Raw genomic sequence first — 56504 nt, forward strand, 5'->3', positions numbered from 1 at the left:
TCGGTGGGCAGCGCCGCCAAGGTCCCCTCGACCTCACGCCACACCCGGCCGACAGCGATGCCGAACACACCCTGGCCGCCCTGCACCAGGTCGATGACCTCGTCGGCCGAGGTGCACTCGTAGACGCTCGCACCGTCGCTCATGAGCGTGATCTGGGCGAGGTCGTCGACCCCGCGCTCGCGCAGGTGCGACACCGCCGTGCGGATCTGCTGGAGCGAGACACCGGTGTCGAGCAGGCGCTTGACGACCTTGAGCACCAGGATGTCCCGGAAGCTGTACAACCGCTGCGTCCCCGACCCGGTCGCCGGTCGCACGGTGGGTTCGACGAGCCCCGTTCGCGCCCAGTAGTCGAGCTGGCGGTAGGTGATGCCAGCGGCACGGCACGCCGTGGGGCCGCGGTAGCCCGTCGTCGTGTCGAGGTCCGGGAGCTCGTCACCGAAGAGCAGCCCCTGCGCTCGTTGAGGAATGCCGCCGGAGGCCTCGATGCTCTCACCGCTGCCGCTCACGCGTCCTCCGCTCCGCTGGTGCACCCGACCGTCCGGCGGGTGCCGTCCTCCCGCCGGTGTGTGCGACCGGTGGTCGCACGCGTGTCGGGGAGGATGACTACCTGAACGCTAGGCCCGGCCCACAGGGGCGTCAACGACGCGGGCCCCGCAGGATTTCGGCGTGTCGCGGCAGGCGTGTCTCACCTTCAACCGGAAGGTGAAGGATCTGTCGACGACGGGCCCTCCGTGCCCGGCTCGGTGCCGGTCTCGAAGTCCTCCGGGGCGACGCGTTCCAGGAACTCACGGAACTGCTCGACCTCGTGCTCCTCGGTGCCGCCGGCCGCGCTGACCTCGACGCCGGCGACCGCGACGATCACAGCCGAGCACATGACCGGACTCTTCGTCCGGAGCGCGACAGCGATCCCGTCGGACGCACGCGAGTCGACCCGAGCGCCGTTCGACAGGACCAGGACGGCGTGGAACACCCCCCGATCAGGCTGGTGATCTCGACGCGCATGAGCTGGGTCCCGCACGCCTCGAGCAGCGAGCAGATGAGATCGTGCGTCATCGGACGAGGGGGCACGACCCCGGCCTGGACCGTCGCGATCGCACTCGCCTCCGCGGGCCCGACCAGGATCGGGACGACGAGAGACGAGGCCGGGTCGAACAGCAGGACGACGAGCTCATCCGCGGCGACGTGCTGGCGCACACCGACCACCTCGACCGTCACGAGCTCCTCGCCGTTCGCCATGTCACCACGCTACGTGTCAAGGGCCTCGTCGTCGCCGCGAGACTCGGGCGAGTCCGCCATCCGAGGTATCAGGAGACCACTCAGGGCGCGACGTCCGCGACGCCGGCGCGGACGAAGGCCGTGTGCAGACGCGCGCACAGCTCGCCGAGCTCGGCCGCCACCGTTCCCGCATGCGCCCGCGACGACGCGGAGGTCTGACCCCGCAGAGGCGCGACGACCTGCTCCACGAGGTCGACCTGCCGCTCCGCGGCGGCACGGAACGACCGCAGGTGCCGGGCATCGATGCCGTGCTCGCCGAGCGATGCCGCGAGCATCACGATCTCGCGGGCCCATGGCTCGAAGCGGCCGCCCGGCTCGGGCCGGAGCACCCCCGCCGTGACGAGTTCGTCGATCAGCTCGGACGGGACCGCGGCCTCCTCGGCCAGACGGGCCGCCGTCAGACGACCCGAACCCGCCGGCCGCTGGGTCACGCCGTCCTCGGCCGCCAGGCGGGCGTGCGGCAACGTGAAGTCCTCGACCCCGGCGTCGAGCGCGTCGAGCTGCTCGCCGATCACCTTGAGAGGAAGGTAACGATCGCGCTGCTGCCGTAGCACGTAGCGCAGGCGCTCGACATCGGCGGGGCTGTACTGCCGATATCCCGACGGAGTCCTGACGGGCTCGATCAGGTCGTGCTCCTCGAGGAACCGCAGCTTCGAGTTGGTCACCGCGGGGAACTCGATCCGCAGCGCCGCGAGAACGTCCGAGATCCGCATCGTGGCGTGCCGAGAGATGCCCCGTGGCCAGCGCTCGCTCTCCGCGGGCGCGGGGCGGTCTGCCTGCCCGACCTCCGTGGCGGACGCGCTCACCGAAGGCCCGCGCGACCGCTCGGGCCTCGCTGCGCTCACGAGCCGTCCGCGGCGTCGTCCCGCCGCTGATGGTCACGTGCGGGGCTCGGGTGGAACGTCATGCGGTACTTGCCGATCTGAACCTCGTCGCCGGCTTTGAGGATCACGGAGTCGATCCTGTTCCGGTTCACGTACGTGCCGTTGAGCGAACCGATGTCGCGCACGACGAAGTCGTCGAGCTCGCGCACGAACTCCGCGTGCTTGCGGGACACCGTGACGTCGTCGAGGAAGATGTCCGCGGAGGGGCTGCGACCGGCGACCGTCCGCTCGGCGTCGAGCAGGAACCGCGCCCCGGAGCTGGGTCCGCGCTGCATGATCAGCAGGGCCGACGTGCGCGGCAGCGCCGAGACCGCAGCGACCTCCTCCGCCGTCAGACCGATCGGCGTGAGTGCCTCGGGCTCCGTGATGTCGAAGTGTCCGAGGCTGATCGTCGTGTCTGCGCTCGGCCTCTGAGGGTGCGGTGTCTCCGTCACGACGCCTCCTGAGCGCGGGTGCCACACCACCGTGTGGATGAACTGGTCATGGCACAGCCTATGCGCAGGGCCGGGCGGACGGCACTACTCCCGGAGCGGGTCCAGGATCACTTCCCGTCGCCCGAGAGCGGGGTCGCGTACTGCGGTGCCGAGATCTGCTTCACGGCAGTGACCTGGACATCTGCCTTGCGTGCGATCGTGTCACGGCCACCGTCGTGACGTACCGTCGCCATCGCACCCCCGGGGATCTCGAGAGCCGGGGCCATCGTGTCCGGGTCGCCGATCGCGATCCAGGTGTAGGGCGCCTGGATCGCCACGCCGTCCACCACGACGCCGGACGAGCTGTCGGTGAAGTAGCTGCTCGCCGTCAGCCGCTGGTTGTTGAGCTGAACCGCTTCCGCGCCGGCGTTGCGCAGCTCCTCGAGGATGTTGAGCATGTCCATCGCGGGGATGCGCCCGGACTGCTGGACGAGAGTGATCTCGATCCCGGTCCCGTGCGCCGGCAGCCTGCCGGAGAGGATCCCCTGCGTCGCGGCCCGCTGCGTCGCTGCCTGGAGTGCCGCCTTCTGCTTGTCCGACCCGGAGAGCAGCTGCTGACGCGTCTGCTCGAGGGTCGCCGCTTCGCGCTGGAGCTGCTCGTAGCGCTGCGTCGAGTCGTCGAGGATCCGCACGAGGTCCGACTGCCGCAGGTTCGACAGACCCTCGACGCGCGTCTGACGGACCTGCGCGACCACGGCGAACCCGAGCAACGCGCACAAGACGCCGGCCAGGATCTGACCCCGCGACGCCCGGGGTCTCAGTCCGCGAGCGAGCGAACGCCACGCGGACGCGAGCGGCGCGGAGGCCTCGACCCGTGCGTCGTCCTCGACCGTCGGCGGGGTCGCCGTCCTGCCGGAGGCCAGCGGGATCGCGTCGGTCGGGGTGTCGCTGCGGTGGTCAGGCGTCATGTCAGGCCCGGAAGAGGTGACGGCGGATCGCCGCGGCGTTGGAGAAGATCCGGATGCCGAGGACGACGACGACACCGGTCGAGAGCTGGCTCCCGACGCCGAGCTGGTCCCCGAGGAACACGATGAGGGCCGCGACGACGACGTTCGACAGGAACGACACCACGAACACGCGGTCGTCGAAGATCCCGTCGAGCTTGGCCCGAAGACCACCGAACAGGGCGTCGAGCGCCGCGACCACGGCGATCGGGAGGTACGGCTGCAGCTCCGTGGGGACCGTCGGCTCGAGCCACAGGCCCGCCACGACACCTGCGATGAGTCCGAGCACCGCGATCACTGCTAGCTCCCCACGTTCGTCGGCGAGGCCCCCGGTGGACCCTGGGCTGCTGTCTCGCTGTCAGACGATGCCACACTCCCCGTCGGAAGCGCGGGCAGGGTCGCGCCCACGGTGCTGGAGGTGGTCGTGGCGGTCGGGTCCAGCGGCATGGCGTACCGGACCGTGAGCGCTCCGGCTCCGGGCAGCGTGAGGGACTTCACGACCGCGACGTTGGTGCTGATCCCCCAGGTCGTGCGGAGGTACGCGAGCTGCGACGCCGCCGGTGTGCGCGCGAACCGGGTCTGCATCGTCGTCGGGTCACCGATCGCATCGACCGTGTACGGGCCGGTGAGGGGCACGAGGTCGACGAGGATCGCGCTCCCTGCGCTCCGGATCGCCGTCAGCGAGGTCAGACGCTGACCGTTGATCGCGATCGCCTCCGCACCGCTGGCCCACAACGCGTTCACGACCGTCTGGAGGTCGGCGTCCTGCACCATGTTGTCGGCCGGGACGTCGCCCGCCGCATCGGCCGGGGCATCGGCGAGGGACACGCGGAGACCCGGACCGGTGACGGCGGTCGCGCCCGCGGCGACCTCGCCGCTCTTCAGGCGGGCGATGAGTGCCGGGTCCTGAGCAGCGAGCGCCTCCCCTGGAGCTTGACGACCTCGTCGCTCAGGGCCTGGTTGCTGGCGCGGAGTGCAGCAGCCTGGGAGGTTCGTTCGGTGATCTGCTTCTCGAGCAGGGTGCGCGCCGCGAGGACAGCCGGTTCAGGTGCTCTGAGCGAGACCGCCGCGGCAGTGGTCGCGGCACCGAGAGCGACGGCGACGACCAGGACGGTGACGCGGCGCGCGAGCGCCGGGCGCCGGTAGCCCGGGTCGGACCGGTGCGCGGTCGCCTCGGCGTAGCCCGGGTCGAGCGGGTGCCGCATGACCTCGGTCAGGATGCTCATCGAGGCGTCGACGGGACGGACGCTCATCACGTGGCCCCTGTCGCCCCGAGCAGGCGTCGTGCCTGCGTGGCGTACAGGGCTCCGGCCAGCCAGTACAGACCGATGCCCCACCACGCGAACGCCCAGCCGAGCACCAGAGCCGCGGTACCCCAGGCATCGGGACGTTGGGCGAGCAGCAGGAGCGGGAGCGCGTAGAGGAGAGCGAAGGTCCCCGCCTTCCCGACGAAGTGCACCGGAAGAGGGCCGTACCCCCGGTGCGCGAGCGGGAACAGGAGCCCCCCCATGAGCACGTCTCGAAGGACGATCGCGGCGACGAGCCACCAGGGCACGACGTCACGCCACGCCAGGGCCACCAGTGTCACGAGGATGAACAGCCGGTCGGCTGCGGGATCAAGGATCTTCCCGAGCTCGGAGACCTGGTGGAGCCGACGTGCGAGGACGCCGTCGAGCCAGTCGCTCGCCCCCGAGAGCGCGAGCACGACGAACGCCCAGGCGTCGTCGTGCCGGGCGAGGAGGATCGCGAAGACCGGGACGAACAGCAGGCGCACGGCGCTGATCGCGTTCGGGATCGTGACGATCCGCGAGCTGTCCCCCGACTTCGCTGGCACCGTGCCCCTTCGTCCTCATGTGGTCGTCCTGCGTCGGACCTTGCGTGATCTTACGTCGTCAGGACCGACCGGCTCAGGTCTCCCGGTCGCCTTCGCGTGCCGGACCGGCAGGTGTGTCGGTGCGTACGGGATGTGCTTGGCTGGTCCGGTGGACCTTGGCGACCGCGAGACGATCCGGAGACTCCTCACGACCACGCGGCGGTGGGCCGTCGTGGGGTTGTCCGGCAACGAGCGTCGCGCCGCGTTCGGGGTCGCGCGGTTCCTCCAGGAGTCCCTGGCGATCGAGATCGTCCCGGTGCACCCGCGGGCCGAGACCGTCCACGGCGCCCCGGGATATGCGTCCTTGAGCGAGATCCCGGGGAGCATCGACGTGGTCGACGTCTTCGTGCGTCCGGAGCTCGCCGGCGCCGTCGTGGACGAGGCGATCGCGATCGGTGCACGGGCGGTCTGGCTGCAGCTGGGGGTAGTTGACCATGCTGCTGCCGCGCGTGCCCGGGCGGCCGGTCTCGACGTGGTGATGGACGCCTGCCCGGCGATCGAGGCGCCGCGGTGCGGACTCGTGTGAGCGCCGCGATGCGCCGGGACGGCTGACGCCCGCGGCACTGTGGGGGACGTCACCGCAGCGGCAGGGTCGGCGTCCCGTAGGATGGGCCTACTCATGGAGTCTGTCGCTCCCCTGGTGTTCTGGGTCGCGGCGGGATGTCTGGAAGGTACAGGCACCCACTGCCGAGGTGTGTTCGGGATGGCGACCCGTGGGTGGTCCCCCTGACCTCCCACGTGATGCTCCTGCCTCAGCGATCGGTGAACCTTGACGATGCCCTCTGCCCTTGAGACCCCTGTGCCCGCGGACGCGCCCGCGGACGTGACTGCCGTCGGCGATACGACGGAGGCGACCTTCGCGGACCTCGACCTCCCCGAGCCCCTGCTCCGCGCCATCGCACGTCTGGGCTTCACGACGCCGTCCGCGATCCAGGAGCAGGCCATACCGGCACTGCTCGCCGGTCGTGACATCACGGGTGTCGCACAGACCGGGACCGGCAAGACCGCGGCCTTCGGCCTGCCGCTGCTCGCCGCGATCGACCCGGCCGTCCGGCAGGTCCAGGCGGTCGTCCTGACCCCGACCCGTGAGCTCGCGATGCAGGTGGCCGAGGCGATCGAGTCCTTCGCGACCGAGCTGCCCGGGCTCGGTGTCCTCGCGGTCTACGGTGGCTCGCCGTTCCTCCCCCAGCAGCGTGCTCTTCAGCGGGGCGCGCAGGTCGTGGTCGGCACCCCCGGTCGGGTGATCGACCACCTCGAACGACACACGCTCCGGCTCGACGACGTCCGGTTCCTCGTCCTCGACGAGGCGGACGAGATGCTGCGGATGGGCTTCGCCGAGGACGTCGACAAGATCTTCGCGGCAGCGCCCGTCGAGCGGCAGGTCGCACTCTTCTCGGCGACCATGCCGCCGGCGATCCGCGCCGTCGCGGCGAACCACCTCCGCTCCCCCGTCGAGATCGCTGTGACCAGGCAGTCCTCGACGGTGACGAGCGTGCGCCAGACGTACGCGGTCGTCCCGTACCGGCACAAGACCGGTGCCCTCGCCCGGGTGCTCGCGGTGTCCGACGCCGACGCGGCGATCGTGTTCGTGCGGACCCGCGGTGCGGCCGAGGAGGTCGGGAGCGCACTCGTCGAGCGCGGGATCTCCGCGGCCTACATCTCCGGTGACGTCGCGCAGGCCGAACGGGAGAAGATCGTCGAACGGCTGAGGTCGGGTGCGCTGAACGTGCTCGTGGCCACCGACGTCGCGGCTCGTGGCCTCGACGTCGACCGGATCGGGCTCGTCGTGAACTTCGACGTGCCGACCGAGCCCGAAGGCTACGTGCACCGCATCGGGCGCACCGGCCGGGCCGGCCGCACCGGTGAGGCGCTGACGTTCGTGACGCCGAACGAGCAGGGTCGCCTGCGGTCCATCGAGAGGATCACGCGCCAGAAGCTCCAGGAGGTCGCCATCCCGTCGCCGGCCGCGGTCTCCGAGCACCGCGTGCTCCAGCTCCTCGGTCGCGTGGCGCAGCGGACGGAGGCGGGCCGGCTGGACCTGTACCGGGAGGCCGTCGCCGTCTTCCTCGCCCAGAACCCCGGCACGGACCCGATCGACCTGGTGGCCGTCATCGCGGCTCTCGCGGTGGGTGACGACGGGCCTGTCGCCCGTCCCGCGAACGACGACCTCGACGACGCCCTGAGCCGGGCACGGCTCTCCCCCGAGCACGACACCCGTTCCGGCAGCCAGGGTGCGCGGGCCGACCGGAGCCCGAACAGGCGCCCGTCGACCGGTACCCGGTATCGACTCGCGGTCGGCCACACTCACGGTGCGCAGGCCGGCGCGATCGTCGGGGCGCTCACGAACGAGGGTGGGCTCGTCGGCAAGGATCTCGGCAAGATCGACATCTTCCCGAGCTTCAGCCTCGTCGAGATCCCTGGCGGGCTCACGCCTGACGCGTTCGACCGCATCTCTCGGGCCCGGGTCGCCGGGCGCCCGTTGCGCATCCGTCTCGACGACGGACCGCCGGAGCGCGGCACGCACCACGCCCCGGCTCGTCCCTCGGGCCCGGGCACGCACCGCGCAGGCGACCGCCGTCCGAACGACGCGCACACGGGAGACCGGCGTCCCACGACGGATCGACCCGCTCGCCACCACGGCAACGTGCGCTGATCAGCTTCTGGGAGTCTCGCCCCGGTTCTGGACCGCCACACGCTCGGCGGCGGTCCTGAACCGGGCCGGTCAGGCTCAGCTCGACAGCACGGCCCGAACGGCTTGGGCGAAGCCGTCGACGTCTGCGGGCGTGGTGTCGAAGGAGCACATCCACCGCACCTCACCAGTCGCCCGGTCCCAGTCGTAGAACTGCGCGTGCTCTCGGATCCGGTCGGCGGCTCCAGCTGGCAGAGCGGCGAAGACGGCGTTCGCGTCGGTCGACTGCGTCACGCGGACACCGTCGATGTCGACGACCGCGTCGCGGAGGCGCGTGGCCATCGCGTTCGCGTGCTGTGCAGATCTCAACCAGAGGTCGCCCTCGAGGAGGGTGACGAACTGCGCCGAGATGAACCTCATCTTCGACGCCAGCTGCATGTTGACCTTCCGCATGTAGGTCAGCCCGGTCGACCGCGCAGGGTCGAGGACGACGACGAGCTCGCCGAACATGAGCCCGTTCTTGGTGCCTCCGAGCGACACGACATCGATGCCGACGTCGGTGGTGAGCGCGCGCAAGGAGACGCCGAGATGTGCAGCGGCGTTCGCCAGGCGGGCACCGTCGAGGTGCACCGCCATGCCGAGCTCGTGGGCGTGGTCGGCGACAGCGCGGAGCTCGTCGAGCGAGTAGGCGGTGCCGAGCTCCGTCGTCTGGGTGACGGAGACGACCCCGGGCTGCGCACGGTGCTCGTCTCCCCAGCCCCACGCCTCGCGATCGATCAGCTCCGGGGTGAGCTTGCCGTCGGGGGTCGGAATGGTCAGGAGCTTGAGACCGCCGACCCGCTCGGGTGCGCCGTTCTCGTCCGTCGCGATGTGCGCGGTCTCGGCGCAGATCACGGCGCCCCAGCGCGGCACCATCGACTGCAGGGCGAGGACGTTCGCACCGGTTCCGTTGAAGACCGGGAAAGCCTGTGCCTGGGCACCGAAGTGCGAGGCGATCACAGCGCCCAGTCGCTCGGTGTAGGCGTCACGGCCGTAGGCCACCTGGTGTCCGCCGTTGGCCTCCGCCAGCGCCGTCAGGACCTCGGGATGGACGCCGGCGTAGTTGTCGGAGCCGAACTCGTGCTTGTGGATGTCATGGAGCGTCGTCACGTCTCCATCATTCCTGACGAGGACGGCGTCCGAGACCACACCCCGTCATCGCGCCGGCGATCAGGCCTCCGTCGCGGTCTCGCGCTCCTGCTGCGCGCGGCAGTCGGCGCAGATGCCGAACAGCTCGATCGTGTGGGTGATCTCGCTGAAGCCGTGCGCGGTCCCCACACTCATCGCCCACTCCTCCGCACCGGGACCGTCGACCTCGACGGTGCTGCCGCACCGTCGGCACACCAGGTGATGGTGGTGACGTTGCGTGCCGCAGCGTCGGTAGACCGACTCCCCGTCAGCGGTCCGCAGGACGTCGACGTCGCCGCGTTCGGAGAGCGTCTGGACCGCGCGGTAGACCGTGGCGAGGCCGACCGTCGAGCCTCTCTCGCGCAGGATCTCGTGCAGCTGTTGCGCGCTGCGGAACTCGTCAAGATCGGCGAGGAGATCAAGGATCTCCGTGCGTTGTCGTGTGTTGCGCTGCACTGTGCTGACTCACTCCCCTCGCTCGTGACGACGGCCATCGTCAGCGTACGTGAACGACCTCTGGCGGAACGTCGTGCGCGGCCCGCCAGAAGAAGCAGCCCACGAAGGAACCGGGGACCGGGCCGGACATGCGCGTGAAGGCCCGCCCCGACGAGCGGGGCGGGCCTTCACAGGCGGTGCTGGGTCAGTTGGCGACGGCGCGCTTCAGCGCCGAGCCCGCCGTGAGCTTCACCCGGAAGCCAGCAGGGATCTCCAGCTTCTCGCCGGTCTGCGGGTTGACGCCGGTCCGTGCGGACCGCTCGGCACGAGCCACGGCGAACAGCCCCGGGATGGTGACAGCCTCGCCGGCCGCGAGCTGCTCCACCAGGACCTCCTGGAAGGCCTTGAGGGCGGCGTCGGCAACGGAGTTGCTCAGGTCGGCCTTGCCGGCCACGGCCTGGACGAGCTCGGTGCGGTTCACAGATGTGCTCCCTGTTATCGGTAGGAATGAGATGTCCGAGGAACTGCTCCGCGGACGGCTGGTCGAGTCGACCGGAACGATGTCCGATCGACTCGACCGGACGAACTTAGTCCTCGAACGTGACCAGGCCGCGCTGCGCGGCCCGGGCGAGTCGCCGCGGGATCCGCAACGTCCGGCCCGCGACCGTGACGGGAACGAGGTCGACAGCCGTCGTCTTCCACTGCGAACGCCGCGCACGCGTGTTGCTGCGCGACATCTTGCGCTTCGGTACAGCCATCAGCCCTGACGTCCCTTCCAGCGGGGGTTCTTCTTGTTGATCACGAACACCTTGCCCCGACGGCGGACCACGATGGAGCCGTCCTTCTGCTTCAGGGATCGCAGCGACGCGCGCACCTTCATGAGTTCTGTCCTCCAGCCTGGCTGTACCGACGACGGAACTTCTCGACTCGGCCAGCGGTGTCCACCACACGGGCGTTGCCTGTGTAGAACGGGTGGCTCGCACTCGAGACGTCGATGTCGACGACGGGATATGTGTTGCCGTCGGTCCACTCGATCGTCTTCGTCGACGTCGCCGTCGAACGCGTGAGGAACGAGAAGTCCGCCGAGATGTCCCGGAACACCACTGCGTGGTAGTCGGGGTGGATGTCCTTCTTCATGTCTGGGGCTCCTACCAGCTCGACTTGGTCACGCCGGGAAGCTCGCCCCGGTGGGCCATCTGGCGCATGCGGACACGCGACAGGCCGAAGGCACGCACGAAACCGCGCGGACGGCCGTCGACGATGTCACGGTTGCGCAGGCGGACGGGGCTGGCGTTCCGCGGCATCGCGTGGAGCGCGGTCATCGCGGCGTCGCGCTCGGCTGCGGAGGCGCTCGGGCTGACCGAGATCTTCTTCAGCTCGGCACGGCGCTCAGCGTTGCGCTCGACGATGACGCGACGCTGCTCGTTGCGCGCGATCTTGCTCTTCTTCGCCATGTCAGCGCTCCTCTCGGAAGTCGACGTGCTTCCGCACGACCGGGTCGTACTTGCTCAGGACGATCCGGTCAGGGTTGTTGCGCCGGTTCTTCTTCGTCACGTACGTGTAGCCCGTTCCTGCGGTCGAGCGCAGCTTGATGATCGGGCGGATGTCCTTGGTCTTCGAGGCCATCAGATCTTCTCCCCACGTGCGCGGATCTCAGCCACGACGACGTCGATGCCGCGGCGGTCGATGGTCTTGATGCCCTTGGTGCTCACGTTGAGAGTCACGAAGCGACCGAGGGACGGCACCCAGTAGCGCTTGCGCTGGATGTTGGGGTTGAAACGGCGCTTGGTCCGCACGTGCGAGTGCGAGATCGAGTGGCCGAAGCCCGGCTTGGTGCCGAGCACCTGGCATACCGCCGACATGTCCTGGCCTTCCGTGGGTCTGATCCGTGTGATGTGTGTGCGGCGCACCGATCCGGACAGACCGTTCTATGGCACGCGAGCAGGCCGACCTCGCCGATCTTGTCCAGATCGGGGCCCGGCACGTCGGTACACCCTAGTGATCAAGGATCGAGTGCGTCAAATGGGGGACGCTCCTCCACGACAGCCTCCACCGCGAACGAGCGCGCGGCCAGGAGCCCTTCGGGGCATTACGTGACACCAGGTTACCCCGGTATCCCATGACGTGGCCGGAGGGACACGTTCGGCGTGTCTGGAACGAGCCGGACAGCCATGCTCGCAGGGGAAGGGGTGCACGAGCGTGCCGCCCGGGCGTGGACGCCCGACCTCCAGATCTGTCCAGATCTGTCGACATCTGACAGCGTGGTGCTGTGCGCCGGCACGCCCGCCCGCGCACCCCAGCAGCGCCGGAGGTCCACCTGACCGAGCACGGATCCCGGACCTCGCGGAGCAGCAGACCGCACCTGGCGGCGCGCGCCGAGGACGCCCTGTACCGACGCCTCGGCTGGTGGCTTCGACGGCGTGGCTGGACGGTGCGGGTGGAACCGTTCACCTGCTACGGAGGGGCGGGCTGGGTGCGTGTCCTCGCCCGCACCGTCCTCGCGCCACCCGGCGCGGACCGCGCGCGCTGGCGCGCCGCGACCCTGCGAGGATGGCGCCGCTTCGCGATCGCCCAGGTCGGGCACGTGGAGATCGGTGTGGAGATCGACGGCACGAGGCAGCGCGTCGTCGGGGACCGCGGCGGCTACGTGGACGCCGTCGTCCCGTCCGACCTGCCGTCGGGGTGGCACGCGATCCGTCTGTGGGGTTCGCCGACGAGCCACGTCGACGGCCAGGTGTTCGTGGTCGACCCCTCGGTCCGTGGCGGTGTCGTGTCCGACGTCGACGACACCGTCGTCGTGACGAACGTGCCGCGCCCGTTCCTTGCCGCCTGGAACGCGCTCGTCCGGAACGAGAACGCTCGCCAGCCGGTCCCTGGCATGGCGGTCCTCTACGACCGCCTCACCCGCGACGTGCCGGACGCACCGGTCTTCTACCTCTCGACCGGCGCATGGAACAGCGAACCGGCGCTCCTGCGATTCCTGCACCGACACGGCTATCCACGCGGTCCGCTGCTCCTGACGGACTGGGGACCTACGCAGACCGGATGGTTCCGGTCGGGCCAGGAGCACAAGCGTGCCGAGCTTCGACGCCTGCTCGAGGAGTTCCCCCAGATCAGCTGGCTGCTGGTCGGCGACGACGGGCAGCACGACCCGGAGATCTACCGCGCCCTGGCCGAGGAGCACCCGGATCGTGTGCGGGCCGTCGTGATCCGGCGCCTCACCCCGACACAACAGGTCCTGGCGCACGGAGGTCGCGCTCCGACAGACCACCTCGTGCTCGCCGGCCACGGCACGACGCTGCGCCCACCGGTGATCCATGGCCGCGACGGCACCGAGCTCCGCGGGCTGCTTGCCGCAGCCTCGATCACGCTGCGCGACCCGGACCCTTCGCTCTAGGCCCCTTACAGCCGGTCCGGGTCGTCCCACTCGTCGTTGCTGGCGATCGGCTCGTCGTCGGCGACGAGCTCGACCGCGTGCAGCGATGCCGGCGCGTCCTCGGCGTGACCGCCCTTCCGCGGATCGGTGCGCGAGGATCGCGCGGAGTCGCCGTGATCCGGCTCGTCGACGTTCGACTGGGGTGTGCGGGGGCGCGGTGCGGCGGCACCGGAGGCGGTGGACTCGCTCATGAGTCCGTCATACCCGCGGGTGGCGCGAACCGCATCCTCGACCGTCCGAGCCGTGGACGGCGGGTGACGGACGCGGCGGAGCCGCGTGTCCGTTGCCCGCCGGCTTCGATACCGTGGACACGCGATCGCCGACCCGAGGAGCCCCCATGAGCACGGTCTTCACCAAGATCATCGACGGGACCATCCCCGGACGATTCATCTGGCAGGACGACGTCGCGGTCGCGTTCCTCACGCACGCACCGATCACGGACGGCCACGCACTCGTCGTCCCGCGAGCGGAGATCCCGCAGTTCGTCGACGCACCGGATGACGTCCTGGCGCACCTGAGCGTCGTGGCGAAAGCGGTCGGCCTCGCGCAGCTCAGCGTCTGGCCTGCCCCACGCGCCGCGGTGCTCGTCGCCGGCTTCGAGGTCCCGCACCTCCACCTGCACGTGCTCCCGGCGTGGGACGAGTCCCACCTCACGTTCGCCCAGGCACGCACGGACGTCTCCCCCGCTGCGCTCGATGCGGCCGGCGAGCAGCTGCGCGCCGCGCTGCGGGACCAGGGGCGTGCCGCGAACGTCCCCCGGACGATGCACGCGCTCGACTGATCCCGACTTCGCCCACCGGTCACCCGAACGGCTCTCGTGCCGCTCTCCTCCCGCGTCGACAACACCGGAGGAGAGGAAGGGCCACGCCGGTGCGTGCGTACGACGCGCGCACCGGTCGGCGACAGATGAACCTGGACGGGACCGCGGGAGCAACCGACCGGGCGACGGCACAGGACGGGCCGCCGCCGGGTCGACAGACGCGCCGTCAGCGGCGTGCGGCCGAACGGCGTGCGCACCGGGCACGTCGAGGTGCCGGGTTCGCCAGCGTCCTCGTGCTCGCTCTGACGATCGGCACGGTGAGCTTCGGGCTCGCTGCGCGTGACACCGCCGCTGCCCGCGCACGCGTCGAAGCATCGGTCGAGGCGGAGATGCAGGTCACGGCCTTCGCCCGACGTGCCGATGCCGCCGCCGCGTCCCGGTCGGCCGCGGCGGGCATTGCCTTCGCGACGCGGGTCCGGGCCGAGGCGCTCGTCGCAGCACGTGCCTCCCGTGCGAGCGCGGTCGAGGTTCGTGACACGGCGGATGCCGTGCCCGACGTCCCGGGCCTCGCCGCACTCGACGAGGCCCGCCGAAAGCTCGATGCACTGACGGCCGGGCTCGCGCCCCGCGCGAGCGCCACTGCCGTCATCACCGTCTCGTTCGTCAGCCGGGACCCGTCGGCTCCGGCGGGGGACGCGGTGGGGGCCTCCTCGGTGCCGGGTTCCGCCAGCCCCGTCCTGGACTCCGATGCGACCTCCGTCTCACGAAGCATGGCGATCATCCGGGCGGCACGTGACCTCGACACCCGGACCGAGCAGGTGCGGGCAGCGACCTCCGCGGCGATCGCCGAGAGGAAGCGGCGTACGGCGGAGGCAGCCGCGGCAGCGGCGGCGGACCTCGCCGCACGTGTCGCGGCGGCCCAGCAGGCTCCGAACGGTCGCATCCCCCTGGAGGTCCTCTGCGGCGTCAGCTTCGCCCCCGACGTGCACCTGCGGTGCGACGCGGCGTCGGCGCTCGACGCTCTCGACGCGGCCTACCACGCGAGCCACCACGGTCACCTCGTGGTGGTCAGCAGCTACCGCGACCTCGCGGACCAGGTGGAGGTCAAGGCGACGCGGGGCGACCTCGCGAGCACACCGGGGGCCTCGAACCACGGACGGGGCGTCGCGATCGACCTCGCGGGCCTCGGGGCTGTCGACGACTTCGCGGAGCCGACCTACCTGTGGCTCAAGGAGCACGCCGCAGCCTACGGGTGGACGCACCCGACCGCGATGGAGCCGGGCGGCGACGGGCCGGCCGAACCCTGGCACTGGGAGTACGGCACGGCCTGAGGCCGCGCATCTCGCGGCGTGGGCGAAAGCACGCCGACACTCCCTGACCATGGTCCGAGGTGACTGAGGTGGACCTGGCTGGCATCCGGACCAGCAGGCACCTAGCGTCTGACCCATGGTCGATCCCCAGCAGTCCGGCGACAGTGCCGCTCTCCGCTCCCACGTCACCCCGCCGATCTCGGCCGACGTCGCCCAGCACCCTGACGAGCCGCACGACGACGGCATGAGTGCACGCCTCAACTGGCTGCGAGCCGGGGTGCTCGGGGCCAACGACGGGATCATCTCCACCGCAGGGCTCGTGATCGGTGTCGCGGCGGCCACGACGGCCCGCGGACCGATCGTCACCGCCGGCATCGCCGGTCTGGTGGCCGGCGCTGTCTCGATGGCACTCGGCGAGTACGTCTCCGTGAGCAGCCAGCGCGACACCGAGCGTGCGTTGCTCGAGAAGGAACGGCGCGAGCTCGAGGAGTTCCCGGAGGCCGAGCTCGCCGAGCTCGCCGGGATCTACGTGAAGAAGGGGCTGAGCGAGGCCACAGCCCGCGTGGTCGCCGAGGAGCTCACCGCGAAGGACGCGTTCGCCGCGCACGTGGACGCCGAGCTCGGCATCGACCCCGACGACCTGACGAACCCGTGGCACGCCGCCTTCGCGTCGGCGCTCGCCTTCACCGTCGGTGCCGCGCTCCCCCCTCATCGCGATCCTGCTCGCACCCACCTCCGCCCGCGTGACCGTCACGTTCGCCGTCGTCGTGGTCGCCCTGGCCCTCACCGGTTCCGTGAGCGCCGCGCTCGGCAAGGCAGGTCACCTGCGTGCGATCGTCAGGCTCGTGCTCGGCGGCGCACTCGCGATGCTGGTCACGTTCGGCATCGGCGCGCTCCTCGGCGCCCATGTGGCCTGACCCGGACCTGCGCGACCTCGTCCTGCGCGGGCTGGTGAGGCATTGCCGGCCCGGGATGCCTGCCGTGCCGTGACATGATGCGGTGCCGTGACGTGGTGCGGTCAGGTGACACGGATGGCATCGCCGTACCGCCGCACGACCGCGCCGCGCCTGCCTAGGATGAGAGCGCGCACCTCACGTCGAACCGGCCCTCGCGGCCGAGGGTGGCGCGATCGTCGGCGGCTCACCGCCGAGCAGCACCGTCCCGGGAGGTTCACAGGTGCGTCGTCGGATGCCGACCCGCTCCGTGCACGCCTGGACGACGGGGCAGACGGTCGTCGTCGGGGCGATCGGCGCGTCGCTGATCGTGCGCAGCTTCCTGATCTCGCTGGTCACGACTCTCGTACCGATCGCGATGCCGCCGGCCGCGATCGCCCCCGACCACGGTCTGACCTGCATCGGCGGTGCGATGCAGGTCGTCGCGCACGAGGACGACGACCTGCTCTTCCAGAACCCGGACATCCTGCACGACATCGACGCAGGGCGGTGCGTCCGCACCGTCTTCGTGACCGCCGGTGATGCCGCACAGGGCGAGCTCTACTGGAAGAGCCGTGAGAACGGCAGCCGGGCCGCCTACGCGCACATGGCCGGCGTCGCGAACACGTGGACGACCGTGGACGCGGGGGTGCCGGGCCACGCGGTCCGGTTGCAGACGCTGGTCGGTGCACCCCAGGTGTCACTCGTCTTCCTGCGGCTCCCCGACGGCAACAGGACAGGATCCGGGCTCGCGATCCACGGCCGCGAGAGCCTCATGCGGCTGTGGCTCGGGCAGATCACCTCGATCGCCGCCGTGGACGGCTCGGCGCAGTACACGGAGTCGTCGCTCCGAGCGACGCTCGCCGCCCTGATGACCTCGTTCGGGCCGACGACGGTGCGGACACAGGACTGGACGATCCCGTTCCGGCACGGCGACCACGCCGACCACACCGCGACCGCGCTCATCGCCCGGCAGGCGAGCCAGGACTACGGGGCGGCGCACACGCTCCTCTCCTACGGCGGGTATCCGATGTGGACCAGGCTCGCGAACGTCACCGGCACCGACCTCAAGGCGAAGGAGAGCACGTTCCTGGCCTATGCCGGCCACGATCGCGAGCTCTGCCTCGACCCCTGGTGCCCGATCGACGTCATGTACTCGTTGCGGCTGAGCCGCCAGTACGTCCTGGCGAGCGAATCCGTCGGGAACTCCGCACGCGAGGTCGGCGTCCGCGTGACCGCGTCCTCCGCGAACGACGCGTCTGCACAGGTCGCCGCACGCGCGGTCGACGGCTACCCGCTCGGAGACCCGAGCGCCCACGCGCACGAGTGGGCAACCGAGGGCGGCGGGGTCGGCAGCTGGATCCAGCTCGACTACCCCGCTCCGACCCCGATCGACGGCGTCGTCCTCTACGACCGGCCGAACCTCCGCGACCAGATCACCGCCGGGGTGCTCGAGTTCTCCGACGGCAGCGTCGTGCCCATCGGTGCGCTGCCGAACAACGGTTCCGGCTTGACGATCAGATTCGCTTCCCGGACGGTGACGCGCGTCCGGCTCCTCGTCACCGGTGTGAGCCCCACCACGACGAACGTCGGGCTCGCGGAGATCGAGACGTACGCGACGATGCCTGCTCTCACGCCGTTGCCTGCTCTCACGACGTTGCCTGGCGTGACGAAGGCGTCTGGCGTCGACACGACCCCGGCACCGCGCGCGGCCGCGACCCCGGCACCGGGCGCCTCCGGAGCGCCCAACTAGACTGCGGGCATGTCACGCCCGGGGGGGACCTGCAGGTCAGGACGACCAGAGCCGGATCACCCGGACGCTCGCCGACGGGATCGTTCTCGAGGACTCCGTGCCCACGCCCGTACACCGCCCGGGCGACCTCCTCGGAGCCGTGGCGGCGCTGGCCGGGATCGTCGTCCTGATGCTCTTCGTCGTGTACGCCCACGGCACGACCGCCGGTGTGTCCGAGGACGTCCAGGGATTCAGCGCCCAGCTCGGTCGCGCTCTCCAGCTCCCGGTGGCGATCCTCGAGTGGCTGCTCTCGTTGGTGGCGCCCGTCGCGGTGCTCACCGAGCTCACGATCCGACGGCTCGGCAGGCAGGTGGCCGAGGTCGTGATCGCCACGGCCATCGGACTCACGTCGTCGGTCCTCCTGGCGCTCGTCGTCCAGACCCTGGGCTCTGCGGACCTCGTGCGAGGCCTGTCGGTACGGGTCGGCACGAACCTCGCGTTGTCGGTCCCGACGTCGCTCGCGGCAGTGGTCGCGCTCCTCGTGGCTGCCGGTCCCCGCGTCCGGCGCCGGACCGTCGCGTGGTCGTGGAACCTGCTGTGGGTCTCGGTCGCGATCATCCTCGTCACGGCGCAGGTCTCGCTCCCCGGGACGTCCGTCGCGTTCCTCCTCGGCGTGGCGGCGGGACTTGGCACCCGCTACGCGCTCGGGGTGACGTCCGGTCGGGCCGAGGGAGCAGCACTCGTCGACGGGATCGTGCGGGCCGGTCTCGCACCTGTCCGGGTGGTCCGCATCGATGACGGCACGGAAGCACGGTCGTTCGACGACCGCAGCTACGAGGTCACGTCCGCGGACGGGCGCGGAGCCCTCGCGGTCGTGATGGACGCAGACCGGCAGGTCGTGGGTACCGTCTCACGACTGTGGCGAGCAGTTCGGTTGCGCGGCGTCGAGGGCCGGTCGATCGTCTCGCTGCGGCAGGCCGCCGAGCGAGCCGCACTGGCGACCTACGCCGCACGTGCCGGCGGGGTGCGGACGCCCGCGCTCATCGGCATGGCCGAAGCGGCCGACTCGATGCTCCTCCTCTTCGAACGTGTCGAGGACGCCGTCGCCCTGGGCGATCTCCCGGTCGAGGAGCTGACCGATCCGCTCCTGGCCGCCGTGTGGGACGAGGTGCGAAGGCTCCACGCTGCCGGCATCGCGCACCGCGCGTTGGCCTCGACGAGCGTGCTGGTCTCACGGTCGGACGGGGAGCCGCAGGTCTGGCTCACCGAGTGGGACTCCGCCGACGTCGCAGCGTCGGAGCTCTTCCGACGCATGGACCTGACGCAGGTCGTGGCGATGCTCGCGACCAGGATCGGCGCGACGCGCGCGGTCGAGTCCGCGGCCCGCTCCCTGCCGGATGCCGATGTCGCCGCCATCGGGCCACTCCTCCAGACGGTCGTCCTCCCCCGGCAGACCCGGGCCGAGGTGCGCGAACGACGCGCGGTGCTCCGCGAGGTCCGGGTCGCCCTCGTCGACCGGATGCCGGATGCGGACGTCGAGCCGCGGCAGCTGGTCCGCTTCGGCGCGCGGACCATCCTCACGGTGATCCTCCCGGTCGTGGCCGCGATCATCGTGCTCACGTCGATCAACGTCGACGAGATCTCGAGCGCGATCGCGTCGAGCGACTGGCGGTGGGCCGTGGTGTCCTTCGTCCTCGGGCTCGCGACCTTCGTCGGCGCGGGCCTCGCGTTCGCGGCGTTCGCCCCGGTGCGGATCTCGGTCTGGTCCGCGACCCTGGTGCACGCCGTCGGCGCCTTCGTCGGGCTCGTCACCCCCGCCGGGCTCGGGTCCGCTGCGCTGAACCTTCGGATGCTCACCAAGCGAGGGGTGACGATGTCGCTGGCGGTCGCCACCGTTGCGCTCGTCCAGGTCTCCCAGTTCGCCGTGACCGTGATCCTCCTGGTGATCCTGTCCATCGCCTCCGGGAGCGCCGGCTCGACGCAGTTCGCCCCGTCGACCGGGACGCTCGTGCTCCTCGGCGTCGTGGCCGCTGCCTCCGGCGTGTCGCTCCTCGTCCCGGCCGTGCGGCAGTGGCTCGTACGCACCACGCTTCCCACGATCCGCCAGACGTGGCCGCGACTGATGGAGATCGCCGGAGAACCCCGCCGGCTGACCGTCGCGATCGTCGGGAACGTGCTCCTGACGATGGGGTACGTACTCGCCTTCGACGCCTCGCTCATGGCCTTCGGCCAGCACCTCAGCCTCGTCCAGGTCGCTCTGGTGTTCCTCGTCGGCAACACGGCCGGAGCGATCGTCCCGACCCCCGGTGGTCTCGGGACGATCGAGGTCGCCTTCATCGGCGGGCTGACGGCTGCGGGAATCAACCCGGGCATCGCGGTCTCGGTCACGATCCTGTTCCGGGTGCTGACCTACTGGGTACCGATCCCGATCGGCTGGCTCGCGTTGCGCCGACTCCAGGCGACCGGTGAGCTCTGAGCGTCCGCGCCACGCCGGAGCTCAGGAGCTGACCGCCTGGCCGATCCGTGCCGTGATCCGGTTCGCGAGCACGCGCCAGTCCGGACCGAGCGTGATCGCGATGACGACCACGAGGGTGACCGCGCGCAGCACGCCGAGGCCGGCGTCGCTCGGCGTCAGCGGACCCATGTGCCGCGGGGCGTAGAGACCTGCGACCGCGACGACGCTCACCCACGGCCACCGGGTGCGGCGCCAGACGAGGTCGACCACGACCGTCGCCAGCACGAGGCCTGACGTGTAGTAGGGATACGTCCCGGGGTCCAGGAGCATCCGCACCGCGAGGGCGATCGCCGGGACGACGACCCAGCGGCGGCGGGCGACGGCGACGAGCCCGAGAGCCCCGCCCAGGAGCACCTGCACAGGACGGTCCCACATCGGGGTCTCGGGCGAGGCCACCCCGAGAGGACGCAGGGAGGACGAGGCGACGTTCGGGATCGAGAACCTCCCCACGTGCAATGTCGCCGGGTCGGCGAGCACGAACGGCAGCCACGCGAGGGCGAGCCCGGCGATCCAGACCCAGGCGGCGCGTGCCCACCGCTCACGCGGCAACGCGAGAAGGATCGGGACGAAGGCGAGCGCCCATGGCTTCGCGTCGACCGACGCTGCGAGCAGGAGGGCAGCCGTTGCTGCCCGCCCACGGACGACGGCGTGCAGGGCCGCGACGAGCAGGGCGAGGGCGAGGGCGTCGTCGAGATGGGTGTAGTGGACAGCGAGCTCCGCCCAGACGGGCATCAGGACCAGCGCTGCGAGGCCTTGCTGCCTCCGGGTGACCGTCACCGACGGGAGGCTCGCGATCACCCGGAGCAGGACGGGCCCGGCCGCCGCGATCGCCGTCGAGGCGAGCAGCCCCGACAACCACTCCGGAGCCCCGCTCAGGGGCGCGGCCACCAGGAAGGTCAACGGACCCATCTGGAGCTCGGGGTGGGTCGCGTACAGGTGCAGCCCTCCGAGGCGGCTCGGAGAGCGCAGGAGCGTGGCGCCGGACACCACGAAGTGCCAGGACACGAGGGCGTCTGTCGCGTGGATGACGGCCCACAGCCCCATCCATGCCCACGGGAACCAGGGCGCCTCGACCCACCGCACCAGCGGAGGCCGCCGGACGGCACGAGAGGGGGCGACGACGCGTGCCCGCTGGGCTTCGACTACCGCCATCCGCGCGTCGACCTCTTCCAGGGCTCGGTGGGCGCCGGCAGGGCGGCCAGGGGCGTGCTCATCCGGGTCCGGGCGCTGCGCGCGCGGTCGTCGACCGGTCCGCGTGGCGCGGACCACGGAGCGTGCGTCATGCGCCGACCGGGCCGGTGGAGCGGGACGGGCCGGCGGGGCGCTGCGGGAGCTCCGACGCCCTCATCGCTGCGGCAGCGGTGGGGGCGTGGCGATCCATGACCCGCGAGGCTCGCACGTCTCCCTGGATGAATGCTGAAAGCGACGTCGCACGCACCGTGTGCCATCGATGGCCGACTGCACAGGATCGCTGCCTACAGTCGACGACGACGACGAAGGGAGGGGCGGGGAGGACACATGGCAGTCGCGGCGGGGACACCCTCTCGACGGCGTCGCCGTCGTCGACGGTGGCTCCTCGCGTGTGCTGTCGCCCTTGCCCCGGTGCTCGCCGTCGGGGCGCTGTGGCCCACTACCCCTGGCGTCGGCAACGCGGAAGTGCTCATCCGATCCCGTCTGGAAACGCACGACGCCCCGCTCCTGGGGGCGTTGCCGACGTCCGACAGGGTGGCTCGAGCCCTGGTGGCGACCGAGGACAGCCGGTTCTACGTCACCCCGGGTGTCGACCCGATCAGTGCCGCACGTGCTGGGTTCGCGATGCTCACCGGAAGCGTGGACACGGGTGCAGCGACCCTGGAGCAACAGCTCGCGAAGAACCTGTACTTCCCTCAGGACGGCGGTTTGCTCGACAAGGTCGACGAGGCCGAGGTCGCGCTGAAGCTCGACGTCGGCTACTCGAAGCACGAGATCTTGCGGATGTACCTCGCCTCCGTGTATTTCGGGCACGGGTACTACGGTCTGCCGGCGGCGGCCCGCGGGTACTTCGGTACGACTCCTGCCGCCCTGACCTGGGCACAGGCCAGCCTCCTCGCCGGGCTGGTGCAGGCGCCATCCGCCTACGATCCCGTCGTGCACCTCGACGCCGCACGGCTGCGTCAGCGGCATGTGCTCAACCGTCTCGTCGCCACCGGGGTACTGACGCGTGCCGAGGCGACGGGCGCGTTCGCCGCTCCCCTCGGTCTCCGCTGACCCGTGTTCACGCGCGCGCAGACTCGTCGGCAGGTCCGGCCGGCGGTATCGGCGAGGAGGCGGTGCGGTCGCTCTCGCGCACCCGGGAGGTCGGAGGGGTCCGCGCGATCGGTGGGCGCGCCGGGCGGGCCGTCTGCAGGAAGTGCTCCGCGGCGCCGCCGAGCCGTGTCCCTTTGCGCCACACCGCGTCGAGTGAGCGGGACAGGTCGACCTCGGCGAGCGGCACCTCGACGAGGCGCCCGTCCCTGAGCTCGTTCGCGACGGCGAGCTCGCTGATCACGGCGGGAAAGCTGCCGGAGCTGACGAGCACCTTGACGGCGGCGTTCGAGTCGAGCTCGACAGCAGGCGGGACCATCGATCGCCCGATCGCCAGGCGGAGGGTGTCCCGGGTTCCGGAGCCGTCCTCACGCGATGCCAACGGTGTCTGCGCGAGCTCGTCCCGCCCGAGCGGGTGACGTCGCCGCGCGAGCGGGTGATCGGGCGCGACGACCAGCACGAGTCGGTCGCGCGCGACCCGCCGCCGGTGCAGGTCGGACGGGATCTGCGGCGTCTCGACGAATCCGAGGTCGATCTCGCGGGCGCGCAGCGCAGCGATGACCTCCTGAGAGTTCGCCACGCGGAGCTGCACGGGTGGCTCCCCCGGCCGTCGGCGGAACTCGCCCAGCCAGGTGGGGGCGAGGTACTCCGCGATCGTCTGGCTGGCCCCGATGCTGAGACGTTCGGCGGCTCGTGCCGCGAGGGCCTGGCTGCCGGTGATCAACGCGTCCGTCGCCTCGACCACGCTCCGGCACCAACCGGTGACCATCCGGCCCTGATCCGTCAGGGTCGCCCCGCGGGTACGCCGGTCGAGCAGGGCGAGCCCCAGCTGGCGTTCGAGCACCTGGATCCGTTTGCTCGCGGACGGCTGGCTGATCTGCTCGGCACGAGCGGCGGCCGAGATGCTGCCGAGATCTGCGACGAGCGCAAGCATCCGGAGCGCCTCGAGGTCGAGTGAGGGGCGGTGGGGCGGCACGGGGCTCCTTCGCGTCCGGCGGGGCCCGGACGGGTGGTCCGCACTCCTGCAGAGACGGCATGGACATAGCCGTTGGCTATGATGCTATCGCAGATGTCCTGCTACCGGGCGGCTTCATCACACGCCACAGTCGTTGACGTGACCGTCGCGAGAGAGACCACAGGCCCCGCCCCCGCCGCCCCTGCCGATACCGATAGCGACCGCAGCGCGGGACCCGCCACCCGGCGGACCGCCCTGGTACAGAAGCTCCCCGGCCTGTCGCTCGCCGTCGCGATCGCGATCGTCGCGTCCGTCATCGGCCGTCTGCTCCCGATCGTCGGAGGTCCGGTCACCGGGATCGTGATCGGCGTCGCCGTCGCCGCGGTGGTCAAGCCCGGCGAACGCTGGCGCCCCGGCATCAAGACGGCGAGCAGAACGGTGCTGCAGGCGTCCGTGGTGGTGCTCGGATCCCAGCTGTCCCTCATGCAGATCGTCCACGTCGGTCTCAGCTCGCTCCCCGTGATGCTCGGCACGCTGACCGTGGCGCTCGTGTCGGCCTACTGGATCGGGCGCTGGCTCGGCGTCACGGGGAACCTCAGGACGCTCGTCGGTGTCGGGACGGCGATCTGCGGTGCGTCGGCCATCGCGGCGGTGACGCCGGTGATCGGCGCGGCCGGCGTCGAGGTCGCCTACGCGGTCACGACGATCTTCCTGTTCAACGTGTCTGCCGTCCTCGTCTTCCCGACGCTCGGGCACCTGCTCGGCATGAGCCAGCACGCGTTCGGGCTGTTCGCCGGCACCGCCGTGAACGACATGTCGTCCGTCGTCGCCGCCGCCACCACCTACGGGCACCAGGCCGCCACCTACGCCGTCGTGGTGAAGCTCACCCGCACGCTCCTGATCATCCCGATCAGCCTCGGTCTCGCCGCCCTGGTCGCCCGCCGGGAACGTGTCCAGACCGCAGCAGCCGGCACGGTCGCGCACGTCGCAGAACCGAGCGTGGCGGCGGAGGTCCGTTCGCGCGTCCACGTGCTCCGCCTGGTCCCCCGCTTCCTCATCGGCTTCCTCGTCGTCGCCGCCGCGAACACGGTCGGACTCGTGCCGACGGTCCTGCACCCGGCCCTGAGCCAGGTCTCGGTGTTCCTCATCACCGTTGCCCTCTCGGCGATCGGGCTGTCGACCGACCTGCCCGGACTGCGGAGAGCGGGGCACCGCCCGCTCGTGCTCGGAGCAGCCCTGTGGATCGTCGTCTCGCTCACGAGCCTCGCCCTGCAGCGGGTCACTGGTCTCGGCTGAGACCCGCCGGTTGCCTCCGCCCGGCGTCTCCGTGACAACTGCGTCCGGTCGTGCCGGGCGCCATACCGCAGCTCCCCCCGCGCCGACCTGCACGATCGCCGCTAGGCTCGAGATGCGTTGATCCTGAGCTGGAGGCGCCATGGCGCGATCGAGCATCCTCGACCGATTCCGTCCCGTGGGTGCACCGGGACCGGCAGGGCCGGTCGGGGTGCCGTCCACGGACGTCCCGGGCTACGTCAGCGAGCTCGTGCCGGTCTTCGCGGCGCTCGACGCCGACATCGACCGTGCCCGCGAGGACGTGCAGGAGGCGCAGACCTGGGCCGCGGACGCCGTTGCACGCGCGCGTGCGGACGCGACGGCCGAGATCGCCCGGGCGCGACGGGACGCGGGGGCCGAACGCGCAGCGGCGGCAGCGGCCGTCGCCGAAGCCGCCGCGCAGGACGACGCCCGGTTGATCGTCGAGGCCCAGGAGGCGGCGGACGCGATCGCGCGCTCGAGCGTCGAGCGGCTGCCCGGGATCGTCGGCGCGGTCGTCGAGCGGATCCTGCACGACCACCTCGGCGAGGCGCGATGAACCATGGTGGGCGCTGACTGGGTTGCCGCGACGGTCCGGGCTCGGGCCTTGGCCCGGCGCCGCGCCGGAACGGGCACGAGCGCCGCGATCGCCCGAGCCGCCACTCTGCAGGACGGGCTCCAGCTGCTCGAGGGAACTGCCTACGAGCAGTTGATCACCGGTGCCACCGACCTGACCGCAGCAGAGCGTGCGACCCGTGAGACGGTCCTGTGGCAGGTCCGTGTGATGGCCGGGTGGCTCCCGGCTTCCTCATCGCGCCTGTGCCGGAGCGTCGCCGCTGCGTTCGAGCGCGACAACCTCCTGGCTCTCGCAGGTCAGCTGGCCGACGGGCACGCGGCACCCGAGGCGTTCGACCTCGGGACGCTCGACACCGCATGGTCGCGGCTTCGCTCCGCCGGGTCGACCTCGGAGCTTCATGCCGAGCTCTCCCGCTCGCCCTGGGGAGCGGTCGGCCCGGAGGACTCCCCGGCACTGCAGGACGTGCTCACCATGGTCTGGCTCAGGAGACTCGCCGACACGGCGGCACCGGCGCGGCCCTGGGCGCTGGCCGGTGGTGCCCTGATCGCGGCGCGGACCGTTCTCGTCGACCGCGCCCGGCCGTCACCCCGGCTCCGGCAGCTTCTCCTCCCACTCATCGGCGCGGCGTGGGAGACGGCCACGGACGTCGAGTCGATGCAGGGCTCCCTGCCTCGCGCCCTCGGCCCGCTCTTCGCCGGTGTCACAGCGCCCACCGACCTGTGGCGGGCGGAGGCCCGGGCCATGACCACCGTCGAGGCGGACGGCTTCCGGCTGCTCCGGTCGGCGCTTCCCGGCCCCGACGTGGTGCTCGGATCTCTCGCCGTGCTCACGATCGACGCCTGGCGGATCCGCGCCGCACTCGCGGCGTCCGCACTCGGCTCCGGGCACAGCGAGGTCCTCGATGCGGTGGCGTGAGGCGCTCAGCCCGATGCGCATGGAACGGGTCGCGATCGTCGCACCCGTCGAGCACTACCGCGCCGTCCTCGAGGAGGTGGCCCGGCAGGCCGTCGTCGAGCTCGACCTCCCGTACGTGCCCGGCGACGGTCCCGACGAGCTCGACCGCGCGATCGACGCCGCCGTCGTCCACGGTCCGGTCGTCGGCCTCGTCGGCTGGGCCGCGAACCGCGACCTTGCGGCGCTCTCGACCACACTCGCCGAGCTCGGCGCCGGCGTCGTCCCGCTGGTGCATCCGCGCGGGATCGACCCACCGACGCTGCTCCCCGGCGCCGGCAGCCCCCGGATGTCCCGCACCCTCGTCGACACGTACGGCACCGTCCCCTACGCCGACGTGGACCCGTCGCGGATGGCCGCGCTCGCGTACGTCGTCATGTTCGGCATGATGTTCGGTGACGTGGGCCACGGACTCGTCCTGGTCGCCCTCGGCCTCGTGCTCCGGCGTGCCCGGTCCGGTCGGCTGGCAGGTCTCCGGCGCGCATGGCTCTTCGTGACCGGCGCGGGGCTGACCTCGATCGTCTTCGGGGCGTTGTACGGCGAGGCGTTCGGTCCGACCGGTCTCGTGCCTGTGCTGTGGCTGGAACCGCTGACGAGCCCGGTCCCGCTGATGCTCGCGGCGCTCGTGATCGGTGCGCTCCTCCTGGCGGGTGCCTACCTCCTCGGCACGATCAACCGCGTGCGGGAGGGCGGCTGGGCGTACGCGCTCTACGCGCGGACCGGGGTCGCCGGTTCCGCCCTCTTCGTCGCGGTCGGGCTCCTCGCCTGGGGCCTCACCGCCTCCGTCGCTCCGCTGGTCACCGCCGGAGGCGTGCTGGCCACCGTTGCCCTCGTGCTCATCTTCGCCGGGCTGCTCGTCGAGGCGGGCGGAGGTGCGACCGGGGTCTTCCAAGCAGTGATCGAATGGGTCGACACCCTCGCCCGGCTCGGGTCGAACATCGTGTCCTTCGCCCGGCTCGCGGCCTTCGGCCTCACGCACGCCGCATTGCTGTCAGTCGTGTGGAGCGGGACAACAGCCCTGTGGCGGCCCGACTGGCGCGCCGTGGCCGCCGTCCTCGTCTTCGTGCTCGGCAACGTGCTGACCTTCGGCCTCGAGGCGCTCGTCGCCGGCATCCAGGCTCTCCGCCTCGAGTACTACGAGCTCTTCTCCCGAGTGTTCCTCTCCGAAGGCCGTCCCTTCCGTGCCTGGGCGCCCGCGCTCGCGACGGGCAGCCCGGCTCCTGAGCAGAACCGAGCTCCTGACCTCACCACCAGCACGACCGAAGGGAACAGACCGTGAACCCGTGGATCGGCACCCTCCCGGTGGCTCTCCTCGCGATGGCAGGGGGCTTCCTGCTCGTCCGTCGTCGTCGACGCGCCGGCGTCACCGCCCTCGTCGTCCTGGACGCGGTCGTCCTCGTCGCCGCTCTCGTCGTGCTCGTCGTCGCGCTCGGGAGCACCACGGCGTCGGCCGCGGTGCTGCCGGCTGCCGCGGAGACGGCGACGTCGGGTGCCGGAGGCTCGGCACTGATCGCCGCAGCGATCGCCGTCGCCGGCTCGTCGATCGGTGCCGCCTTCGCCGTCGCGTACACCGGCTCGGCCGCGCTCGCCGCGATGAGCGAACGCCCGGAGATCTTCGGCCGGGCCATGGTCGTCGTCGGGCTCGCCGAGGGGATCGCGATCTACGGCCTCATCATCGCCGTGATCCTCATCGGCAAGGCGTGACGAGGCCCCCGATGGCAGCCGGCACGGTCGTCGCCCTGGGTGAGGCCTCGCTCGTCGAGGGATACCGACTCGTCGGTGCATCGGTGCGCGCGGTCGAGGACCCGACGAGCGTGCTCGACGCCTGGCAGTCGCTCCCGGCCGGGACAGCGCTGGTCGTCCTGACGCCCCGCGCGGCAGGTGTGCTCGGCGCGCGGGTCCTCGACCCTGACGCCCCGCTCACGGTCGTGATGCCGTCATGAGTGCTCTCCCCCGCACCTCGAACACGGCGCTCGACCCGGTCCGTGAGGCGCTGCACGCGGCCGCGCAGCGCGAGGCGACGCAGATCCGCGACACGGCACGCGCAGCCGCCGACGCCACACGTGCGGCAGCCCGCCACGAGGCCGAGCAGATCCGTGCCGCGGCCGTCGCCGAGGGCACAGCGGTTGCGAAGGGCTCAGCCGCCCTGCGGTCTGCCCGGACCCGCCGCGAGGCTCACGAGATCGTCCTCGCCCGGCAGGAGGACGCCCACGCCGCCCTCGTCGACGCCGTCGGCGCCGCGGTCTCCGCGCTTCGCTCCGATCCGCGCTACCCCCGTCTGAGTGCTCACCTCGCCGAGCTCGGACGGGAGGTCCTCGGCCCCGACGCCGTCGTCACGCCGAGCCCTGCAGGCGGTGTCGTGGCCGAGCATGGCGCTCGCCGGCTCGACCTCTCGTTGCCGTCGCTCGCGGCGGCGACCCTCGCCGACATGGGACCGGAGGTGAGTGCCCTGTGGGCGTCCAGGTGACGGAGCACTCGGGTGCGTCGGGCACGGTTCGCGTCGGGTCCGTGGTCCGGGTCAACGGTCCCCTCGTCGAGGTGAGGGGGATCACCGGCCTCTCGATGCTCGAGCTTGTCGCGCTCGGTCCGCAGCGCATCACTGCGGCGACGGTCGCCATCAGCGGCGATCGCGCGACGTTGCAGGCGTACGAGTACACCGGCGGGCTCCGAGTCGGCGACGACGCCGAGGGCACGGGGCGGCAGCTGTCCGGTCTGTTCGGCCCCGGGCTTCTCGGTCAGGTGTTCGACGGCCTGATGCGCCCGCTGTCCTCGGCCTCGACGTGGCTGACGCCGGACCGCGCGCCGGCGACCGAGGACGCCGGGACGCTGGAACGCGTCTGGCAGTTCCTCCCGGTGCCGAGCGTCGGCGCCACCGTGGCCGCCGGCGACGTGCTCGGGACCGTCCCGGCGGCGGGATCGGTCGAGCACCGGATCCTCGTGCCGCCAGGCGTGGGCGGCCACCTGACGTGGCTCGCTCCTGCAGGTGGGCTGCGCATGCAGGACGTGGTCGCACGTGTCGATGACCACGAGGTGCACCTCGGGGAGCCGTGGCCCGTGCGGGTTCCTCGACCGTTCCGCGACCGTCCGGCGGGCGCGGTCCCGCTGCACACCGGTCAGCGCGTGCTCGATCTCCTGTACCCGGTGGCCCGCGGGGCCGCCGCAGCCGTCCCCGGAGGGTTCGGCACCGGCAAGACGGTCCTCCTGCAGCAGATCGCCAAGTGGAGCGACGCCGACGTGATCGTGTACGTGGGGTGCGGCGAGCGGGGCAACGAGATGGCCGACGTCCTCGATGGTCTCTCGAGCCTGGTCGACGACCGGACCGGCGGTCGGCTCATCGACCGGACGGTGATCATCGCCAACACCTCGAACATGCCGATGATGGCGCGCGAGGCGAGCATCTACACCGGCGTGAGCGTCGCGGAGTACTACCGCGACATGGGGTACGACGTCGTCGTCATCGCCGACTCCACGTCCCGGTGGGCCGAGGCGCTCCGGGAGTTCGCGAACCGCAACGGCGACCTGCCCGCCGAGGACGGGTACCCCGCGGACCTCGCGTCGGAGCTGGCGGCCTTCTACGAGCGTGCCGGACGGGTGACCACCCTCGGCGGCGCCGAGGCGTCGGTCACGATCATCGGGGCGGTGTCCCCACCAGGTGGAGACCTCACCGAACCGGTGACCACGGACACCCAGCGGTTCATCCGCTCGCTGTGGCTGCTCGACCGGGACCTCGCGTACTCCCGCCACTACCCCGCCGTGAGCTGGACCGGGTCGTTCGCACGGGACGCCGTCGCGATCGGCACGTGGCACGTGCTGAACGGTGACGCGGGCTGGCCGGCGCGCCGCGCTCGCGCCACCGCTCTCCTCGCCGAGGCGGACCGCCTCGGTGCGCTGGCCGAGATCGTCGGTCCGACGTCGCTGCCGGGCCACGAGCGCATGGTCCTGCTCGGCGGGCACCTCCTGCGCGACGGCGTTCTCATGCAGAACGCCCTGAGCGACAACGACGGCTTCTGCAGCGCCGCGAAGGGTGCGGCACTGCTGGACATGGTGCTGGCGGTCGTCGACGCGTGCGAGCGCCTCGTCGCGGACGGGGTCGCCGCCACGACGATCGAGCAGGCCGACCACGGACTGGTGCTCCGCGCACGTGAGGAGACCGGTCCAGCCGACACCGAGGGTGTCCGCGAGCGTGCCGCCGAGGCCGTCCGTCTGCTCGAGGAGCTGCGATGACCGACACCAGACCGGTGCATGCCCCACGCCGCCCTGATCTCACGCAACGTATCGCCGCGCAGGTGTCCTACGGCGACGTGCGCGAGCTTCGCGGCCCTCTGCTCGTTCTCGGCGACGTCGAAGGGGTCGGATGGGACGAGTTCGCGACCGTCCAGACCCCCGGCGGCGAGCGGCACGGGCTCGTGCTCGAGGTGGACCGCGACCTCGTCACGGTGCAGGTCCTCGAGAGCACCGACGGACTGACCCCCAGCGGCGTGCGGGTGCGCTTCGCCGGGCGACCGCTGCACCTCGCGGTCGGTTCCGGGTGGCTCGGCCGGGTCTGCAACGGTCGCGGAGAGCCCCTCGACGGCGGGCCACCGGTCACCGGGGAGATCGCGATGCCGGTCAGCGGGTGGCCGCTGAACCCGGTGCACCGCGAGCCCCCGCAGGAGCCCGTGCTGACGGGCGTCTCCGTGATCGACGCGCTCACGACCCTCGTGCGTGGCCAGAAGCTCCCGATCTTCTCCGTCCCGGGAATGCCCCACCTGACCCTGGCGACGCAGATCGCCGCCCAGGCCACCTCTCGCGGAGCCGGATTCCGGGTGGTCTTCGCCGCGATGGGCATGACCCACGCCGACATCGCCTACGTGCGGGACCGGCTCGAGGTCCGGTCCGCCGCCGGCGAGCTCGTCCTGCTGCTCAACGCCGCCGACGACCCGGTGATCGAGCGCATCCTCACCCCCGGATCGCCCTGACGATCGCCGAGCACCTCGCCTACGTCGAGGGCAACGACGTGCTCGTGATCATGTCCGACATGACGTCGTACGCCGAGGCCGTGCGCGAGGTCTCCGCGGCGCGCCGCGAGATCCCCGCACGCCGCGGCTATCCCGGCTACCTGTACAGCGACCTCGCGAGCCTCTACGAACGGTGCGGACGGATCCGTGGCCGATCCGGCTCCGTGACGATCGTGCCGGTCCTCACCATGCCGGCGGGCGACATCACGCACCCGGTGCCCGACCTCACCGGCTACATCACCGAGGGCCAGATCGTGCTGTCGCCCGAGATCGACGCGCGTGGGGTCTACCCGCCGGTCGACGTGCTGTCGTCCCTGTCGCGGCTCATGCGCAGCGGTGCCGGGCACGACCGCACCCGGGAGGACCATCTCGACGTCGCGGCCCAGGTCATGGCGGCGATCGCGCGTGCCCGCCAGGCCGCCGAGCTGGCCGAGCTGGTGGGCTCGGCGGCCCTGAGCGAGACGGACCGGAGCTACCTCGCCTACCGGACCGTGGTCGAGCAGCGGCTGTTCGACCAGGGCGCCGACGAGCTGCGGTCGCTCGAGGACACTCTCGGTCGGGCGTGGGCGGCGCTCGCCGAGCTGCCCGCGCGCGAGCTCACGATGCTGCCCACGGCGTTCCTCGACCGCTACCTCCCGTCACGGACGGAGGAGTCATGACCGACGTCGGCCGTGCCGGGCGGATGCGGGTCGAGCGGCGACTCGTGACGGCCCGTCACGGCGCCGATCTCCTGGATCGCAAGCGCCAGATCATGACCGACGAGCTCGAGCACCTCCAGCTCGACGCCGCACGCGCGCTGGAGGAGTGGGAGACCTCGGCCCGCGACGCCGCACGGTGGTCGCAACGGGTCGCGTCGCTCGACGGCCACCGCGGGATCCGGGGGGCTGCGCCCACGGAGCCCGCCGAGCTGGAGATCACGTGGGGTGCCGCGATGGGCGTGGAGTTCCCGGAGGACGCGAGGTGCACGATCCCACCCGTCGGTGTGCGCGGGGGAGCTCCGCTCTCGTGTACGCGGTCGCGGCTCACGAGGCAGCGCTGGCGGCCGGCGCGCGGTGTGCCGCGGCCGAGCGCGCCGTGCACCTGGTGCAGGCCGAGCTCGTCGCGACCCGCACCCGGCAGCGCGCGGTCGAGCACCGCTGGATCCCCCGGCTGGAGCGTGAGCTGGCCACCATCCGGCGGCGGCTCGACGAGCAGGAGCTCGAGGAGGCGTTGCGGCTCCGCTGGGCAGCGGACTCGCGTCCCGATGTCCGCGGCGACGGCACGTCCACGACGGGTCAGGAGGGGTTGCGATGACAGACCAGATCCTGGTGGCGGTGAGCGACTCCCCGGCCGCGTTCGACGCGGCGGAGGCGGCGGTGGAGCTGGCCGCGCGTCTCGGCGCGCCGGTGCATGCCCTGACCGTTCTCGGCACCGGGGAGATCGACGGTCACCTCGACGGGGCCGAGCACCTGAATCTCGTGCGTGAGCAGGCCGCGACCGCCGCCCTGCGTCATGTCTCCGCGCTGTGCGCAGCAGCCGGCGTGCCGTGCCTCGAGGCCAGACGCCGCGGCAACGTCGCGGCACAGATCCTCGACCACGCGCGCGAGGTCGGCGCGAGCATGATCGTCATGGCGTGCGTCGACCGGCCCGGCCACACGTTGCCGTACGTCGGTAGCCAGACGCTGCGGGTCCTCGAGTTCGCGACGGTGCCGGTGCTCGTCGTGCCGGTGCGTCGCGGCGTTCCGCAGCATCCGCATGCCGTCCCCTGAACCTGGGCGGCCGGGCCGTCGCGCGAGCAGGTGATGCCGGCGCGCTGCTCGGTCCTGGTCTGCGGTGGCCGTCGCACGTGCGCGTCAGTTCTGGCGCGCCGGTGCCGCGGCCGTCCGACGCGCCTCAGCGAAACGCCGCAGCGCTTCCCTCCGTTCTGCCGCGTGGTCGACGACCCGGTCCGGGTAGCCGTGCGCCAGCCCGTCGGGGACGTCCCACGGGCGGTGAACAGCGGGGCCGTCGACGTGGGCGAGCTCGGGCACGTACCGGCGCACGTAGTCGCCGCGCGGGTCGAACCGCTCACCCTGGAGCACCGGGTTGAACACGCGGACGTACGGTGCCGCGTCCGTCCCGGTCCCGGCGACCCACTGCCACCCGTGCGAGTTGGACGCGATGTCCCCGTCACGCAGGTGGGCCATGAAGTGCTGGGCGCCGTGCGGCCACCAGACGTGCAGGTCCTTGACGAGGAAGCTCGCCGTGACCATCCGCGCCCGGTTGTGCATCCAGCCCTCGCGCGCGAGCTGACGCATTCCGGCGTCGACGAACGGGTACCCGGTCCGCCCCTCGCGCCACGCGGCCACGTGCGGACCCTCCGGGGCGTCGTAGACCATCCCGGCCAGGTCGGTCCGGAGATCGCTCCAGGCGGAGCCGGGGTCGTGCCAGAGCACGTCGGCATAGAACTCGCGCCAGCACAGCTCGTTCATGAAGGCCTCGACACCGGTGTCGCGCGACATCGCCCCGTCGAGGTCCGCTAGATCGGCCAGCAGAGTGCGCGGGTGGATCGTGCCGAAGTGGAGCTGGACCGACATCCCGGACGTGCCGTCGACGTCGGCGCGGTCCCGCTCCTCACCGTAGCTCGCGACGCCTGCGGTGAGGAACTCCGCCCAGCGTGCGTGCGCCTGTCGCTCGCCGACAGCGCGGTCCGCGGATTGTCCGTCGACGTCCTCGGCGGTGGGGAGAGGATCGGACTCGGGGCCGCGGCTCCAGCGGAGCCCCGACGGTACCTCGGCGGGGCGCGGCCACCCGTGCGTGCGCCAGGCACGTGCGAACGGTGTGAAGACGCGGTAGGGGCTGCCGTCGCCCTTGAGCACCCGCCCTGGGGTGACCGCGTACGGGCTCCCGGTCGCCACCAACGGCACCGCCGCAGGGAGCGCGGCACGTACCTGGTCGTCGCGTCGACGCCCGTACGGAGTCGTCTCTCTGCTCACGTGCACGGACGTCGCCCCGACCTCCCGCACGAGCCTGGGCAGGACATCCGCGGGGTGACCGTGCCGAATGACCAGGGCACCGTCGTACGTCTCGTTCAGGCTCTCGAGAGCCTCCACGAGTGCGCGCGTCCGGCCCGTCGGGTGCCACAGCTGCGGGTCCACCACGAACACCGGGAGCACACCCCCGGTACCCGCCGAGCCATGCGCCGAGACGAGCGCCGGGTGGTCCTGGAGGCGGAGGTCCCGCCGGAGCCACAGGACGCTCGTCATGTGCCGAGCCTAGATCCTCGAGGAGACGTCCCTCAGGTGCAGGAGTCGCCCCCGGTCCTCATGCGGGCGCAGCAGCCCGCCCCGGCCCAGAGTTCGGTCGGCAACCGTCCAGGATCCTCGCAGCCACGCGCGGCACCGTGTGCCTCCACACCTCGTCCACCGCGAGGACAGGACGGAAGGACGAGGCGTTGGCAGGCACCGCGGAGAACCGGGTCGGAGGCGTCCGTTCCCCGCGGGCGTCGGCGCGTGACGCGTCGGCGGATCTGGGTGCGCCGCACCGGCGTCGTCATGGTGCTCCCCCTGGCGTGGCTCTCCTGGTCCGTCGGGGGTGTCCTCATGGCGCCCGGGACCGACACGGTCACCGCGCGCCTCGCCGAGTGGGCCCGTTTCCACGGGATGGGCGGCGTCGTGAGCGAGCTCGAGCGCGTCCAGTACCAGCTCGACCCACCGAAGATCGGCGGTGCGCTCACGGCTGCCATCCCGACGGCCACCGCCTCCCCCACCGCGGATCCGACAGCAGGCGACCTGCCGTCGACGGCTGCGACGCCCGGACCTCTGCAGCCGATCCCCACACAGGCGACGCCCGCGCTCCCCGGAGAGGGGCAGTGGCGGCCGTTGGTGGCCGTCGGCGGCAGACCCGCGATCCGGGCGGCGTTCCTGCGGCCTGACGCTCTGCACACGAGCTATCTCACCGGCGTCGCCCTGATCGATCAGTCCCTCGTCAGGCTCGAGCTGCACCCCGGCTACCAGGTGCCGGGTGGCTCGGGATGGTCGCAGCCGTCGGAGGTCCCCGCGTCGGAGCGCGATGCCCTGCTCGCGACGTTCAACGCGGGATTCCGGATGGGCGACTCACGAGGCGGCTTCTGGGAGGGCGGGAAGACCGCCGTCCCGCTGCGGACCGGCGCCGCCTCGATGGTGGTCTACAAGGACGGCCACGTCGACGTCATGGCCTGGCCCGGTGGGACACCGGGGTCCGACGTCGCCGCCGTCCGGCAGAACCTCGACCTCCTGGTGGACGGTGGCGCGCTCGCCGCAGACATCGACAGCACGACGACGCGCACCTGGGGCAAGACCGTCGGCAACGCGACCTACGTCTGGCGGACCGCCCTCGGCATCCGCGCGGACGGGTCGCTGGTGTTCGTCGTCGGTGACGCCCTCTCGGTCCGCACCCTGGCGACGATCGCCCGGGATGCCGGTGCCGTGCGCGCCATGGAGATGGACATCAACAAGGCCTGGACCAACTTCATCACCTACACCCACCCCGGTCCGGGGATCGCAGTACCGCACATGCTGACAGCGGACGAGCAGCCGAACCCGCGCCGCTACCTTCAGCCGTCGACCCGCGACTTCGTCGCGGTCCTCTCACGATGAGCCTCCTTCACGACCTCGAGGTCGCCGCCGTGGTCCGCGTGCAGCGCCACGTGCCGGCCGGTGCCGCCCGGCGTGGATCGCACGTCCTCGGTCGCATCGGTGAGCACGCGATCGGATGGATCGCCCTCGGCCTGCTGGGGGCGACGGCCGACCCACCGCGCCGCCGGGAGTGGCTCGAGGCCACCGCGACCGTCGTCGGCGCGCACGCGGTCAGCGTCGTCCTCAAGCGGGTCGTGAGGCGCCGCCGTCCACGTGCCCCGGAGATCCGTGTCCTCGACACCGCGCCGAGCGCCTGGAGCTTCCCGTCCTCGCACGCGGCGTCGACCGCGGCGGCGGCCGTCGTGTACTCCCGGCTGCTCGGGCACCGGTGGTTGTGGGCGCTCGTCCCGGCCATGATGGCCAGCCGCGTCGTCCTCGGGGTCCACTACCCCAGCGACGTCGCCGCCGGGAGCGCAGTGGGGGTGGCGATGGGGCGTTGGCTCGGGCCCCGACCCGTCGGCGCCCGCACGTGAGACGTGCGCGCGTCCTGGTCCAGGCGTGTCGACCCCGGCAGTGGACCAAGAACGTCCTGGTGCTGACTGCGCCGGTCGTGGGCGGGGTCGCCTTCGACCCGCACGCGCTCGCCGCGATGGCCGTCGCCGTGCTCGCGTTCACGCTGGCCGCATCGGGGGTCTACCTGGTCAACGACGCCATCGACGTCGCCGTCGACCGGCTTCACCCGACCAAGCGTCGGCGACCGGTGGCCGCCGGCGCGCTGTCGGTGCGCGCCGCGTGGACCGCAGCTGCCGTTCTGCTGCCGGCGGCGCTGGTCGTGTCCGCCGCGCTGAGCTGGCAGCTGCTGGTCGTCGTCGCGGTGTATGAGGCGCTGCAGCTTGGTTACTGCCTGGGCATGAAGAATGAGCCGGTCATCGAGCTGGTGAGCGTCGCGTCCGGCTTCCTGCTGCGAGCGATCGCGGGAGGCGTCGCGACCCACGTCCCGCTCTCGCAGTGGTTCCTGATCGCGGCCGGGTTCGGATCTCTCTTCATGGCCGGCGGCAAGCGGTACGCGGAGATGCGGTCGCGGGAGGCCACCGGGGCCGAGAGCCGTCCGGTGCTCGCGCGCTACACCGCCTCCTACCTGCGGTTCGTGTGGACCCTGTCCGCCGGCGTCCTCGTGACCACCTACGCCCTCTGGGCCTTCTCGATCCGCCAGGTGACCGCGAACGAATGGAGCGTCATCTCGATCGTCCCCTTCGTGATGGCGCTGCTGAGGTATGCCGTGGACGTCGACAACGGCGCGGCCGGTGAGCCGGAAGAGGTCGTGCTCCACGACCGGGTGCTGCTCCTGCTGGGCGTCGCCTGGGCAGCGTGCCTGTCCGGGTCGGTGTATCTGTAGCGACGTCGATCGCAACGGCTAGACGGGGAGGCGGCGGAGTACCGTTCGCGGCAGGTGCCGGAGGCCGGCCATGACCCACCGCATCGTCGCGGGCGCCCATACCCGGTCACGGCCCGCGCGCAACGCCTCGACCACGGCGTCCGCGACCTGGTCGGCGGTCTGCGACAACGGCGCAGCGCGAAGCCCTTCGGTCATCCGCGTCCGGACGAACCCGGGGCGCACGACGAGCACGTCGACGCCGTACGGGGAGAGCGCCTCGCCGAGGCCGCTGAAGAACGCGTCCATGCCCGCCTTGGTGGCTCCGTAGACGAAGTTCGACCGGCGCGCCAGCTCGCCGGCGACGGACGAGAACGCGACGACGGTCCCGTGACCTTGTGCGCGCAGCCCGGCGGCCACCAGCACCCCGCAACCCACCGCGGCGGTGAAGTTCACCTGCGCCAGCTCGAGGGCGACGTCGAGCTCCTGCCACGCAAGCTCCTGGTCGCCCAGCACGCCGAAGGCGACCAGGACGACGTCGACATCGTGACCTGAATCGAACGCCTCGCCGATCGCTGCCTCGTAGGACGCCCGGTCGCTCACGTCCAGGTCGACCTCGGTGACCTCGAGGCCGCGCGTGACCAACCGACCGGCCGCGGCGGAACGTCGGGGGCCGGGCCGTGCGGCGAGCGTCACCTCGGTCCCCTGGCGTCCCTGTGTCATGCGGGTGACCGTCGCGAGTGCGATCTCCGACGTTCCCCCCAGGACGAGGATGCGTTGCACGTTGCCGATGGCGTCCTTCACAGGTCGAGCCTCCTTGCCAGGTCTGAGGTGAACACTCCATGCGGATCCGCGTCCGCGCGGATCGCCCGCCACTCGTCCAGCCGCGGGTACATCTGAGCGATCGCGGACGCCGGGAGCCGGGAGTCCTTCGCGAGGTACAGCCTGCCGCCGGCGCCGAGCACGAGGGCGTCGAGGCGCTCGAGCAGGCCACCGAGCACAGCAGCACCGACGGGCAGGTCGAGCGCGAGGGTCCAGCCGGGTGTCGGGAACGAGAGATGACCGTCATCCGCCGCGCCGAACCGCTTGAGGACCGCGAGGAAGGACGCCTGCCTCGACTCGCTCAGCAGCTCGAGGCATCGGCGCAGAGTCTCCTCGGCGCCGAACGGCACCACGAGCTGGTACTGCAGGAAGCCGCGCGGGCCATAGATCCGGTTCCATTGCGCGCCGGCGACGAGCAGGTGGAAGAACGACGCGATGCTCTGCACCTCGCCCCGACGCTCGCGGGGCGCCTTGCGGTACCACGCTTCGTTGAACGCGGTCACGGTCGCCCGGTTCAGCAGTCCGCTCGGGAAGACCGGCGGTGCGACAGCGAGCTGGTGCGGGCGGAACTCGGTGGCCCGGTCCCGTCGCCGGGACGGCAGCTGGTCGCGTCTGGCCGACCATCCCCGGGTGAGGACCGAACGCCCGAGCGCGGACCCACCCGCAAGGCAGTCGATCCAGGCGACGGAGTAGGTGTACCGGTGGTCGCCCTCGGTCATCCGCGCCAGGAGGTCCTCAAGGTCGTGGCACCGCTCGGTGTCCACGATGCAGAAGGCCGACTCCACACGCGTCATCTGCACGGTGGCGCGCAGGATCACGCCCGTGAGCCCCATGCCGCCGACAGTCGCCCAGAACAGCGCGTCCTGCGGGGTCAGGCGCTTGACGCTCCCGTCGGCGACCATGAGGTCGATCGACGAGACGTGCTGCCCGAAGCTGCCGTCGACGTGGTGGTTCTTGCCGTGGACGTCCGCGGCGAGGGCTCCACCGACGGTCACCTGCCTCGTCCCTGGCGTGACCGGGACGAACAGCCCGAGCGGCAGCAGCAGGCGCATGAGCTGATCGAGGCTTGCTCCCGCCTCGACCTCGACCTCTGCGGACTCGACGTCGACCCGGAGGACTCGGTCGCGGCCGGTCACGTCGAGGACGACTCCCCCGGCGTTCTGGGCGGCGTCCCCGTAGCTGCGTCCGAGCCCGCGCGCGACGACACCGCGTCGGTCGGCGCCGGTGATCACCCGACGAATCGCGTCATCGTCGGTGGCGGGGACGACCGTCGCGACGCTCGGGCTCGTGCGCCCCCATCCGGTCAGCGCGCGCCGAGCGCTCACGTCTCCTCCTCCGGTGGTCTCCGCGGTGCGGATGCAGGTGATCGTGGCAGAGGACCCTGAGCAGGTTCCCAGGTTCGACGGCGAGGCACCCGGCCCTCCCCCAGCACCGTGTGCGATAGTGCCCCTCGGTCAGGATCTGCAGGTCGCAGGCCGGGCGCACGGTCGCGCACCGCGCCGGCCAGCACAACCCGAGGTGTGTACCGATGAGGCATAGCCCCGCGCGATGGTCGCTCGCCCGACGCCTGATCGGGATCGGTGCGGCGGTCCCCGTTCTCCTCACCGCCCTCGCGGGACCGGCGACGGCCGACAGCTACGACGCGCAGCGGCATGCTCTCGAGGCCCAGCTCGCGCAGGCGACCCAGGTGGCCGATCAGCTCGACGCCTCGCTCAAGACGGTCGACACCCAGCTCAGCACGGCCCAGAGCGCGCTGCAGACCACCGAGTCGAATCTGGCCACGGCACAGGCCGGTCTCCGCTCCGCCCAGGACACCCTGGCGACGTCGCAGCGCGAGGAGCTCCTGATCGCCAACCGGCTCAAGGACGCCGAGGCTCAGGTGACGACGCTGACGGCGAAGGTCAGCTCCGATGCGTCTCGCACGGCGAAGACTCACGCGGCAGTCGGGCAGATGGCCCGGCAGGCGTATCAGGGCCGCGGGTCGACGAGCACCGTCGCGCTGGTGCTCGGCGCCCAGAGCGCCCAAGACGCCGTCGACCAGTTCGAGATGGTCTCGACGGGTCTCCGCGTGCAGGCCACCGTCCTCGCACAGCTACGTCAGGTCGATGCGGAGAACAGGAACGACCAGGCTCGCCTTGACGCCGTCAAGGCTGCTGTCACCACCCTCAAGGTCCAGGCGGACCAGAAGCTCGCCGTGGCCGCGTCGGCGGAGGCAGACGCGGCTGCGAAGACCACCGAGATCCAGAATCTCGCGGCCACGCAGACGACCCAGCTGGCGTCGGTGAAGGCCCTGCGCTCGACCTACCTCGCCCAGCAGGCCCAGAACACCAAGGAACGCCAGGTGATCTCGAACTCTCTTGCCGACATCATCGCGAAGCAGCGTGCGGCGCAGGCCGCGGCAGGGCAGGCCACGAGCTGCACGGCCGGCGCGCCCGCCGGCGGTGGGCCCGGTGCGGCACTACCGAGCTCGATCGGGCGCTTCTCCGGTCAGCAGATCGTGAACGCGGCCCAGGTGATCATCGCGGCGAACGACCTCGGCGTCGATCTCCGCGGTCAGGCGATCGGCATGATGACCGCGATCGGCGAGTCGAACCTCGTGAACGTCAATTACGGCGATCTTGCAGGGCCGGACAGCCGAGGCCTGTTCCAGCAGCGGGCGAACGGTGCCTGGGGCTCGTACGCGGACCGGATGAACCCGCGCATCGCCGCGACGAACTTCTTCCGGGCACTGCTCGGCGTCCCCGGGTGGCAGTCCATGGCGCCGACCCTGGCGGCCCATGCGGTGCAGCGCAACGCCGACCCGTACTACTACACGCCGTACTGGGGCGAAGGGGTCCAGATCGTCGGAGTGCTGAGCGGGTACCCGAACCTCACGTGCCAGTAGGCGTGTGCCCGGTAGACCCAGCGGGAACGGCTGCCGCGAGCCGCGTCTCGGGCATGGGGACCGTGGTGGCGACGGCGATCGCGGAGACCGCAGCGGTCGCAAGGAACGCCACCTCGAAAGACGCCGCATCGACCAGCGCACCGGCGACGAGCGGGCCGATGAACGCACCGGCGTCCGACGCCATCTGGAAGGCGGCGACAGGCGTGCCTCCGCGCCCCCCGATCACGTCGCCAACCACCGCCGAGGTCGACACGCCCAGCAACGCCGAACCGACCCCGTAGAGGGCCATCGCGACCAGGAACAGCGGCGCGCTGCCGGCCACGGCCATCGTGACGGCCGCCAGGAGTGCGACCACTGCACCGGCCCGTAGGAAGGGACGCCGTCCGCGCGTGTCGACCAGTCGGCCGGCCGGTACCAAGGTGATCGCCTGGACCACCGCGGACACGACGAGCCCCGCGCCCGTCCACGACGCACCCAACCGAAGGCCCTCGACGACGAACAGCGGGATGAGCGAGGAACGGACCCCGAAGATCGCCCAGCCGACGGCGAAGTTGTTGACGACAGCCGCACGGTAGGCGGCGCTGCGGAGAGCATCGCCCAACGACGTGGGTGAGTGGCCGGCGGTCCCGGCAGCGACCTCATGCTCACGCAACGACGTACGTGCCAGGAACACCGTCGCGACGGCGCCGGCGACGAGCAGCGTCGCCGCGTACACGAAGAACGGCGCGCGCAGCGACCATGCGGTCAGCGGGCCGCCGAACGCGGGCCCGGCGATCCCGCCGAGCAGGAACCCCGTCTGGTACGTCCCTGTTGCACGCCCCCGCTGGTCGGGCGCAACCACTCGGAGAAGCAGCGCGAACGACGACACCGTGAACATCGCCGACCCGAACCCGCCGATCCCCCGCAGTACGAGCAGCTGGAGGTAGTCCCCCGACAGCCCGGCCAGCAGGCTCGAGACGCCGACGATCCCGATGCCGACGGCGAGCACCGTCCGTTCGCCGAGCCGGTTGACCATCCGGCCGGCCACCGGTGCCGAGACGAAACGGACGAGTGCGAAGACCGAGATGACCGCCCCAGCCGCGAAGTTGGAGACGCCGAAGTCCTTCGCGAACACCGGGATCGCCGGGGCGACGATCCCGAATCCGAGGGCGACGGAGAACGCCACGGCCGTGAGGACTGCGACCTCGGGCGGAAGCGATCGGAAGGGATGGCGGAGGGGGCGCATACGGGTGCCCATCCTGTCAGATCACCGATCGTGCGGATGCACTCGCTACCCTCGTCCGCGGGGCCGACATCGCCCAGGTCCGTCCGTCGTCCTGCAAGGGGTTCACCGTGGTCCTGTTTCTGACGATGCTGAGCGGTATCGCGTGGACGGTCGTCTACATCGACTCGATCAGGATCGGGTTCGCGGCGAGGACCTACGCGATGCCCGTCGCCGCGCTCGCCCTCAACATCGCCTGGGAGGCGATCTACTCGCTGCACGGGCTGACGACGGGCGTCTCCGCGCAGGCCGTCATCAACGTCGTCTGGGCCGTCGCGGACGTGCTGATCGTCGTCACCTTCGTCCGCTTCGGTCGACGTGAGCTGCCCGCCTTCGTGTCCCGCGGGATGTTCGTGGTCGGCAGCGTCGGGATGTTCGGTGCGGCGCTGGCCGTGCAGCTGTTGTTCATCGACGAGTTCGGCTGGGACCAGGGTTCCGGTTACGCGGCGTTCCTGCAGAACCTGCTGATGTCCGGACTGTTCATCGCCATGTTCGTCGCGCGCGGTGGGGCGCGCGGCCAGACCCTCCTGATCGCTGTCAGCAAGTGGATCGGTACGCTCGCGCCGACGATCGCCTTCGGCGCGATGGAGCACAACGCTTTCGTCCTCGGGATCGGCCTGCTGTGCAGCGTCTTCGATCTCGCCTACATCGGGCTGATCGTGTGGGCCAGGACGAGGCCCCTGGCCCTGACCGACCCGGTTGCCGCGTCGCCGACGCCCATCCCTGCGTGAACCCGCCGGTCTGAACCCGGCTGCTCCTGCCAGGGCACGGCGCAGGCGCTGGCGCGCACCTGCGTGGGCAACCGCGTCGCCCGGAACGCCGGCACGGCGGCCTCCGCGTCGTTCCGCGGAAGCCGCCGTGCACTGGTCGATCGCGAGGCTCAGAAGCCGTGCGCCACCCTGCTGCGCTGCTCCTGGGTCTTGAAGAGCCCGAACCGCGGAAGGAACTTCTCCCAGTCGATGAGGTGGGAGTCGATCTCCGGGCCGTCGATGCACGCGTGCTTGCGCACGAGCTTCCCGTCGATGATCACGGGAACCATGCACGCGCCGCACATGCCGGTCGCGTCCACCATGATCGAGTTGAGGCTCGCGACGCACGGGACTCCGAAGGGCTTGGTCAGGTCGCTGACCGCGCGCATCATCATCGGCGGGCCGATCGTCACGACCTCGGCGACCGTCCTGCCTTCTCCTCGCGTGTTCGCTTCGAGCAGCTCCTTCAGCGGGCCGGTGACGAACCCCGGGACACCGAACGAGCCGTCGTTCGTGGTGTAGATGATCTCGAGCTGGTCGCCGTACTGCGCCTTGATGCGGCCGACCCGCTCGTCCTCACCGGTCCAGAACATCAGGTCGCCGCTGCGGAACCCGGCGATCAGGGTGACGTGGTTGCCGGTCTCGAGATGCTTGCGCATGATCGGGAACACCGGCGGCAGTCCCAGGCCACCGGCGGTGAACACCACCGTCGAGCCCTCGGGATACCGGTGCACGTCGCTCGGGCGTCCGAGCGGACCGGCGATCCCCGTGAAGGAGTCGCCGACCACCATCTGGTTGATCTCGAAGCTGCTCGTCCCCATCCCCTGGACCACGAGGCAGATCGTGCCCGCCTCGGCGTCCCAGTCGGCCAGTGTCAGCGGGATCAGCTCGCCGTCCGGGCGCGGGAGCACCCGGACGAACTGCCCCGCCTGGGCGGCCTGGGCGATGACCGGCGAGTGCACCGTGAACTCGTGGATGCCGTCGCTGAGCTCGGAGGTCGCGATCACGCGCTGTGCCGTGGAGGCCGTGTCCGTGTAGGTCTTGGCGCTGGCGACCATCGCCGCGATGGTCGTCGGGTCCACGTCGATGCTGCCGACGATCTCCCGTGCGGCGGCCTGGCCGTCGCCCGCGGCGCGGATGGCCGTCGAGCCTCCTCGGGCTGCGTCGCCACCGGTGAACACCCCGGCCAGGGTGGTCTCCTGCGACCCCTGCTCGCTGAGCTCGATCGTGCCCCACTTGGACGTGTGCAGCCGTGGCTCCGAGTCCTTGATGATCGGGTTGGCGTCGTTGCCGAGCGCCATGATCACCAGGTCGGCGAGCATGGTCTCGGTCTTGCCGGTCGCCGCCGGCCGGCGCCGCCCGGACTCGTCCGGTTCGCCGAGTTCCATGACGTCCAGGGTCGTGGCCTTGACGAACCCGGTCTCGACGTCGCCGATGAACTCCGACGGGCCTCGCAGCACCTTGAGGTGGATGCCCTCCTCGAGTGCGTGGTGCAGCTCCTCGACCCGCGCGGGCATCTCCGCCTGCGTGCGCCGGTACACGATCGTCACGTCGCCGCCGAGCCGCCGGGCGGTCCGTGCGGCATCCATCGCGGTGTTGCCTCCGCCGATGACGATGACCTGCTTGCCCTCGGTGTCCGGGAGCGGCGTCTCGTAGTCCGGACGCAGCCCCTGCATGAGGTTGACCCGCGTCAGGAACTCGTTGGCCGACATCACGTTGAGCAGGTGCTCCCCCGGCACGTTCATGAAGCGAGGCAGACCGGCACCCGACCCGACGAAGATCCGCCAGAAGCCCGCATCGCGCAGGTCCTGCAACGAGGCCGTCTTGCCGACCACGAAGTTCGACACGAATCGGCCGCCGAGCAGTGTGATCTTGTTGACGACGTCGTCGATCAGGTCGTTGGGGAGCCGGAACTCCGGGATGCCGTACCGCAGCACCCCACCGAGAGCGTGGAACGCCTCGAAGACCGTCACCGGGAACCCCTCGGCGGCGAGCAGATAGGCGTTGATCAGCCCCGACGGTCCGGACCCGACGATCGCGACCGGCGGCTTCTCCGCACGATCCCAGGGGTCGGGGATCTCGGCGAACCGTGCCGTGATCGAGTCAGGGTTGACGAGCTTCTCGCGTTGCGGCAGGAACCACTCGACCTGTCCGATCTGGATCGGGTTCTCCTTGTGCAGGCAGACACCCTGGCACTGGAGCTCCTGCGGGCACACCCGGCCGGTGACGTTGGGCAACGGGTTGCTGCCCTCGATCAGCTCCAGCGCGTCCTGGAACCGGCCGTTGCCGATCAGCTCCAGGATCTGCGGGATGTGGATCTTCACCGGGCAGCCACCCTTGGGCTCGCGGTGGTTGGCCAGGAAGATGCCCAGCTCGCACGGCTTCTCGGCGCACTGCTTGTCGCGCAGCGCCTCGAGCCAGACGAACAGGTCGATGTCCTCGCGGGTGTAGCCGAGCGACATGTACCCGAGGTATCCCTGGTTCACCAGGCCGAAGTCGGTGGCACGCGACTCGGCGTCGCGCACGTACGGCGGGATGCTCGTGCTCGCAGGCCACCCGTCGGAGAGCCCGTCGAACATCGGGTACCGATCCGAGAGGTGCTTGTCGATCGCTCGGATGAACAAGCGCTTCTTGCCGAGCGGGAGGTTCCAGAGGAACCGCATGAGAACGGTGCTGGCATCGTCCCCTCGCCGCAGCATCGACCACAACGAGCGCGTGAAGTCCGCCCCGAGCTCCGGCTGGGTGAACTCCCACGCGACCGCCGACATCCCATCGGAGATGAACATCTCCCGGAACGCCTGCGGCTCGGCGAGCAGTCGGCGCCGCAGGAGCTCCAGCTGGCGGTTGTACTCGGCGACCCCGTCCGACTGCTCGAGCTCGGCCACCTCGGCGCTGCTCGACTGCAGGGTGGTCGAGGCGTCGAGATAGCGCAGCAGGTCGTCCCTGCCGGAGGCGTTCGCCGGCGTGGGTCCGACTGGGGGCAGGGTGCTCGTCACTGGATGATCTCCGCGTCGCAGGTCGCCTTGACCCGAGAGATCCGGGCCGACAGCTCAGGGGTGATCTGAACCTTCTCCAGCGCCCCGGGGATCATCTGCGCCACGACCGTGGCCTTGCCGTCGATGATCGTCGTGGTCTTCTCGAACAGCTGGGGAAGCTCCTGGTAGCAGGTGCCGCAGTCCGTGCACTTGCTCTGGTCGGCAGGGTCGAGCCAGACCGCACGGTCCGCCACGGCGACGGCCGAGGTCTGCGGTGTTGCCGCCGTGGTCGAGCCGTTGGACGCCGCCGGTCCGACCGGCACCCGGGCACCGAGTCCTGCCGGTGCCCGACTCGAGGTCGCCAGCTCGGACATCGCACGTGCGATGTCGTCGAGCGAGGTCTCCCTGGCGGCCGTCGCAGCGTCGTAGCGGGCCTGCAGGTCCGCGATGTCGCTGCTGTGCAGAGCCGTCAGCTTCGCCTCGTGCTCACCGGCCAGGTACTGCAGGATCTCCCAGTGCCGCAACCGGTCCTCGACCAGCGCCACCACCTGCTGCGAGCAGGCGACCTTGATCAGGTGCCGGTCGTCGTCGGTGGCGTACACGAACGGGATCTTGTCCGTGCGTGCCGCGACGTCGAGCGCGACGTACTCGTCGATCGGCAGTGCCTTCTCCTCGAGCTCTGGCGCGAGGCGTCGGAACTGCTTCTTGAACCGGGTTTCGCCGAGAGCGAACTCCGCGGGCGTGAGCGGCGTCGTCATGAGCTGCACCTGGCCGGACTCGTCCAGGTACTCCAGCGTGCTCGTCGTCCACCGCTTGTCCGGGTCGGGGTTCCCCTCGAGCGAGAACCAGTCGTGCAGCGTGGTCCCGCGGCGCGGGTCGTGCACGAACAGCGGGCTCATCCGGGACTCGACCGACAGCCGTGACCTGGCTGCCGACGCTGCCTCGGCGATGCCGTTCTCCGAGCCGCACGGCGTGTAGACGTCCATGAGCGCGGGCGCACCCTCGTAGCTGAGGTAGTCCATGCTGCACTTGAGGAAGTGCCCGTGCATCGCGGTGCTCGTCTGCGCCACGTAGACGTTCGGGTGGAACGACGCCAGAAGCCCGAGCTCCTTGCGGAACTCGTGCTTGCCGTCGTGCGCACCGCCGAACCGGGCAAGGTCGGAGTCCTGGCCGGTGAAGCTGGCCGTCGAGGCCTGTCCACCGGTGTTGGAGTATGCGCCCGAGTTGAGCACCATCACCTTGATCGGCGTCTCGCTCGCGAGTACCCGGCTCATCGCGCCGAACCCGATGTCGTAGCTCGCGCCGTCGCCACCGATCGTGAGGATCGTCGGCATGGAGGCGAGCTCGTCCGGAGTCATCCGCTCCCAGGTGAGCCGCTGCATCGCCTTGTCGTGACGAGCGGGGTCGTACGCGTCGTCGAGCTCGAGACGCGCGGTGCGCATGGTCCGCACCTCACCGACCAGGTCGGCCGCGACGCCCTCGAAGATGCCCTTGGCCAGCGGCTGGGCGTCCTGGAAGAGGCTGTTCACCCACGGGTCGAGGTAGTTGTTGAACGGCATCGTCGAGGCGTACACGCTCGAGCAACCGGTGGAGTTGGCCACGATCATCGGTGCCGGGCCATCACCCGTCGGGCCGCTCTCGACGAGGTACAGCCGTCGGTCGAGAGCGTCGAGAAGGGCCTGGACCCGGGCCTGGCGCTCGGGATCGTCGGCCAGAGCAGCCACCTTCTCCTGCAGCCGGCCGACCACGTCCTCCAGCTCGCGCAGGTGGGCGACCCGCTTCTCCTCACCGAGCGCGTGTCCCATCGACATCACGAGGCGGATCGCGGTGACCTCACCGCATCCACGACACGCGCCATGACCACCAGTCGTGGCGTAGTAGTTGTCGTGGTCCAGCAGGAGACGCTTCAGGTCTCCCTCGGGCGCGGTCGACCCCTCGGTGAACCGCTTCGGGGTGTTCGGCAGCTGCGACAGGAGCTCGAACCGCTCCTGAAGCGTCGTCAGAAGGGTCTCGTCCTGCTCGACCGGGGTCAGCGCGCCGGGACCGCACACCTCGGTGCACTCGAGGCACCCGGTGCACTTCCACGGGTCGATCGTGGCGCTGAACAGCCCGCCGCTCCCGGGGACTGCCTTCTCCATCGCGTCGAAGTACGGCCGGGTCCGGGCAACCGGGAAGGCGGCCAGGGCCTCGACCAACACACCCAGGCTCCGGGTGAAGACCGGGCTCTCCACCGGCAAGCCGGCCCCGACCTGCGCCACAAGATCGTGGAACGCGACATCCGACTTCTCGGCGCGGTAGCGCTCACGCACGCCTTCCGACAAGGGGTAGACCTGCGAGCGCAGCGCGGCCCGCTGTGCTTCCGGCAGGTCGAGCCCGTCGATCGTCGTCTCGAGCAGCGCGTGCAGGTCGTGCACGGTGTTCGGGATCGCCGCGTCCGGGCAGACCAGGGCGCACTCGAGGCAGCCCGTGCAGAGGTCCGCGTTGAAGCTCGGCACGGTCCGGCGGAACAGGCCCTTGTCCTTGGCGCCGGCCGAGCCGGGCGGCATGAACAGGCCGATACCCGGCATGACGGGCGCGTCGCCGATCGTCCCCTCGCGGAACGGCCGGGCGACGATGTCCTCGTAGTACCCGGGGTCGAAGAGCCCGCTCGCGCTTCCGGCGCTCGCGCTCGCGCACATGTCCCCGGACACCGACACCGGAAGAGTCCGGCGCAGCTGCACGCTCGACGCATCGATGGCGACGAGCTCGGGGTCGTCGTAGTCGACCCGCGTGACGGCCTGAATGCCCTCGCGGATGACCGCCATGTTGCCCTCGACGACGGCCTCACCCTTGCTGCCGAACTTCTTGACGATCTGGGTGCGGACCTTCTCGAGGATCACGTCCTGGTCGGCGCCCTTGGACACGCGGTCCACGTGGCCGGCGACCACACCGATGAAGGCGATCCCCATCATGCGGGTCTCGAGCTCGGGCTTCGGCGCGTGCTTCTTCGCGACGCTGAACGCGTCGACGACGAGGAAACGGATGTGCCGCTCCCGGATGGTGGTGCGCGCGTACTTCGGGAGCTGTCGCCACACCTCCGCCGACGGCAGGTCGGACTGGAGGATCAGCGTCCCGCCCTCGACCAGGCCCTTGAGCGGGTTGGTGTGCACGAACGCCTTGTGGTCCGGGCAGAGCACGACCTCGACGTCCTCGAGCTCGGCGTTGGTGATGAGCACCGGCTCCGGGCTCAGGGTGATGTAGTAGTTCGTCGGCGCGCCGCTCTTCTCCGAGCCGTACTTCGGCGCGGACTTCGAGTGCATGCCGAGCACCCCGGCCAGGATGTCGGTGAGCAGCTTGCCGGTCGCGATCGTGCCGTAGCCGCCGACCGAGTGGAACCGGATCCGCATCGCGCTCTCGGGGAGCAGCTGGGGGTTCGGCTTCGTCTCGAGCGCCATGTGCTCGGTGTCGGGGTAGGCCGCACGCAGCCGGCTCTCGATCTCCGCCATCTGCGGCGTCGGGTGCTTGCTGAAGAACTGCGATCCCAGGTAGATCAGGGGTGCGTTCTTGCCGTCGATCATGTGCTCGAAGGCGGCGATCAGGTCGCGCGGCTGCACGTCGTGCCCGCCGAGGCCGAAGATCGCCGTGGTGAGCAGCGGCATGGCGGTTAACGTCGGGACGGCGTGGTTCGCGCCGTCGGCGTTCGCCCGGGCCTTGAACAGCGCCGTCGTCACGAACGTCGTGAGGGAGGTCTGGTCGGAGCGCTCCAGCACCGTCACGGCCTTCTTTCCGGCCAGTGCGGCGACGAGCTCGGCCTCCGGGAACGGCTGGAGGAGCTTGACCGACACGACACCGACCTTGTGACCCTGCGCGCGCAGGTACGGCACCACCGCACGGACGTCGTCCGTGATCGAGCCGAGGCCGACCATCACGTAGTCGGCGTCCTCGATGTCGTAGGTGTGCAACGGGCTGTACTCGCGCCCCGTGAGCTCGCTGTACTCGGCCATGGCCTGACGGGCGAGCCTCGGCACCTCACTGGCGAAGTGGGTGCGGTGGTCGACGGCGCCGGCCTGGAAGTCGGGCTGGTTCTGCACCGGTCCGGTCAGTCCGGGGTTGTGCACGTCGACGAGCGCCGGGACCATCTGGCGCGTGCCCTTGGCCGGGGCGTTCACCCACTGGCGACGCCATGGTGCGTGCAGCTCGGCCGGGAGCCACGCGAGCGTCTCCCCGACGAGCGTGCCCGCCCCGTCGGCCTCGATGGCGTCGGCGTTCGCGCGGAGGTAGGCGGTCACGGCCTCGCGCGCGGCCTCGACGAGGTCGTCCTTGTGGCGGTCGAGGTAGGCGGTGAGCTGGGCCACCCGGCCCTTCGCCCCGAACAGCACCTCTTGCGCGACCGTCGGTGCGGGGATCCGGCCTGCGGGATCGCCCAGGTACGTGCGCAGCAGGTCCGCCTCGGGAAGCAGCATCTCGCTGAGCATGTGGCTGGTCGAGAAGCCGTCCATCGCGTTCGTGACCGGTATCAGCGACAGCGCGGACGTGCGGTAGGAGATCGCCGCGAGGTCGGCGGCTTCCTGCGGGTTGGACCCGAAGAACACGGTGTATCCGGACGGCAGCAGGGCGTAGACGTCGTCGTGCCCGGCCATCACGTTGAGCGAGTGCTTGGACACCACGCGGGCGGCGACCTGGAGGACGAAGCCGCCGATCTTCTTGCCGACCGTCACGAAGTGCGACTCGAGAGCGTAGAGGATGCCCTGGCTCGACGAGGCGTTCGAGACGAACTGTCCGCCGGTCAGAGCCGCACCGAGCGCACCGCTCTGGGCCGAGTGCTCGCCTTCGGCTTCGAAGAAGAACGGGTGCTTGCCCCAGACGTTGACGCTGCCCTCGGCCCTGGCGGCCTCGAAGAGCTCGGAGATCTCCGTGGACGGTGTGATCGGGTAGCCGATCACCCCCCCCGCACACGTGTCGCATGACATGAGCCACAGCGCCATTGCCGTTGATGACGGCGGGAACGCCGGGGAACCGCGGTTGCTGAGAGGTCATCGTGCCTGTCCCGAGGTGTGAGCGGATACCGGTCGACGGCAGAGGGTCAGCGATGACCGTTCGCGGCGGCGGCTGCCGTCGTGGCGGTAGAGGTGCTTCAACGCGAACCCCAGGCCTTGTCCCGTCAGGCTAAGTCCGTATTTGGCACGGCGTCTGGGACCTATCGGCCCCCCTCGAACGTGGTTCTGGGCGAACCCGGAGCGAACTCATGGTCGTCGGTCGGCGTGTCGTTGCCCCCTGCACGAACTCATCCGTACGTCCACCATCTATCTGACCTGTCACGCAGGTCCGGAGGTGGTGCTGCGAGCCTCTGACGTCGGCAGACCCGTCTACGCTCGGGGTCTGCGCGAGAGGACGGGACGGAGACGAGTGACTGCCGCGTCTGCTGCACCCGCTGCCACCGAGGGCGAATCGCTGCTGCGCCGTCCCCGACCGCGCTCGCGACCGCGGTGGGTGGCGCCCACCGCCATCGCAGCCGTGCAGTTTGCGGCCATGGCGACCTACTCCCTGACCCGCTACGCGCAGTTCCTCACCGCCGGTCACGACCTGGGGATCTTCGACCAGGTCGTTCGCGCGTACGCGCACTTCCGTGCCCCCGTTGCGCCGCTCAAGGGGGACGGCTTCAACATCCTGGGCGATCACTTCCACCCGATCATGGCGGTGCTCGCGCCGCTGTACTGGATCTGGGACGACCCGCGCATGCTGCTCCTCGCGCAGTCGGCGCTCCTGGCGGTCTCGACCGTCTTCGTGTGGCGGTTCGCGCGTCGCCGGCTGACACCCGGATGGGCGGGACTCCTCACCGTCGGCTACGCGCTGGGGTGGCCGCTCCAGGGGATGGTGAACTTCGACGTCCACGAGGTCGCCTTCGCGATCCCGCTGCTCGCCTGGGCGGTCGACTCCCTCGACCGACGTGCCGACCGCGAGCTCGTCGCGGCGTCCGTGCTGCTCCTGCTGGTGCGCGAGGACATGGGGGCGATCGTCGCGCTCCTCGGCCTGCTACGTGCGACCTGGCGACCACGACGGCTGGGGCTGGCCCTCGTCGCGGGGAGCGCCGCCTGGCTCGTCCTCGTCACGGCGGTGCTCATCCCCCACTTCTCACGGGCGGGCCACTACGCGTACTGGGACTTCCCTGCGCTCGGACCCGACGTCGGCGGCGCGCTCCACACCGCGATCACGGATCCGGCAACCGTCCTGCGGCTGCTCGTCACACCCGACCAGAAGTGGCACACGATGCTCTTCCTCCTCGTGCCGCTCCTGCTGCTGCCACTCGTCTCGACCAGGAGCCTCCTGGCGGTCCCGTTCCTGCTCGAGCGCTTCCTCTCGGCGCGGCCGGCGCTGTGGGGCACGAGCTTCCACTACAACGCGCCGGTCTGGATCGTGCTGCTCCTCGCCACCGTCGAGGTCGTCGGCCGGGTGCAGGGATGGCGTCGACGTGCGCTCGGGGCAGCGCTCGTGGCGACGCTGGTCGTCGCACCAGTGGCCGGCATGATCACGGCACCGGCACGAGTCCAGTCGCTCCTGCCGCTGGCGCGTCTCGTCGACGGCAGTGCCTTCCAGACCTCGGCGCACATCCAGGACCAGGCGACGATCGTCGCGCGCGTGCCGGCCGGCGTCTGCGTCGTCGCCGACGACCGCCTGGCGTCCCATCTCACTCCCAAGGACGTGGTGGCGACGTTCGGGTTGACCAGCCGTCCGCAGGACTTCTACGCGATCGACCTCTCCCAGCCCGTGCTGTCGGTCGAGCCGAACCAGAAGACGACGACGGACGCTCTCGAGCTCGCGCTCGGCGCCGGGTACAAGGTGGTCGCCCGGGCGGGAACGGTCATTCTGCTGCAGTCGCCCGACTACGCGGGTCCGACTGCTGCGTGTCCGCCGTGATCCCAGCCTCGCGCATGGCCCGCGGCAGTGTCATCGTGTGCGGGTGGCGGACGAGCACGCAGGGTGGACGACCTCGCCCTAGGCTGCACGGAGGACTGCTGGTGCAGTGTCAGCTCGGACGTCCCCGCCTGGAGGCCTCGTGACATCGTCCCGTCTGCGCGGCCGGTACCTCCACATCCTGACCTTCTCCGCCGGCGTCATCGCGCGCTTCATCCTGTGGGACCTCGTCCTGCGTCGGGTCGGCTTCCGCCGCTGGGCCGCCCGTACCCGCGAGGCGCGCATCCGGGGAGAGGCTGCGCGGTTCCGGGTGCTCGCCATCCGGATGGGCGGCGTCATGATCAAGGTCGGGCAGTTCCTGTCCTCGCGCCTCGACGTGCTTCCGCGCGAGGTGACCGACGAGCTCGCCAATCTCCAGGACGAGGTCCCTGCCGAGGACTTCGCCGCCATCAGGTCGCTGGCCGAGGCCGAGCTGGGCGCACCCCTTACTGCACTGTTCGACGACGTCGACCCCACGCCGATGGCGGCCGCGTCGCTCGGGCAGGTGCACCGCGCCAGGCTCGGGAACGAGCACGACGTCGGGTTCCGGGACGTCGTCATCAAGGTGCAGCGCCCCGGCATCGCGGCGATCGTCGACACGGACCTGGCCGCGCTGAGCCGGGTGGGCAGGTGGCTGATGCGCTACCGCCCGATCCGCACGCACGCCGACGTCCCCGCGCTGCTGCGGGAGTTCTCGGCGATCCTGCACGAGGAGATCGACTACGAGCACGAGGCTCAGAACGCCGAGACGTTCTACGAGAACTTCGCCGACGACCCCGACGTGCAGGTGCCGCGCATCGTGCGCTCCCTGAGCACGCGGCGTGTGCTCACCCTCGAGGACGTGTCGGCGATCAAGATCACCGACTACGCCGCCATCACCGCGGCGGGCATCGACCGCGCCGAGGTGGCCGACCGGCTCGTCGCCGTCTACCTGAAGCAGATCTTCGAGGACGGGTTCGTGCACGCGGACCCGCATCCGGGCAACCTCTTCGTGACACCGGTGCCGGATCCCGACGGCGGGCCGTCGACGTGGATGCTCACCTTCGTGGACTTCGGCATGGTGGCACGCATCCCGGACACCGTCCGCAGCAGCCTGCGGGAGCTCCTGATCGCGGTGGGCACGCGGGACGCCACCCGGGTCGTCAAGGCCTACCAGCTGCTCGACATGCTCCTCCCCGGTGCCGATCTCGCGGCGATCGAGCGCGCCGAGGCGCACGTCTTCGACAGGTACTGGGGACTGTCGATGAGCGAGCTGCGGAACATCGACCCGCAGGAGGTGCGGGAGTTCGCGCATCAGTACCGCGACCTGCTGCTCGACATGCCCTTCCAGGTCCCGCAGAACCTCATCTACGTCGTCCGGACGGTCGCCATCCTCTCGGGGATGTGCACCGGGCTCGACCCGGACGTCAACCTCTGGCAGCAGGTCGGGCCGTACGCGCGGCGCCTCGTCCAGGACGAGGCGACCTCCGGCATCGGCGGGTGGCTCGACGAGATCGGCGACGCCCTGCTGGCGATGCTCGCTCTTCCCGCCCAGGCCAGCCGTGCCCTCGCGCGGGTCGACGGCACCGGTGTCCCGGTACGGGACGAGCAGGTCGGGCGCGCCCTGCGCACGCTGAACCGCTCGGTCGACCGGCTCAGTGCGAGCGTCATCGGCGCGGGACTGCTGATCGCTGGTTCCGTGCTGGTCGCCGCGAGAGCCACCACGGGCGGCACCGTGCTGTTCGTCCTGGCGGGGCTGACAGGCCTGCGCCTCCTGCTCGGCGGGGCGAGGCGCTGACGCCGGCCACGCTCCCACCGCTCTGACGCGTGGACGTCGCGGGTGTGGTCCGGATCCGTACGGCCCGACCCGGGGTCCGGTGCCGCTAGACCCGGGACTTCCTCTCGTCCAGGCGAGTGATCGCGGCATCGAGGACACCGCGCCACGCCAGCAGCATCTCTCGCCGCGCGGTGTCGCGGTGCTCGAAGAACTCGGCGGGGAGGAAGGTCTCGACGCCCTTGCGCAGCTCGCTCCGCGCCGCATCCAGGTGCTGACGCACCTCGTCCGGGACGTGCGTGCGGAACGTCTCCTGACGAGCTCTGTTCTCGGTCATGGTCGACTCCTCGTGGAACAGGTGGTCCTCTCATGGTCGCACGGCGACGACCGGTGGTGTGCTTCCTGACGCGGGGTCCTGGACGGTCCGTCGCCTTGTCGTCGCCCGACCCGCCACCGACGTCGTGCGCCAGTACGGGCTAGGCGATCAGCAGGTAGCCGGCGGAGACGACCGTCAGGACGATGACGAGTCGGTCGAAGAGCATCTGGTCGATCCGTCGGGCGAGCCGACGACCGGCGAACGCTCCGACCACCACCGCCGGAGCCAGCAGCAGGTCCAGCCGCAGCGACGCCAGGTCGATCAGACCGAGGGACACCGAGAACGGGGTCTTCGCGACGTTGACCGCGAAGAAGAACCACGCGGCCGTGCCGAGGAACCGGGTGACCGAGAACCGCGCGGACAGGAAGTACATCGACACGACCGGCCCTCCCGCGTTGGCGACCATCGTGGTGAACCCCGCCAGGACTCCGTAGCCCGTGCTTGCGAGTCTGCGCGACGTCCGTCCGTTCGCCTGGGCCGAGCGCGCGACCGGGGCGTCGTCGGACTGGCTCCGACGCCGTGCCGCGGCGCCCCGCTGCACGAGGGTGACGGCGATCAGAGCGAGCAGGATCGCGCCGATGACCCGGCGGACCGTCCCGTCACCGGCCGTGGCCAGGAACAGCGTCCCGACGAGGACCCCAACGAGCACGGCCGGCACGAGCCTGCGCAGCGCCGCCCAGTCGGCGTGCGCGTGGTAGGTCCAGACCGCGAAGAGATCGCCCAGGATCAGCAGGACCAGCAGCGCCCCGGTCGACTGCCGTGCAGGCAGCACCGCCGCGAACAGGCCGACGCTGAGGGTGCCCGCGCCGGGGAGCGCCGTCTTGCTCAGTCCGACCAGACAGGCCCCGAGAGCAAGGAGCGAGAGGTCGAGCGCCGAGAGGTGCGACATGGGCCCACCCTGCCACTGCCGCCGGCGGCCACGCGCCGACCCCACGGGTGCGGCGCGAGCCCGATCCCCCCTGATGCTGGCCCATGACACCCGAGACAGGCATGCTGGTCCCTTCTCCGTCGAGAGATGCGTCGACGACGACCACCGGGCGGCGCGTGTGCTGCGCCACCCGTCGACGGCCAGACGTCGATCGGAGTCGCATGGAGCCCGACGAGGCCCAGCACCGCGCGGAGGTCCTCTCCGCCTCGCTGGATGACCTCGAGCGGCACAGGTCTCTGGACGTGAGCGCACGGCTGGCGGGTGCCCGGGCCCTCGAGGCCGATGCCGCCGCCGCCGGGGACGACCTCGCCGTCCGGCGCGCTCAGCTGGTCACGGCCGACATGCGCCATCGTCTCGGGCACGCGAGCGAAGGCGCCCGGCTCGCGATCGCGATCCACGAGTGGGCCGGTGCCCACGGCCCCGCGTCTCTCCTCGCCCGTA

54 protein-coding genes and 5 pseudogenes (2 of these 59 running past the window's edge) are annotated in these 56504 nt (G+C 71.0%); 29 read left to right on the forward strand and 30 right to left on the reverse strand.

Annotated elements, in window-relative coordinates:
• The 10 genes and pseudogenes from LJB74_RS19760 to LJB74_RS19800 all read right to left on the reverse strand — a co-directional run.
• Nucleotides 1-506, reverse strand: partial view of a MerR family transcriptional regulator gene (locus tag LJB74_RS19760; protein ID WP_310650879.1) — the 5' portion only. Its footprint begins 91 nt before the window's first position; only the first 506 of its 597 coding nucleotides appear in the window; it begins with the start codon at nucleotides 504-506; its stop codon lies beyond the left edge, outside the window.
• A gap of 185 nt (nucleotides 507-691) precedes the next feature.
• On the reverse strand, nucleotides 692-874 hold the full coding sequence (locus LJB74_RS20730; protein ID WP_396125245.1) for a hypothetical protein: 183 nt from the start codon (nucleotides 872-874) through the stop codon (nucleotides 692-694).
• A gap of 18 nt (nucleotides 875-892) precedes the next feature.
• A pseudogene (locus tag LJB74_RS19765) lies at nucleotides 893-1236 on the reverse strand (bifunctional nuclease family protein); the annotation flags it as partial.
• Between the two features lie 80 nt (nucleotides 1237-1316).
• On the reverse strand, nucleotides 1317-2081 hold the full coding sequence (locus LJB74_RS19770) for a MerR family transcriptional regulator (RefSeq protein ID WP_259310117.1): 765 nt from the start codon (nucleotides 2079-2081) through the stop codon (nucleotides 1317-1319).
• Nucleotides 2082-2116: 35 nt separating this feature from the next.
• Entirely contained in the window at nucleotides 2117-2593 is a 477-nt protein-coding gene (locus LJB74_RS19775; protein WP_396125205.1) for an FHA domain-containing protein, read from the reverse strand.
• 107 nt (nucleotides 2594-2700) lie between these two features.
• On the reverse strand, nucleotides 2701-3540 hold the full coding sequence (locus LJB74_RS19780) for a DUF881 domain-containing protein (RefSeq protein WP_259310118.1): 840 nt from the start codon (nucleotides 3538-3540) through the stop codon (nucleotides 2701-2703).
• A 1-nt stretch (nucleotide 3541) separates the two neighbouring features.
• On the reverse strand, nucleotides 3542-3874 hold the full coding sequence (locus tag LJB74_RS19785) for a small basic family protein (protein ID WP_259310119.1): 333 nt from the start codon (nucleotides 3872-3874) through the stop codon (nucleotides 3542-3544).
• 2 nt (nucleotides 3875-3876) lie between these two features.
• Nucleotides 3877-4404: a DUF881 domain-containing protein gene (locus tag LJB74_RS19790; protein WP_259310120.1), complete on the reverse strand. Its 528-nt coding sequence runs from the start codon at nucleotides 4402-4404 to the stop codon at nucleotides 3877-3879.
• A gap of 53 nt (nucleotides 4405-4457) precedes the next feature.
• On the reverse strand, nucleotides 4458-4829 hold the full coding sequence (locus LJB74_RS19795; RefSeq protein WP_259310121.1) for a hypothetical protein: 372 nt from the start codon (nucleotides 4827-4829) through the stop codon (nucleotides 4458-4460).
• On the reverse strand, nucleotides 4829-5410 hold the full coding sequence (locus LJB74_RS19800) for a CDP-alcohol phosphatidyltransferase family protein (RefSeq protein ID WP_259310122.1): 582 nt from the start codon (nucleotides 5408-5410) through the stop codon (nucleotides 4829-4831). The genes LJB74_RS19795 and LJB74_RS19800 overlap by 1 nt, the downstream gene beginning before the upstream one ends.
• 148 nt (nucleotides 5411-5558) lie before the next feature.
• On the opposite strand from LJB74_RS19800, the gene LJB74_RS19805 reads away from it, so the two are divergent.
• Both LJB74_RS19805 and LJB74_RS19810 read left to right on the forward strand, forming a co-directional pair.
• Nucleotides 5559-5975, forward strand: coding sequence for a CoA-binding protein (locus LJB74_RS19805; RefSeq protein WP_259310123.1), 417 nt, complete (start codon nucleotides 5559-5561; stop codon nucleotides 5973-5975).
• A gap of 249 nt (nucleotides 5976-6224) precedes the next feature.
• A complete protein-coding gene (locus LJB74_RS19810; protein ID WP_259310124.1) occupies nucleotides 6225-8102 on the forward strand; it encodes a DEAD/DEAH box helicase in 1878 nt (625 codons plus the stop codon).
• A gap of 75 nt (nucleotides 8103-8177) precedes the next feature.
• Here the strand turns inward: LJB74_RS19810 and LJB74_RS19815 are convergent, their stop codons facing one another.
• From LJB74_RS19815 to rpmB, 9 genes are all read right to left on the reverse strand, one after another.
• Complete coding sequence (locus LJB74_RS19815; RefSeq protein WP_259310125.1) at nucleotides 8178-9227, reverse strand: low specificity L-threonine aldolase; 1050 nt, start codon at nucleotides 9225-9227, stop codon at nucleotides 8178-8180.
• A 60-nt stretch (nucleotides 9228-9287) separates the two neighbouring features.
• A complete protein-coding gene (locus tag LJB74_RS19820; RefSeq protein WP_259310126.1) occupies nucleotides 9288-9701 on the reverse strand; it encodes a Fur family transcriptional regulator in 414 nt (137 codons plus the stop codon).
• Between the two features lie 184 nt (nucleotides 9702-9885).
• Nucleotides 9886-10161 (reverse strand): HU family DNA-binding protein, encoded by a 276-nt coding sequence (locus tag LJB74_RS19825; protein WP_259310127.1) that lies wholly within the window; start codon nucleotides 10159-10161, stop codon nucleotides 9886-9888.
• 106 nt (nucleotides 10162-10267) lie between these two features.
• Nucleotides 10268-10438, reverse strand: a complete 171-nt coding sequence (gene rpmF, locus LJB74_RS19830) for a 50S ribosomal protein L32 (RefSeq protein WP_259310128.1) — start codon at nucleotides 10436-10438, stop codon at nucleotides 10268-10270.
• Nucleotides 10438-10560 (reverse strand): type B 50S ribosomal protein L36, encoded by a 123-nt coding sequence (gene ykgO / locus LJB74_RS19835; protein WP_259310129.1) that lies wholly within the window; start codon nucleotides 10558-10560, stop codon nucleotides 10438-10440. Before ykgO ends, rpmF begins: the two co-directional genes overlap by 1 nt.
• The gene (locus LJB74_RS19840; RefSeq protein WP_259310130.1) at nucleotides 10557-10817 is read right to left on the reverse strand and encodes a type B 50S ribosomal protein L31; all 261 of its coding nucleotides are present in this window, start codon (nucleotides 10815-10817) and stop codon (nucleotides 10557-10559) included. Before LJB74_RS19840 ends, ykgO begins: the two co-directional genes overlap by 4 nt.
• An 11-nt stretch (nucleotides 10818-10828) precedes the next feature.
• A complete protein-coding gene (gene rpsN, locus LJB74_RS19845; RefSeq protein ID WP_259310131.1) occupies nucleotides 10829-11134 on the reverse strand; it encodes a 30S ribosomal protein S14 in 306 nt (101 codons plus the stop codon).
• A gap of 1 nt (nucleotide 11135) precedes the next feature.
• Nucleotides 11136-11306: a 50S ribosomal protein L33 gene (gene rpmG, locus LJB74_RS19850; protein WP_259310132.1), complete on the reverse strand. Its 171-nt coding sequence runs from the start codon at nucleotides 11304-11306 to the stop codon at nucleotides 11136-11138.
• Entirely contained in the window at nucleotides 11306-11542 is a 237-nt protein-coding gene (gene rpmB / locus LJB74_RS19855; RefSeq protein WP_259310133.1) for a 50S ribosomal protein L28, read from the reverse strand. Before rpmB ends, rpmG begins: the two co-directional genes overlap by 1 nt.
• A gap of 407 nt (nucleotides 11543-11949) precedes the next feature.
• On the opposite strand from rpmB, the gene LJB74_RS19860 reads away from it, so the two are divergent.
• A complete protein-coding gene (locus tag LJB74_RS19860; RefSeq protein ID WP_259310134.1) occupies nucleotides 11950-13077 on the forward strand; it encodes an App1 family protein in 1128 nt (375 codons plus the stop codon).
• A gap of 5 nt (nucleotides 13078-13082) precedes the next feature.
• On the opposite strand, the gene LJB74_RS19865 is transcribed toward LJB74_RS19860, so the two are convergent.
• On the reverse strand, nucleotides 13083-13307 hold the full coding sequence (locus LJB74_RS19865) for a hypothetical protein (protein WP_259310135.1): 225 nt from the start codon (nucleotides 13305-13307) through the stop codon (nucleotides 13083-13085).
• A 146-nt stretch (nucleotides 13308-13453) separates the two neighbouring features.
• Here LJB74_RS19865 and LJB74_RS19870 point away from each other — a divergent pair, with 146 nt between their 5' ends.
• The 5 genes and pseudogenes from LJB74_RS19870 to LJB74_RS19890 all read left to right on the forward strand — a co-directional run bounded on the left by LJB74_RS19870 (nucleotide 13454) and on the right by LJB74_RS19890 (nucleotide 20326).
• Nucleotides 13454-13897, forward strand: a complete 444-nt coding sequence (locus tag LJB74_RS19870) for an HIT family protein (RefSeq protein ID WP_259310136.1) — start codon at nucleotides 13454-13456, stop codon at nucleotides 13895-13897.
• Nucleotides 13898-13986: 89 nt separating this feature from the next.
• The gene (locus tag LJB74_RS19875; protein ID WP_259310137.1) at nucleotides 13987-15207 is read left to right on the forward strand and encodes a M15 family metallopeptidase; all 1221 of its coding nucleotides are present in this window, start codon (nucleotides 13987-13989) and stop codon (nucleotides 15205-15207) included.
• A 223-nt stretch (nucleotides 15208-15430) separates the two neighbouring features.
• Nucleotides 15431-16103, forward strand: a pseudogene (locus tag LJB74_RS19880) (VIT family protein).
• A 271-nt stretch (nucleotides 16104-16374) separates the two neighbouring features.
• Complete coding sequence (locus tag LJB74_RS19885; protein WP_259310138.1) at nucleotides 16375-17871, forward strand: PIG-L family deacetylase; 1497 nt, start codon at nucleotides 16375-16377, stop codon at nucleotides 17869-17871.
• Nucleotides 17872-17968: 97 nt separating this feature from the next.
• Nucleotides 17969-20326: a lysylphosphatidylglycerol synthase transmembrane domain-containing protein gene (locus tag LJB74_RS19890; RefSeq protein ID WP_259310139.1), complete on the forward strand. Its 2358-nt coding sequence runs from the start codon at nucleotides 17969-17971 to the stop codon at nucleotides 20324-20326.
• A 21-nt stretch (nucleotides 20327-20347) separates the two neighbouring features.
• Here LJB74_RS19890 and LJB74_RS19895 read toward each other — a convergent pair whose 3' ends face one another.
• Entirely contained in the window at nucleotides 20348-21517 is a 1170-nt protein-coding gene (locus LJB74_RS19895; RefSeq protein WP_259310140.1) for a hypothetical protein, read from the reverse strand.
• A 366-nt stretch (nucleotides 21518-21883) separates the two neighbouring features.
• On the opposite strand from LJB74_RS19895, the gene LJB74_RS19900 reads away from it, so the two are divergent.
• Complete coding sequence (locus tag LJB74_RS19900) at nucleotides 21884-22612, forward strand: biosynthetic peptidoglycan transglycosylase (RefSeq protein WP_259310141.1); 729 nt, start codon at nucleotides 21884-21886, stop codon at nucleotides 22610-22612.
• 7 nt (nucleotides 22613-22619) lie between these two features.
• Here LJB74_RS19900 and LJB74_RS19905 read toward each other — a convergent pair whose 3' ends face one another.
• Nucleotides 22620-23624, reverse strand: a complete 1005-nt coding sequence (locus tag LJB74_RS19905; protein ID WP_259310142.1) for a LysR family transcriptional regulator — start codon at nucleotides 23622-23624, stop codon at nucleotides 22620-22622.
• A gap of 138 nt (nucleotides 23625-23762) precedes the next feature.
• Between LJB74_RS19905 and LJB74_RS19910 the strand changes: the two genes are divergently transcribed.
• The 12 genes and pseudogenes from LJB74_RS19910 to LJB74_RS19960 all read left to right on the forward strand — a co-directional run bounded on the left by LJB74_RS19910 (nucleotide 23763) and on the right by LJB74_RS19960 (nucleotide 33187).
• Entirely contained in the window at nucleotides 23763-24899 is a 1137-nt protein-coding gene (locus LJB74_RS19910; protein WP_259310143.1) for a YeiH family protein, read from the forward strand.
• A 139-nt stretch (nucleotides 24900-25038) separates the two neighbouring features.
• Nucleotides 25039-25473 (forward strand): hypothetical protein, encoded by a 435-nt coding sequence (locus LJB74_RS19915; RefSeq protein WP_259310144.1) that lies wholly within the window; start codon nucleotides 25039-25041, stop codon nucleotides 25471-25473.
• 3 nt (nucleotides 25474-25476) lie between these two features.
• Entirely contained in the window at nucleotides 25477-26406 is a 930-nt protein-coding gene (locus LJB74_RS19920; protein ID WP_259310145.1) for a hypothetical protein, read from the forward strand.
• Nucleotides 26393-27721 (forward strand): V-type ATPase 116kDa subunit family protein, encoded by a 1329-nt coding sequence (locus LJB74_RS19925; protein WP_259310146.1) that lies wholly within the window; start codon nucleotides 26393-26395, stop codon nucleotides 27719-27721. The genes LJB74_RS19920 and LJB74_RS19925 overlap by 14 nt, the downstream gene beginning before the upstream one ends.
• Nucleotides 27718-28146: an ATP synthase subunit C gene (locus LJB74_RS19930; protein ID WP_259310147.1), complete on the forward strand. Its 429-nt coding sequence runs from the start codon at nucleotides 27718-27720 to the stop codon at nucleotides 28144-28146. Before LJB74_RS19925 ends, LJB74_RS19930 begins: the two co-directional genes overlap by 4 nt.
• 11 nt (nucleotides 28147-28157) lie before the next feature.
• Nucleotides 28158-28385 carry a hypothetical protein gene (locus LJB74_RS19935; RefSeq protein ID WP_259310148.1) on the forward strand — a complete coding sequence of 76 codons (228 nt, stop codon included), beginning with the start codon at nucleotides 28158-28160 and terminating at the stop codon, nucleotides 28383-28385.
• Nucleotides 28382-28909, forward strand: coding sequence for a hypothetical protein (locus tag LJB74_RS19940; RefSeq protein ID WP_259310149.1), 528 nt, complete (start codon nucleotides 28382-28384; stop codon nucleotides 28907-28909). The genes LJB74_RS19935 and LJB74_RS19940 overlap by 4 nt, the downstream gene beginning before the upstream one ends.
• The gene (locus LJB74_RS19945; RefSeq protein ID WP_259310150.1) at nucleotides 28894-30666 is read left to right on the forward strand and encodes a V-type ATP synthase subunit A; all 1773 of its coding nucleotides are present in this window, start codon (nucleotides 28894-28896) and stop codon (nucleotides 30664-30666) included. The genes LJB74_RS19940 and LJB74_RS19945 overlap by 16 nt, the downstream gene beginning before the upstream one ends.
• 130 nt (nucleotides 30667-30796) lie before the next feature.
• Nucleotides 30797-32098 (forward strand): annotated as a pseudogene (locus LJB74_RS19950) (V-type ATP synthase subunit B); the annotation flags it as partial.
• Nucleotides 32099-32121: 23 nt separating this feature from the next.
• A pseudogene (locus tag LJB74_RS20970) lies at nucleotides 32122-32379 on the forward strand (V-type ATP synthase subunit D); the annotation flags it as partial.
• Between the two features lie 20 nt (nucleotides 32380-32399).
• The gene (locus LJB74_RS19955; RefSeq protein WP_259310151.1) at nucleotides 32400-32732 is read left to right on the forward strand and encodes a V-type ATP synthase subunit D; all 333 of its coding nucleotides are present in this window, start codon (nucleotides 32400-32402) and stop codon (nucleotides 32730-32732) included.
• Nucleotides 32729-33187, forward strand: coding sequence for a universal stress protein (locus tag LJB74_RS19960; protein WP_259310152.1), 459 nt, complete (start codon nucleotides 32729-32731; stop codon nucleotides 33185-33187). The genes LJB74_RS19955 and LJB74_RS19960 overlap by 4 nt, the downstream gene beginning before the upstream one ends.
• A gap of 84 nt (nucleotides 33188-33271) precedes the next feature.
• On the opposite strand, the gene LJB74_RS19965 is transcribed toward LJB74_RS19960, so the two are convergent.
• On the reverse strand, nucleotides 33272-34663 hold the full coding sequence (locus tag LJB74_RS19965) for a deoxyribodipyrimidine photo-lyase (protein ID WP_259310153.1): 1392 nt from the start codon (nucleotides 34661-34663) through the stop codon (nucleotides 33272-33274).
• A 246-nt stretch (nucleotides 34664-34909) separates the two neighbouring features.
• On the opposite strand from LJB74_RS19965, the gene LJB74_RS19970 reads away from it, so the two are divergent.
• From LJB74_RS19970 to LJB74_RS19980, 3 genes are read left to right on the forward strand one after another with little or no spacing between them, the layout of a single operon-like run.
• The gene (locus LJB74_RS19970) at nucleotides 34910-36034 is read left to right on the forward strand and encodes a phosphodiester glycosidase family protein (protein ID WP_259310154.1); all 1125 of its coding nucleotides are present in this window, start codon (nucleotides 34910-34912) and stop codon (nucleotides 36032-36034) included.
• Entirely contained in the window at nucleotides 36031-36546 is a 516-nt protein-coding gene (locus LJB74_RS19975) for a phosphatase PAP2 family protein (protein WP_259310155.1), read from the forward strand. Before LJB74_RS19970 ends, LJB74_RS19975 begins: the two co-directional genes overlap by 4 nt.
• Nucleotides 36543-37409, forward strand: a complete 867-nt coding sequence (locus LJB74_RS19980; protein WP_259310156.1) for a decaprenyl-phosphate phosphoribosyltransferase — start codon at nucleotides 36543-36545, stop codon at nucleotides 37407-37409. Before LJB74_RS19975 ends, LJB74_RS19980 begins: the two co-directional genes overlap by 4 nt.
• 18 nt (nucleotides 37410-37427) lie before the next feature.
• On the opposite strand, the gene LJB74_RS19985 is transcribed toward LJB74_RS19980, so the two are convergent.
• Both LJB74_RS19985 and LJB74_RS19990 read right to left on the reverse strand, forming a co-directional pair.
• Nucleotides 37428-38189, reverse strand: a complete 762-nt coding sequence (locus LJB74_RS19985) for a decaprenylphospho-beta-D-erythro-pentofuranosid-2-ulose 2-reductase (protein ID WP_259310157.1) — start codon at nucleotides 38187-38189, stop codon at nucleotides 37428-37430.
• On the reverse strand, nucleotides 38186-39532 hold the full coding sequence (locus LJB74_RS19990) for an FAD-binding oxidoreductase (RefSeq protein ID WP_259310158.1): 1347 nt from the start codon (nucleotides 39530-39532) through the stop codon (nucleotides 38186-38188). The genes LJB74_RS19985 and LJB74_RS19990 overlap by 4 nt, the downstream gene beginning before the upstream one ends.
• A gap of 203 nt (nucleotides 39533-39735) precedes the next feature.
• Between LJB74_RS19990 and LJB74_RS19995 the strand changes: the two genes are divergently transcribed.
• Nucleotides 39736-41091: a hypothetical protein gene (locus LJB74_RS19995; RefSeq protein ID WP_259310159.1), complete on the forward strand. Its 1356-nt coding sequence runs from the start codon at nucleotides 39736-39738 to the stop codon at nucleotides 41089-41091.
• Here the strand turns inward: LJB74_RS19995 and LJB74_RS20000 are convergent.
• On the reverse strand, nucleotides 41078-42316 hold the full coding sequence (locus LJB74_RS20000) for an MFS transporter (RefSeq protein ID WP_259310160.1): 1239 nt from the start codon (nucleotides 42314-42316) through the stop codon (nucleotides 41078-41080). The two genes, LJB74_RS19995 and LJB74_RS20000, sit on opposite strands and share 14 nt — an antisense overlap.
• A gap of 107 nt (nucleotides 42317-42423) precedes the next feature.
• Between LJB74_RS20000 and LJB74_RS20005 the strand changes: the two genes are divergently transcribed.
• Nucleotides 42424-43083, forward strand: a complete 660-nt coding sequence (locus LJB74_RS20005) for a hypothetical protein (protein WP_259310161.1) — start codon at nucleotides 42424-42426, stop codon at nucleotides 43081-43083.
• Between the two features lie 149 nt (nucleotides 43084-43232).
• On the opposite strand, the gene LJB74_RS20010 is transcribed toward LJB74_RS20005, so the two are convergent.
• A complete protein-coding gene (locus tag LJB74_RS20010; protein WP_259310162.1) occupies nucleotides 43233-46097 on the reverse strand; it encodes a sulfide/dihydroorotate dehydrogenase-like FAD/NAD-binding protein in 2865 nt (954 codons plus the stop codon).
• On the reverse strand, nucleotides 46094-50998 hold the full coding sequence (locus LJB74_RS20015) for a 2-oxoacid:acceptor oxidoreductase family protein (RefSeq protein WP_259310163.1): 4905 nt from the start codon (nucleotides 50996-50998) through the stop codon (nucleotides 46094-46096). The genes LJB74_RS20010 and LJB74_RS20015 overlap by 4 nt, the downstream gene beginning before the upstream one ends.
• Before the next feature lie 586 nt (nucleotides 50999-51584).
• On the opposite strand from LJB74_RS20015, the gene LJB74_RS20020 reads away from it, so the two are divergent.
• Together LJB74_RS20020 and LJB74_RS20025 are read left to right on the forward strand one after the other, a co-directional pair.
• Nucleotides 51585-52970, forward strand: coding sequence for a DUF2079 domain-containing protein (locus LJB74_RS20020; protein WP_259310164.1), 1386 nt, complete (start codon nucleotides 51585-51587; stop codon nucleotides 52968-52970).
• A gap of 139 nt (nucleotides 52971-53109) precedes the next feature.
• Nucleotides 53110-54783, forward strand: a complete 1674-nt coding sequence (locus LJB74_RS20025) for an AarF/ABC1/UbiB kinase family protein (RefSeq protein ID WP_259310165.1) — start codon at nucleotides 53110-53112, stop codon at nucleotides 54781-54783.
• A gap of 85 nt (nucleotides 54784-54868) precedes the next feature.
• Here LJB74_RS20025 and LJB74_RS20030 read toward each other — a convergent pair whose 3' ends face one another.
• Together LJB74_RS20030 and LJB74_RS20035 are read right to left on the reverse strand one after the other, a co-directional pair.
• On the reverse strand, nucleotides 54869-55096 hold the full coding sequence (locus LJB74_RS20030; protein WP_259310166.1) for a hypothetical protein: 228 nt from the start codon (nucleotides 55094-55096) through the stop codon (nucleotides 54869-54871).
• A gap of 139 nt (nucleotides 55097-55235) precedes the next feature.
• Nucleotides 55236-56024 carry a sulfite exporter TauE/SafE family protein gene (locus tag LJB74_RS20035; protein WP_259310167.1) on the reverse strand — a complete coding sequence of 263 codons (789 nt, stop codon included), beginning with the start codon at nucleotides 56022-56024 and terminating at the stop codon, nucleotides 55236-55238.
• Between the two features lie 380 nt (nucleotides 56025-56404).
• On the opposite strand from LJB74_RS20035, the pseudogene LJB74_RS20040 reads away from it, so the two are divergent.
• A pseudogene (locus LJB74_RS20040) lies at nucleotides 56405-56504 on the forward strand (tetratricopeptide repeat protein); its annotated part runs 683 nt beyond the window's last position; the annotation flags it as partial.

The organism is Cellulomonas sp. P24 (assembly GCF_024704385.1).
Lineage (GTDB): Bacteria > Actinomycetota > Actinomycetes > Actinomycetales > Cellulomonadaceae > JAJDFX01.

Excerpts from the sequence above, each read along its gene's own strand:
- LJB74_RS19870 (WP_259310136.1), top strand. The coding sequence starts at position 13,454 with ATGAGCACGGTCTTCACCAAGATCATCGACGGGACCATCCCCGGACGA.
- LJB74_RS20035 (WP_259310167.1), bottom strand. The coding sequence starts at position 56,024 with ATGTCGCACCTCTCGGCGCTCGACCTCTCGCTCCTTGCTCTCGGGGCC.
- rpmG (WP_259310132.1), bottom strand. The coding sequence starts at position 11,306 with ATGGCCTCGAAGACCAAGGACATCCGCCCGATCATCAAGCTGCGCTCG.
- rpmB (WP_259310133.1), bottom strand. The coding sequence starts at position 11,542 with ATGTCGGCGGTATGCCAGGTGCTCGGCACCAAGCCGGGCTTCGGCCAC.
- LJB74_RS20730 (WP_396125245.1), bottom strand. The coding sequence starts at position 874 with ATGTGCTCGGCTGTGATCGTCGCGGTCGCCGGCGTCGAGGTCAGCGCG.
- LJB74_RS19975 (WP_259310155.1), top strand. The coding sequence starts at position 36,031 with ATGAGCCTCCTTCACGACCTCGAGGTCGCCGCCGTGGTCCGCGTGCAG.
- rpsN (WP_259310131.1), bottom strand. The coding sequence starts at position 11,134 with ATGGCGAAGAAGAGCAAGATCGCGCGCAACGAGCAGCGTCGCGTCATC.
- rpmF (WP_259310128.1), bottom strand. The coding sequence starts at position 10,438 with ATGGCTGTACCGAAGCGCAAGATGTCGCGCAGCAACACGCGTGCGCGG.
- LJB74_RS19925 (WP_259310146.1), top strand. The coding sequence starts at position 26,393 with ATGCGGTGGCGTGAGGCGCTCAGCCCGATGCGCATGGAACGGGTCGCG.
- LJB74_RS19810 (WP_259310124.1), top strand. The coding sequence starts at position 6,225 with ATGCCCTCTGCCCTTGAGACCCCTGTGCCCGCGGACGCGCCCGCGGAC.
- LJB74_RS19895 (WP_259310140.1), bottom strand. The coding sequence starts at position 21,517 with ATGGCGGTAGTCGAAGCCCAGCGGGCACGCGTCGTCGCCCCCTCTCGT.
- LJB74_RS19915 (WP_259310144.1), top strand. The coding sequence starts at position 25,039 with ATGGCGCGATCGAGCATCCTCGACCGATTCCGTCCCGTGGGTGCACCG.
- LJB74_RS19965 (WP_259310153.1), bottom strand. The coding sequence starts at position 34,663 with ATGACGAGCGTCCTGTGGCTCCGGCGGGACCTCCGCCTCCAGGACCAC.
- LJB74_RS19885 (WP_259310138.1), top strand. The coding sequence starts at position 16,375 with ATGCCGACCCGCTCCGTGCACGCCTGGACGACGGGGCAGACGGTCGTC.
- LJB74_RS19995 (WP_259310159.1), top strand. The coding sequence starts at position 39,736 with ATGAGGCATAGCCCCGCGCGATGGTCGCTCGCCCGACGCCTGATCGGG.
- ykgO (WP_259310129.1), bottom strand. The coding sequence starts at position 10,560 with ATGAAGGTGCGCGCGTCGCTGCGATCCCTGAAGCAGAAGGACGGCTCC.
- LJB74_RS19920 (WP_259310145.1), top strand. The coding sequence starts at position 25,477 with ATGGTGGGCGCTGACTGGGTTGCCGCGACGGTCCGGGCTCGGGCCTTG.
- LJB74_RS20030 (WP_259310166.1), bottom strand. The coding sequence starts at position 55,096 with ATGACCGAGAACAGAGCTCGTCAGGAGACGTTCCGCACGCACGTCCCG.
- LJB74_RS20000 (WP_259310160.1), bottom strand. The coding sequence starts at position 42,316 with ATGCGCCCCCTCCGCCATCCCTTCCGATCGCTTCCGCCCGAGGTCGCA.
- LJB74_RS19780 (WP_259310118.1), bottom strand. The coding sequence starts at position 3,540 with ATGACGCCTGACCACCGCAGCGACACCCCGACCGACGCGATCCCGCTG.
- LJB74_RS19940 (WP_259310149.1), top strand. The coding sequence starts at position 28,382 with ATGAGTGCTCTCCCCCGCACCTCGAACACGGCGCTCGACCCGGTCCGT.
- LJB74_RS19865 (WP_259310135.1), bottom strand. The coding sequence starts at position 13,307 with ATGAGCGAGTCCACCGCCTCCGGTGCCGCCGCACCGCGCCCCCGCACA.
- LJB74_RS19840 (WP_259310130.1), bottom strand. The coding sequence starts at position 10,817 with ATGAAGAAGGACATCCACCCCGACTACCACGCAGTGGTGTTCCGGGAC.
- LJB74_RS19795 (WP_259310121.1), bottom strand. The coding sequence starts at position 4,829 with ATGAGCGTCCGTCCCGTCGACGCCTCGATGAGCATCCTGACCGAGGTC.
- LJB74_RS19900 (WP_259310141.1), top strand. The coding sequence starts at position 21,884 with ATGGCAGTCGCGGCGGGGACACCCTCTCGACGGCGTCGCCGTCGTCGA.
- LJB74_RS19935 (WP_259310148.1), top strand. The coding sequence starts at position 28,158 with ATGGCAGCCGGCACGGTCGTCGCCCTGGGTGAGGCCTCGCTCGTCGAG.
- LJB74_RS19960 (WP_259310152.1), top strand. The coding sequence starts at position 32,729 with ATGACAGACCAGATCCTGGTGGCGGTGAGCGACTCCCCGGCCGCGTTC.
- LJB74_RS20020 (WP_259310164.1), top strand. The coding sequence starts at position 51,585 with ATGGCGACCTACTCCCTGACCCGCTACGCGCAGTTCCTCACCGCCGGT.